Origin of the sequence: Streptacidiphilus sp. MAP12-33 (genome assembly GCF_041261265.1) — a bacterium.
In the GTDB taxonomy this organism is placed as follows: domain Bacteria; phylum Actinomycetota; class Actinomycetes; order Streptomycetales; family Streptomycetaceae; genus Streptacidiphilus.
The window spans coordinates 513,120-568,983 of record NZ_JBGCCA010000001.1; the positions used below are offsets into that span (position 1 = coordinate 513,120).

The 55,864-nt window shown below is 72.0% G+C and carries 57 protein-coding genes and 1 pseudogene (2 of these 58 only partly in view); 33 read left to right on the plus strand and 25 right to left on the minus strand.

The window, feature by feature from the left end; genetic code table 11:
• Both ABH931_RS02395 and ABH931_RS02400 read right to left on the minus strand, forming a co-directional pair.
• On the minus strand, positions 1-522 hold the 5' portion of the coding sequence (locus ABH931_RS02395) for a pirin family protein (protein ID WP_370109327.1). Its footprint begins 438 nt before the window's first position; 522 of the gene's 960 nt are visible here — the first part of the coding sequence; it begins with the start codon at positions 520-522; the stop codon falls past the left edge of the window.
• Between the two features lie 102 nt (positions 523-624).
• Entirely contained in the window at positions 625-1,050 is a 426-nt protein-coding gene (locus tag ABH931_RS02400; protein WP_370109328.1) for an SseB family protein, read from the minus strand.
• A 170-nt stretch (positions 1,051-1,220) separates the two neighbouring features.
• Here ABH931_RS02400 and ABH931_RS02405 point away from each other — a divergent pair, with 170 nt between their 5' ends.
• Both ABH931_RS02405 and ABH931_RS02410 read left to right on the plus strand, forming a co-directional pair.
• The gene (locus ABH931_RS02405) at positions 1,221-3,050 is read left to right on the plus strand and encodes an acyl-CoA dehydrogenase (protein ID WP_370109330.1); all 1,830 of its coding nucleotides are present in this window, start codon (positions 1,221-1,223) and stop codon (positions 3,048-3,050) included.
• Between the two features lie 267 nt (positions 3,051-3,317).
• Entirely contained in the window at positions 3,318-4,652 is a 1,335-nt protein-coding gene (locus tag ABH931_RS02410; RefSeq protein ID WP_370109332.1) for a M18 family aminopeptidase, read from the plus strand.
• Positions 4,653-4,733: 81 nt separating this feature from the next.
• Here ABH931_RS02410 and ABH931_RS02415 read toward each other — a convergent pair whose 3' ends face one another.
• On the minus strand, positions 4,734-6,554 hold the full coding sequence (locus ABH931_RS02415; protein WP_370109334.1) for an NHL domain-containing thioredoxin family protein: 1,821 nt from the start codon (positions 6,552-6,554) through the stop codon (positions 4,734-4,736).
• Positions 6,555-6,627: 73 nt separating this feature from the next.
• Here ABH931_RS02415 and ABH931_RS02420 point away from each other — a divergent pair, with 73 nt between their 5' ends.
• Complete coding sequence (locus ABH931_RS02420; protein ID WP_370109336.1) at positions 6,628-7,458, plus strand: hypothetical protein; 831 nt, start codon at positions 6,628-6,630, stop codon at positions 7,456-7,458.
• A 162-nt stretch (positions 7,459-7,620) separates the two neighbouring features.
• Here the strand turns inward: ABH931_RS02420 and ABH931_RS02425 are convergent, their stop codons facing one another.
• The 5 genes from ABH931_RS02425 to ABH931_RS02445 all read right to left on the minus strand — a co-directional run bounded on the left by ABH931_RS02425 (position 7,621) and on the right by ABH931_RS02445 (position 10,768).
• Positions 7,621-7,758 (minus strand): hypothetical protein, encoded by a 138-nt coding sequence (locus ABH931_RS02425; protein ID WP_370109474.1) that lies wholly within the window; start codon positions 7,756-7,758, stop codon positions 7,621-7,623.
• A 77-nt stretch (positions 7,759-7,835) separates the two neighbouring features.
• On the minus strand, positions 7,836-8,210 hold the full coding sequence (locus ABH931_RS02430) for a hypothetical protein (protein WP_370109338.1): 375 nt from the start codon (positions 8,208-8,210) through the stop codon (positions 7,836-7,838).
• A 134-nt stretch (positions 8,211-8,344) separates the two neighbouring features.
• On the minus strand, positions 8,345-8,830 hold the full coding sequence (locus ABH931_RS02435) for a hypothetical protein (RefSeq protein ID WP_370109340.1): 486 nt from the start codon (positions 8,828-8,830) through the stop codon (positions 8,345-8,347).
• A 55-nt stretch (positions 8,831-8,885) separates the two neighbouring features.
• Entirely contained in the window at positions 8,886-9,386 is a 501-nt protein-coding gene (locus ABH931_RS02440) for an NUDIX domain-containing protein (protein WP_370109341.1), read from the minus strand.
• Between the two features lie 29 nt (positions 9,387-9,415).
• Positions 9,416-10,768 carry a tetratricopeptide repeat protein gene (locus ABH931_RS02445; RefSeq protein WP_370109343.1) on the minus strand — a complete coding sequence of 451 codons (1,353 nt, stop codon included), beginning with the start codon at positions 10,766-10,768 and terminating at the stop codon, positions 9,416-9,418.
• 195 nt (positions 10,769-10,963) lie between these two features.
• Between ABH931_RS02445 and ABH931_RS02450 the strand changes: the two genes are divergently transcribed.
• The 4 genes from ABH931_RS02450 (at position 10,964) to ABH931_RS02465 (ending at position 13,163) form a co-directional block, all read left to right on the plus strand.
• Positions 10,964-11,224 (plus strand): hypothetical protein, encoded by a 261-nt coding sequence (locus ABH931_RS02450; protein WP_370109344.1) that lies wholly within the window; start codon positions 10,964-10,966, stop codon positions 11,222-11,224.
• Positions 11,225-11,262: 38 nt separating this feature from the next.
• The gene (locus ABH931_RS02455) at positions 11,263-11,475 is read left to right on the plus strand and encodes a hypothetical protein (protein WP_370109345.1); all 213 of its coding nucleotides are present in this window, start codon (positions 11,263-11,265) and stop codon (positions 11,473-11,475) included.
• Positions 11,472-11,738: a hypothetical protein gene (locus ABH931_RS02460; protein ID WP_370109347.1), complete on the plus strand. Its 267-nt coding sequence runs from the start codon at positions 11,472-11,474 to the stop codon at positions 11,736-11,738. The genes ABH931_RS02455 and ABH931_RS02460 overlap by 4 nt, the downstream gene beginning before the upstream one ends.
• Positions 11,739-12,050: 312 nt before the next feature.
• On the plus strand, positions 12,051-13,163 hold the full coding sequence (locus ABH931_RS02465; protein WP_370109349.1) for a protein-L-isoaspartate(D-aspartate) O-methyltransferase: 1,113 nt from the start codon (positions 12,051-12,053) through the stop codon (positions 13,161-13,163).
• Between the two features lie 652 nt (positions 13,164-13,815).
• Here the strand turns inward: ABH931_RS02465 and ABH931_RS02470 are convergent.
• Positions 13,816-14,406, minus strand: a complete 591-nt coding sequence (locus ABH931_RS02470; RefSeq protein WP_370109350.1) for a hypothetical protein — start codon at positions 14,404-14,406, stop codon at positions 13,816-13,818.
• Between the two features lie 198 nt (positions 14,407-14,604).
• On the opposite strand from ABH931_RS02470, the gene ABH931_RS02475 reads away from it, so the two are divergent.
• Positions 14,605-15,336, plus strand: a complete 732-nt coding sequence (locus tag ABH931_RS02475) for a carbon-nitrogen hydrolase family protein (protein WP_370109352.1) — start codon at positions 14,605-14,607, stop codon at positions 15,334-15,336.
• 143 nt (positions 15,337-15,479) lie between these two features.
• On the opposite strand, the gene ABH931_RS02480 is transcribed toward ABH931_RS02475, so the two are convergent.
• From ABH931_RS02480 to ABH931_RS02500, 5 genes are all read right to left on the minus strand, one after another.
• Positions 15,480-16,151: a hypothetical protein gene (locus ABH931_RS02480; RefSeq protein ID WP_370109353.1), complete on the minus strand. Its 672-nt coding sequence runs from the start codon at positions 16,149-16,151 to the stop codon at positions 15,480-15,482.
• Between the two features lie 79 nt (positions 16,152-16,230).
• Positions 16,231-17,466, minus strand: coding sequence for an MFS transporter (locus ABH931_RS02485; RefSeq protein WP_370109354.1), 1,236 nt, complete (start codon positions 17,464-17,466; stop codon positions 16,231-16,233).
• Between the two features lie 55 nt (positions 17,467-17,521).
• Complete coding sequence (locus tag ABH931_RS02490; protein WP_370109356.1) at positions 17,522-18,118, minus strand: pyridoxamine 5'-phosphate oxidase family protein; 597 nt, start codon at positions 18,116-18,118, stop codon at positions 17,522-17,524.
• Positions 18,119-18,141: 23 nt separating this feature from the next.
• Positions 18,142-18,870, minus strand: a complete 729-nt coding sequence (locus tag ABH931_RS02495; RefSeq protein ID WP_370109359.1) for a phosphotransferase — start codon at positions 18,868-18,870, stop codon at positions 18,142-18,144.
• Positions 18,871-18,881: 11 nt separating this feature from the next.
• Positions 18,882-19,442 (minus strand): hypothetical protein, encoded by a 561-nt coding sequence (locus tag ABH931_RS02500; RefSeq protein ID WP_370109360.1) that lies wholly within the window; start codon positions 19,440-19,442, stop codon positions 18,882-18,884.
• A 373-nt stretch (positions 19,443-19,815) separates the two neighbouring features.
• Between ABH931_RS02500 and ABH931_RS02505 the strand changes: the two genes are divergently transcribed.
• The 6 genes from ABH931_RS02505 to ABH931_RS02530 all read left to right on the plus strand — a co-directional run bounded on the left by ABH931_RS02505 (position 19,816) and on the right by ABH931_RS02530 (position 27,639).
• Positions 19,816-20,508, plus strand: coding sequence for a flavin reductase family protein (locus ABH931_RS02505; RefSeq protein WP_370109361.1), 693 nt, complete (start codon positions 19,816-19,818; stop codon positions 20,506-20,508).
• 63 nt (positions 20,509-20,571) lie between these two features.
• On the plus strand, positions 20,572-21,078 hold the full coding sequence (locus ABH931_RS02510) for an LURP-one-related/scramblase family protein (protein WP_370109362.1): 507 nt from the start codon (positions 20,572-20,574) through the stop codon (positions 21,076-21,078).
• 107 nt (positions 21,079-21,185) lie between these two features.
• Positions 21,186-23,780 carry an ATP-dependent chaperone ClpB gene (gene clpB, locus ABH931_RS02515; protein WP_370109364.1) on the plus strand — a complete coding sequence of 865 codons (2,595 nt, stop codon included), beginning with the start codon at positions 21,186-21,188 and terminating at the stop codon, positions 23,778-23,780.
• Positions 23,781-24,046: 266 nt separating this feature from the next.
• The gene (locus ABH931_RS02520; protein ID WP_370109366.1) at positions 24,047-25,765 is read left to right on the plus strand and encodes a beta-propeller fold lactonase family protein; all 1,719 of its coding nucleotides are present in this window, start codon (positions 24,047-24,049) and stop codon (positions 25,763-25,765) included.
• Between the two features lie 188 nt (positions 25,766-25,953).
• Positions 25,954-26,508 carry a YbjN domain-containing protein gene (locus tag ABH931_RS02525; protein ID WP_370109367.1) on the plus strand — a complete coding sequence of 185 codons (555 nt, stop codon included), beginning with the start codon at positions 25,954-25,956 and terminating at the stop codon, positions 26,506-26,508.
• A gap of 93 nt (positions 26,509-26,601) precedes the next feature.
• Positions 26,602-27,639, plus strand: a complete 1,038-nt coding sequence (locus ABH931_RS02530) for an Ig-like domain-containing protein (RefSeq protein WP_370109369.1) — start codon at positions 26,602-26,604, stop codon at positions 27,637-27,639.
• A 19-nt stretch (positions 27,640-27,658) separates the two neighbouring features.
• Here ABH931_RS02530 and ABH931_RS02535 read toward each other — a convergent pair whose 3' ends face one another.
• The 3 genes from ABH931_RS02535 to ABH931_RS02545 all read right to left on the minus strand — a co-directional run bounded on the left by ABH931_RS02535 (position 27,659) and on the right by ABH931_RS02545 (position 31,958).
• A complete protein-coding gene (locus tag ABH931_RS02535) occupies positions 27,659-29,092 on the minus strand; it encodes a protein kinase (protein WP_370109370.1) in 1,434 nt (477 codons plus the stop codon).
• A complete protein-coding gene (locus ABH931_RS02540; protein ID WP_370109371.1) occupies positions 29,089-29,739 on the minus strand; it encodes a hypothetical protein in 651 nt (216 codons plus the stop codon). Before ABH931_RS02540 ends, ABH931_RS02535 begins: the two co-directional genes overlap by 4 nt.
• Positions 29,740-29,933: 194 nt before the next feature.
• Positions 29,934-31,958: an N-6 DNA methylase gene (locus ABH931_RS02545; protein WP_370109372.1), complete on the minus strand. Its 2,025-nt coding sequence runs from the start codon at positions 31,956-31,958 to the stop codon at positions 29,934-29,936.
• A gap of 215 nt (positions 31,959-32,173) precedes the next feature.
• Between ABH931_RS02545 and ABH931_RS02550 the strand changes: the two genes are divergently transcribed.
• Positions 32,174-32,908, plus strand: coding sequence for a hypothetical protein (locus ABH931_RS02550; RefSeq protein WP_370109373.1), 735 nt, complete (start codon positions 32,174-32,176; stop codon positions 32,906-32,908).
• A gap of 61 nt (positions 32,909-32,969) precedes the next feature.
• On the opposite strand, the gene ABH931_RS02555 is transcribed toward ABH931_RS02550, so the two are convergent.
• Positions 32,970-33,947, minus strand: a complete 978-nt coding sequence (locus ABH931_RS02555; RefSeq protein WP_370109375.1) for a zinc-binding dehydrogenase — start codon at positions 33,945-33,947, stop codon at positions 32,970-32,972.
• Positions 33,948-34,091: 144 nt separating this feature from the next.
• Between ABH931_RS02555 and ABH931_RS02560 the strand changes: the two genes are divergently transcribed.
• Positions 34,092-35,264, plus strand: a complete 1,173-nt coding sequence (locus tag ABH931_RS02560; protein WP_370109376.1) for a pyridoxal phosphate-dependent aminotransferase — start codon at positions 34,092-34,094, stop codon at positions 35,262-35,264.
• Positions 35,265-35,298: 34 nt separating this feature from the next.
• Here ABH931_RS02560 and ABH931_RS02565 read toward each other — a convergent pair whose 3' ends face one another.
• Positions 35,299-35,778: an SMI1/KNR4 family protein gene (locus tag ABH931_RS02565; protein WP_370109378.1), complete on the minus strand. Its 480-nt coding sequence runs from the start codon at positions 35,776-35,778 to the stop codon at positions 35,299-35,301.
• A 31-nt stretch (positions 35,779-35,809) separates the two neighbouring features.
• Between ABH931_RS02565 and ABH931_RS02570 the strand changes: the two genes are divergently transcribed.
• The 4 genes and pseudogenes from ABH931_RS02570 to ABH931_RS02585 all read left to right on the plus strand — a co-directional run.
• Positions 35,810-35,977: a hypothetical protein gene (locus ABH931_RS02570; protein WP_370109380.1), complete on the plus strand. Its 168-nt coding sequence runs from the start codon at positions 35,810-35,812 to the stop codon at positions 35,975-35,977.
• Between the two features lie 65 nt (positions 35,978-36,042).
• Positions 36,043-36,303 carry a CopG family transcriptional regulator gene (locus tag ABH931_RS02575; protein WP_370109382.1) on the plus strand — a complete coding sequence of 87 codons (261 nt, stop codon included), beginning with the start codon at positions 36,043-36,045 and terminating at the stop codon, positions 36,301-36,303.
• Positions 36,300-36,743, plus strand: coding sequence for a PIN domain-containing protein (locus tag ABH931_RS02580; protein WP_370109383.1), 444 nt, complete (start codon positions 36,300-36,302; stop codon positions 36,741-36,743). Before ABH931_RS02575 ends, ABH931_RS02580 begins: the two co-directional genes overlap by 4 nt.
• A gap of 48 nt (positions 36,744-36,791) precedes the next feature.
• Positions 36,792-37,232 (plus strand): annotated as a pseudogene (locus ABH931_RS02585) (aminotransferase class I/II-fold pyridoxal phosphate-dependent enzyme); the annotation flags it as partial.
• A gap of 50 nt (positions 37,233-37,282) precedes the next feature.
• On the opposite strand, the gene ABH931_RS02590 reads toward ABH931_RS02585, so the two are convergent.
• Both ABH931_RS02590 and ABH931_RS02595 read right to left on the minus strand, forming a co-directional pair.
• The gene (locus tag ABH931_RS02590) at positions 37,283-37,498 is read right to left on the minus strand and encodes a DUF6243 family protein (protein ID WP_370109386.1); all 216 of its coding nucleotides are present in this window, start codon (positions 37,496-37,498) and stop codon (positions 37,283-37,285) included.
• Between the two features lie 529 nt (positions 37,499-38,027).
• Positions 38,028-39,464, minus strand: a complete 1,437-nt coding sequence (locus ABH931_RS02595) for an MFS transporter (protein WP_370109388.1) — start codon at positions 39,462-39,464, stop codon at positions 38,028-38,030.
• Between the two features lie 138 nt (positions 39,465-39,602).
• On the opposite strand from ABH931_RS02595, the gene ABH931_RS02600 reads away from it, so the two are divergent.
• On the plus strand, positions 39,603-40,673 hold the full coding sequence (locus ABH931_RS02600) for an Lrp/AsnC family transcriptional regulator (RefSeq protein WP_370109390.1): 1,071 nt from the start codon (positions 39,603-39,605) through the stop codon (positions 40,671-40,673).
• On the opposite strand, the gene ABH931_RS02605 is transcribed toward ABH931_RS02600, so the two are convergent.
• Entirely contained in the window at positions 40,627-41,169 is a 543-nt protein-coding gene (locus ABH931_RS02605) for an FHA domain-containing protein (protein ID WP_370109472.1), read from the minus strand. The genes ABH931_RS02600 and ABH931_RS02605 overlap by 47 nt on opposite strands.
• Positions 41,170-41,704: 535 nt before the next feature.
• On the opposite strand from ABH931_RS02605, the gene ABH931_RS02610 reads away from it, so the two are divergent.
• The 5 genes from ABH931_RS02610 to pyrE all read left to right on the plus strand — a co-directional run bounded on the left by ABH931_RS02610 (position 41,705) and on the right by pyrE (position 46,363).
• A complete protein-coding gene (locus ABH931_RS02610) occupies positions 41,705-42,238 on the plus strand; it encodes a DUF2617 family protein (protein WP_370109392.1) in 534 nt (177 codons plus the stop codon).
• A 126-nt stretch (positions 42,239-42,364) separates the two neighbouring features.
• Positions 42,365-43,843 (plus strand): polyamine aminopropyltransferase, encoded by a 1,479-nt coding sequence (locus tag ABH931_RS02615; protein ID WP_370109393.1) that lies wholly within the window; start codon positions 42,365-42,367, stop codon positions 43,841-43,843.
• 199 nt (positions 43,844-44,042) lie between these two features.
• Positions 44,043-44,918, plus strand: a complete 876-nt coding sequence (locus tag ABH931_RS02620) for a CoxG family protein (RefSeq protein ID WP_370109395.1) — start codon at positions 44,043-44,045, stop codon at positions 44,916-44,918.
• 45 nt (positions 44,919-44,963) lie between these two features.
• A complete protein-coding gene (locus tag ABH931_RS02625) occupies positions 44,964-45,815 on the plus strand; it encodes an aldose 1-epimerase (RefSeq protein WP_370109397.1) in 852 nt (283 codons plus the stop codon).
• Between the two features lie 11 nt (positions 45,816-45,826).
• Positions 45,827-46,363: an orotate phosphoribosyltransferase gene (gene pyrE / locus ABH931_RS02630; protein WP_370109398.1), complete on the plus strand. Its 537-nt coding sequence runs from the start codon at positions 45,827-45,829 to the stop codon at positions 46,361-46,363.
• A 19-nt stretch (positions 46,364-46,382) separates the two neighbouring features.
• On the opposite strand, the gene ABH931_RS02635 is transcribed toward pyrE, so the two are convergent.
• Positions 46,383-47,126: a DedA family protein gene (locus tag ABH931_RS02635; RefSeq protein WP_370109400.1), complete on the minus strand. Its 744-nt coding sequence runs from the start codon at positions 47,124-47,126 to the stop codon at positions 46,383-46,385.
• 211 nt (positions 47,127-47,337) lie between these two features.
• On the opposite strand from ABH931_RS02635, the gene fbaA reads away from it, so the two are divergent.
• Positions 47,338-48,360, plus strand: a complete 1,023-nt coding sequence (gene fbaA / locus ABH931_RS02640) for a class II fructose-bisphosphate aldolase (RefSeq protein ID WP_370109401.1) — start codon at positions 47,338-47,340, stop codon at positions 48,358-48,360.
• Between the two features lie 62 nt (positions 48,361-48,422).
• Here the strand turns inward: fbaA and ABH931_RS02645 are convergent, their stop codons facing one another.
• Entirely contained in the window at positions 48,423-48,842 is a 420-nt protein-coding gene (locus ABH931_RS02645; protein WP_370109403.1) for a DUF3151 domain-containing protein, read from the minus strand.
• A gap of 259 nt (positions 48,843-49,101) precedes the next feature.
• On the opposite strand from ABH931_RS02645, the gene ABH931_RS02650 reads away from it, so the two are divergent.
• A complete protein-coding gene (locus ABH931_RS02650; protein WP_370109405.1) occupies positions 49,102-50,127 on the plus strand; it encodes a hypothetical protein in 1,026 nt (341 codons plus the stop codon).
• 102 nt (positions 50,128-50,229) lie between these two features.
• The gene (locus ABH931_RS02655; protein WP_370109407.1) at positions 50,230-51,198 is read left to right on the plus strand and encodes a Rieske (2Fe-2S) protein; all 969 of its coding nucleotides are present in this window, start codon (positions 50,230-50,232) and stop codon (positions 51,196-51,198) included.
• Positions 51,199-51,601: 403 nt separating this feature from the next.
• On the opposite strand, the gene ABH931_RS02660 is transcribed toward ABH931_RS02655, so the two are convergent.
• Positions 51,602-52,399, minus strand: coding sequence for a diacylglycerol kinase (locus ABH931_RS02660; RefSeq protein WP_370109409.1), 798 nt, complete (start codon positions 52,397-52,399; stop codon positions 51,602-51,604).
• Positions 52,400-52,531: 132 nt separating this feature from the next.
• On the opposite strand from ABH931_RS02660, the gene ABH931_RS02665 reads away from it, so the two are divergent.
• From ABH931_RS02665 to ABH931_RS02680, 4 genes are all read left to right on the plus strand, one after another.
• Positions 52,532-53,815, plus strand: coding sequence for an adenylosuccinate synthase (locus ABH931_RS02665; protein WP_370109411.1), 1,284 nt, complete (start codon positions 52,532-52,534; stop codon positions 53,813-53,815).
• 121 nt (positions 53,816-53,936) lie between these two features.
• Positions 53,937-54,533 (plus strand): GNAT family N-acetyltransferase, encoded by a 597-nt coding sequence (locus ABH931_RS02670; protein WP_370109412.1) that lies wholly within the window; start codon positions 53,937-53,939, stop codon positions 54,531-54,533.
• A gap of 11 nt (positions 54,534-54,544) precedes the next feature.
• Complete coding sequence (locus tag ABH931_RS02675; RefSeq protein WP_370109413.1) at positions 54,545-54,991, plus strand: N-acetyltransferase family protein; 447 nt, start codon at positions 54,545-54,547, stop codon at positions 54,989-54,991.
• 91 nt (positions 54,992-55,082) lie between these two features.
• Positions 55,083-55,864: the 5' portion of an aspartate aminotransferase family protein gene (locus ABH931_RS02680; RefSeq protein ID WP_370109414.1), read on the plus strand. Its footprint extends 574 nt past the window's final position; 782 of the gene's 1,356 nt are visible here — the first part of the coding sequence; it begins with the start codon at positions 55,083-55,085; the stop codon falls past the right edge of the window.

The following is a 55,864-nucleotide window of genomic DNA, read 5'->3' on the forward strand; positions in this document are numbered from 1 at the left end:
GGTGGTCAGCAGCTTGACCTCGCCGCCGTGGATGTCCTGGTACTTCGGCTGGATCATCTTGTCCGAGGCCGGCAGGTTCACCCACAGCTGGATGCCGTGGAAGAGGCCGCCGCTCATCACCAGGTGCTCCGGCGGCGTCTCGATGTGGAGGATGCCTGAGCCGGCCGTCATCCACTGGGTGTCGCCGCCGCTGAGGTGGCCGCCGCCGCCCGTCGAGTCCTGGTGCACGAACTCGCCGTCGATCATGTAGGTCACGGTCTCGAAGCCGCGGTGCGGGTGCCAGGGGGTGCCCTTGGGCTCACCGGCCGCGTACTCCACCTCGCCCATCTGGTCCATCATGATGAACGGGTCGAGGTACTTGGTGTTGATCTTCGCGAACGCGCGACGGACCGGGAAGCCCTCGCCCTCGAAGCCCTCGGGGGCCGTCACCACGCCCAGTACCGGGCGCGCGGACGTGACAGCCGGGTCCGGCGTCTCCACACGCGGCAGGACCAACGGGTTCTCAACGGTCACAGCGGGCATGGCTGCCTCCTCGCTCTTGCTTCGACACGTCCAAGGTAGTTGAACGTTGAATCTCTAAGCAAGTTGAAGCGTCAACTAATTCCCACCCCCTTGCGGCGACCCCTATCCGTACATCCTCCGCATCGTGAAATCGACCATCTGTTCGACGGCCTTGGCGTCGAAGACCATCCGGTGCTCGCCCTCCATGTCCATCGCGAAGCCGTAGCCGGTGGGCAGCAGGTCCAGGACCTCCGCGCCGGTCACGGTGAAGAACTTGGAGTCCTTGCCCGCGTAGCGGCGCAGCTCCTTGAGCGAGCTGAACATCGGGATCACCGGCTGCGGGGTGTTGTGCAGGGCGAGGAAGCCCGGGCGGTCGCCGCGCGGGCAGTAGATCTTCGAGGTGATGAAGATCGACTGGAAGTCCTCGACCGTCATCGCACCCGAGGTGAAGGCCCGGATCGCCTCCGCCAGCGAAGGCGGAGTGGGCTCCGGGTAGGGCTGCTGATAGCCGGGGTTCTGCCCCTGCGGGGGCTGCTCGTAGCCGTACACAGGTCAAGGCTAGCGAGGGATGTGACGTACGCCAGGCCCAGTCCTGCCTCAAGGGGGTTGATCTAAGTTACCCTTGGGTAGCATCATGGTGGCTACTTGCTGGTAGACACCGGCCGGTAGATCGCTGCTGACGCTGTAGATCTCGTCGATCGAGTTGAGGGTTCACGACTATGGGTCACTACAAGTCCAACCTCCGCGACCTGGAGTTCAACCTCTTCGAGGTGCTCGGTCGCGACGAGGTCTACGGCACCGGTCCGTTCGCGGAGATGGACGTCGAGACGGCGCAGGCCATCCTCGCCGAGGTCGCGCGTCTCGCCGAGAGCGAGCTGGCCGCCTCCTTCGCCGACACCGACCGCACCCCGCCGGTCTTCGACCCGGAGACCAGCACCGCGCCGATACCGGACACCTTCAAGAAGAGCTACCAGGCGTTCATGGACGCCGAGTACTGGCGCCTCGGCATCCCGGAGGAGATCGGCGGCACCCTCGCCCCGGCCTCGCTGATCTGGGCCTACGCCGAGATGGTGCTGGGCGCGAACCCGGCCATCTGGATGTACGCCTCCGGTCCGGCCATGGGCACCGTGGTCTTCGAGGAGGGCACCGAGGAGCAGGCCAAGATCGCCCGCCTGATGGCGGAGAAGCGCTGGGGCTCCACCATGGTGCTCACCGAGCCGGACGCCGGCTCCGACGTCGGCGCCGGTCGCACCAAGGCCGTCCAGCAGCCCGACGGCACCTGGCACATCGAGGGCGTCAAGCGCTTCATCACCTCGGGCGAGCACGACATGTCCGAGAACATCATCCACCTGGTGCTGGCCCGCCCCGAGGGCCACGGCCCCGGCACCAAGGGCCTCTCCCTCTTCATCGTGCCGAAGTACGACTTCGACTGGGAGACCGGCGAGCTGGGCGAGCGCAACGGCGTCTACGCCACCAACGTCGAGCACAAGATGGGCCTCAAGGCCTCCAACACCTGCGAGATGACCTTCGGCGCCAAGCACCCCGCCAAGGGTTGGCTGGTCGGCGAGAAGCACGACGGCATCCGCCAGATGTTCCGCGTCATCGAGAACGCCCGCATGATGGTCGGCACCAAGGCCATCGCCACCCTCTCCACCGGCTACCTCAACGCCCTGGAGTACGCCAAGGAGCGCGTGCAGGGTCCGGACCTGGCCCAGTTCCTGGACAAGTCCGCGCCGCGCGTCACCATCACGCACCACCCGGACGTGCGCCGCTCGCTGCTGACCCAGAAGGCCTACGCCGAGGGCATGCGCACCCTGGTCCTCTACACCGCGTCGGTGCAGGACGAGATCCAGCAGCTCAAGGCCCGCGGCGAGGACGCCTCCGCCGCCGAGCGCCTGAACGACCTGCTGCTGCCGATCGTCAAGGGCTACGGCTCGGAGAAGTCCTACGAGCAGCTGGCCCAGTCGCTGCAGACCTTCGGCGGCTCCGGCTTCCTGCAGGAGTACCCGATCGAGCAGTACATCCGGGACTCCAAGATCGACACCCTCTACGAGGGCACCACCGCCATCCAGGGCCAGGACTTCTTCTTCCGGAAGATCGTCAAGGACCAGGGCCAGGCGCTGACCGCCCTTTCGGAGCAGATCGTCAAGTCCATCGCCGCGGGCATCGGCGGCGACGAGCTGGCCGCCGAGCGCGACGCGCTGGCCGCCGCCGCGGGCGACCTGGAGGCCCTGGTCGGCACCATGCTGGCCCAGCTCGGCACGGTCGAGCAGGACCTGCGCAACATGTACAAGGTCGGCCAGAACACCACCCGCCTGCTGCTCGCCTCCGGCGACGTGGTCATCGGCTGGCTGCTGCTGCGCGCCGCCGCCGTCGCGCAGGCCAAGCTGGCGGAGGGCGCCTCCGAGAAGGACGTGCCGTTCTACCAGGGCAAGATCGCGGCCGCCCGCTTCTTCGCCCGCAACGTGCTGCCGACCGTGCACACGCAGCGCCTGATCGCCGAGGGCATCGACAACGCGATCATGGACCTGGCGGAGGAGGCGTTCTGACCGGCGCGCCACCCGCGCCTGCGGTCGCGCCTCGGCTCGTGCGTCAGCCCGTGCATCGGCTCGCGTCTCTGTGAGCGTCGAGGGCCCGGACCCCCATGGGGGTCCGGGCCCTTGCCCGTCACCCGCCACCCTTCGCGAGGGTGCTGCCTGTCCCCGGGCCGGTCCGGCGAACGATCCGGCGGACCGGCCCCCGGCCCGTGTCGGGCCTATGCTCGACCGCAGAGATCGCTCGACCCCAGCACATTCTCAGCACGACTGGAGCCAGCCTTGACCCCCGCTGCAGCCTCTCAGCCCGGCGCGACCCCCACCGCGACCCCCACCGCGGCGCCCGCTTTCGACCGCAGCCACACCGATGACCTCATCGCCTACCTGCAGTCGAGCCCGTCGCCGTTCCACGCGGTGGCCAGCGCGGCAGAGCGCCTGGAGAAGGCCGGTTTCCGGCAGGTCGAGGAGACGGCGGCCTGGGACGCCGCCCCCGGCGGCCGCTACCTGATCCGCGGCGGCGCGCTCATCGCCTGGTACGTCCCCGAGAGCGCCACCCCCGCCACCGGCTTCCGCATCGTCGGCGCCCACACCGACTCGCCCAACCTCCGCGTCAAGCCGATCCCGGACACCGGCGCGGACGGCTGGCGCCAGGTCGCCGTCGAGATCTACGGCGGTGTCCCGCTCAACACCTGGCTCGACCGCGACCTCGGCCTCTCCGGCCGCCTCGCGCTGCGCGACGGCAGCGTCGTCCTGGTCCAGCTCGACGAGCCGCTGCTGCGCGTCCCGCAGCTCGCCATCCACCTCGACCGCAGCGTCAACGACGCCCTGACGCTGGACCGGCAGCGCCACCTCACCCCGATCTGGGGCCTCGGCGAGGTCGACGAGGGCTCGCTCATCCGCTACGTCGCCGACGCGGCCGGCGTCGACGCCGCCGACGTCGTCGGCTGGGACCTGATGGTCCACGACGTCCAGCCGCCCTCCTACCTCGGCCGCGACCGCGAGCTGCTGGCCGCGCCCCGTCTGGACAACCTGCTCTCCGTCCACGCCGGCACCGCCGCGCTGGTCGCGGCCGCCTCCGGCGAGCTGGAGCACATCGCCGTCCTGGCCGCCTTCGACCACGAGGAGAACGGCAGCGAGTCCGACACCGGCGCCCAGGGCCCGCTGCTCGGCACCGTCATGGACCGCTCCGTCTTCGCCCGCGGCGGCACCCTGGAGGACCGCGCCCGAGCGCTGGCCGCCACGGTCTGCCTCTCCTCGGACATGGGCCACGCCGTCCACCCCAACTACAGCGAGCGCCACGAGCCGGGCCACCACCCGATGCCGAACGGCGGCCCGATCCTCAAGGTCAACGTCAACAACCGCTACGCCACCAACGCGACCGGCCGCGCGGTCTTCGCCGCCGCGTGCGAGCGGGCGGGCGTGCCGTGGCAGACCTTCGTCTCCAACAACTCGGTCCCCTGCGGCACGACCATCGGCCCGATCACGGCCGCCCGCCTCGGCATCGCGACGGTGGACTGCGGCGTCGCCGCCCTGTCCATGCATTCCGCCCGCGAGCTGTGCGGGGCGGACGACCCGTTCCTGCTGGCGGGCGCCCTCAAGGCGTTCCTGGAGAGCTGAGCGCCGCCGCGCGCCGTCGGCGCGCGGCGGCGGTGCGCGGCGGCGGTGCCGGGTTCCGGCGCCGCCGCCGGGCTGCCGCTCCTACTCGTCCATCCCGGCCAGCACCAGCGCCAGCCGGCTTGTCCCCTCCGCGGTGACCCGGACCGGCACGCCCCAGTCCTGCTGGTGCACATGGCAGGTCGGGAACTCGATCGCCGGGTCCGCGTCGCAGGACGCCGCCATCGCCGAGACGTGCAGCACGCCCTCCGTGACGGCCGGGTTCAGGCGCAGCTCGCGCCGGAGCCCGGTGTCCGCGCCCGAGCCGTCCAGCAGCAGCTCCGGCGGGGTGGAGCTGACCAGCAGCCGGGTGGCGGGGCCGTAGCTCTCGTCCAGCTTCTGCCCGGCCGGCGGCGTGAAGACCACGTCCAGCGCGAGCGTTCCGCCCGCGACCTCGGTCGCCGGCCGCTGCGTCCGGTGCGCCGCGGCCTCCACCTGGACGGCCTCCTCCGGCAGCCGCAGGCGCGTCAGCCGGTGCCGCGCCGACTCCACGACCACGATCTCGTCCCCGTCGACGACAGCGCCGGACGGCTCCCGCAGATCCGTGGCCAGCGTGCTGACCTCACCCGTCTCCGGGTCGAACCGGCGCAGCGCGTGGTTGTAGGTGTCGGCGATCGCCACCGACCCGTCGGGCAGCACCGTCACCCCGAGCGGGTGCTGCAGCAGCGCCTGCGCGGCGGCACCGTCCCGGTGCCCGAAGTCGAACAGCCCCGTCCCGACGGCGGTCCGCACCTCGTGTGTCCCGGCCTCGACGTACCGGACCGCGGACGTCTCGGAGTCCGCGACCCACAGCCGGCTCCCGTCCGCGGCCACCGCCAGCCCGGACGGCTGCGCGAACCACGCCTCGGCGGCGGGCCCGTCGACCAGCCCCTCGTTGGTCGTCCCGGCCTCGACCTGCGCCGTACCGGCGTCGGGGTCGTAGCTCCACAGCTGGTGGGTGCCCGCCATCGCGATCCACACCCGCCCGTCGAACCACGCCACGTCCCACGGCGACGACAGATCCACCTCGCGCGCCGGTCCGCTCGTCGCGGAGTTCTGCCACCACTGGCGGCCGGTCCCGGCCAGCGTGGTGACCTCGCCCGTCGCCAGGGTCACCCCGCGCAGCGCGTGGTTGACCGTGTCGGCCACGACCACGTCGTACGCCCGGCCCTCCACCAGCGCCAGGCCCTGCGGCTCGCTGAAGCGGGCTGCCTCGGCCTTGCCGTCCACGAACCCGCGCTCACCACTGCCGATCCGCCGCACGACGGTCTCCCCGTCCGCGGCGAGTTCCACCAGGCTGTGATGACCGGAGTCCGCGACCAGGAACCCCCCGTCGGGCAGCCGCACGGCCTTCCCGGGGAACTTCAGCGCCCCGGGCACCACCTCCGGCGCGACGTACGGCCCGTCCCCGCGCCGCAGCGTCCCCTTCGCCCCGTGCTCCGCCTCCAGCTCCGCCACCAGCGCGGCGATCGCGTGCGCGTGCCCCTCCCCGGCGTGCTGCGCGACGACGTACCCCTCGGGATCGATCACCACGAGCGTCGGCCAGGCCCGCACGGCGTACTGCTTCCACGTGGCGAGCTCGGGATCGTCCAGCACGGGGTGCTCCACCTCGTACCGCGCCACCGCGTCCACCACGGCCTGGTGCTCGGCCTCGTGCACGAACTTCGGCGAGTGCACCCCGATGATCACCAACGTGTCCCGGTGCGCCTCCTCGAGCTCCCGGAGCTCGTCGAGGACATGGAGGCAGTTGATACAGCAGAAGGTCCAGAAGTCTACGACGACGCACTTACCTCGCAAGTCTGCGAGGGTGAGGTCCTTGCCGCCGGTGTTGATCCATCCGCCCTTGCCGACCAGCTCGGGGGCGCGAACGCGTGCACGTGATGCCATACCTGCATCCAACCGCATCGGACTGTGGGTGCATTCCGGACGTACCACTGCCGCGACCCCCGGTACCGTTCGGATGCTCTATAAAGTGCATCACGTTTCCGTCATTGAGACGGATCTTGGTCTTTGGAGCCTCATGCGCAACCGCATAGCCTCTGCCGCCCTCGCGGGCGCCGCCTCGCTGGCGGCCGTCACCGTCGCCCCAACCGTTGCGGCGGCCGCAACCCCGGGTCCGGTCATCACCCGAGTCTCGGTCAATGACTTGGCCGTTGCTCTGACCGGCCATCAGCAGTTCGCACTGCGTATCAGCGCCTCCGACGCCCAGGGCATCAAGAGCATCCACGCGCTCATCTGGCCATTGGCTGCCAACGGGGTTCGACCCACACCGGCCCTTGTTGCCCAGTCGAACCTGGTGACGCCGAGGTCACGAACCTCCACGTCTGAGACAGTCGGCTTCGACTTCAGCGACGACTTTGCCAAGGGCTACGACGCGGACTACGAGGCGGGCGAATTCGGGATCGCGGTTCTGGTCACCGCGAACGACGGCACCACCACGTACGTGCCTAAGGCGGCCACCTACTTCATCCGGTTCGCCGACGCGCTCTCAGCCAAGGCGAACACCAAGCAGGTCCGCAAGAGTGCCATGGTGACGGTCAAGGGCCAGCTCAACCGGGCCGACTGGGATCTTCGCAAGTGGCGTGCGAATGGTGGCCAGTGGGTCAAGCTGCAGTACCGCAAGGCTGGCAGCAACACTTGGGTGACCGAAGGATGGGCGAAGACCACCGCCAGTGGCGCGCTGGCCGTCTCCGCTCGCGACCACGCCTCCGGCTGGTGGCGCTTCTCCTACGCAGGCAGTCTTACCTGCGCGCCCGCCACCTCCACGCAGTACTGGATCACCGCTGGATGACCTGGACCCGATGAAGTAGTGGGTCAGCGCAGAACCTCTTACGGGGGCGCCGGCCCACTGCCACAACTGAGTGGTGATGCGGTTCGCCCCACGGCGCCCGGCTATTAGGAGCGCCGCCGAGCCGCCAAGGCTCGCACGCTGAGCCAACCCATCTCGCCAAGTTCAGTGGCAGAACACCCAGAAGTCTACAACGACGCACTTACCTCGCAGATCCGCGAGGGTGAGGTCCTTGCCGCCGGTGTTGATCCATCCGCCCTTGCCGACCAGTTCGGGGGCGCGTACGCGTGCACGTGATGCCATACCTGCATCCAACCGCATCGGGCTGTGGGCGCATTCCATCGAGCGGACGAGGCGCAGCCCGAGTAGGGTCCCTGCCCTCAGCCCGACAGCCAGTCGTCCATGTGGCGGTGTCGATCAAGGCCCACGGCGGCGAACTCGTCCACTGCCCCGTCGGATGTCACCCCGATGCGGCGTAGCGCCTGCGAGATCGGGCTGCCCTGGGCAGGGAACGGCTGCTGCTCTGCAACGTGCAATGGACCCAGTACAACGGCGCTGTCCGTCCACACCGCTGCACGCTGCTCACCGATCCCACCGAAGTACTCTGCCTCGACGTACGCGACAGCCCCCGAGACGGACCACTGGGCAATCACCTGGTCGAAGCCACCCGGCATCCGCCAGAAGCCCATGGCACCCGATGCGCCGCCATCGCTGACCTCGTCGAAGAACTCGTCCGTGATCGGTAGCAGGGACACCCCGTGTCCCAGTTGGGCGAGCCGAACGTGAGTGAGGCCCTCGGATACTGCACGGAGCAGCTGGCTGCTCGCAATAACGGCCTGTAGCTCATATGCCACTCGGTACTCCTAACGACGGTGCGAACCCTGGGTCGTCAGTCTTCTCCGACCTGCAGCAGCACGACCACGAATCCTGCTCCTCGACCGGCGATCACGCCGTCGAAGGTGAACATCGTGACTGGGTCCCAGGCGCGGCCGTTCAGCCAGGGGCCCTCGATATTGGAGACCCACTCGGCTCGCGGTCCCAGCAAGGAGGCGACTCGCTGGGCCGCTCGTGCCGCATGAGTACGGTCTCGGTGGTCGTGGTTGGGGTAGACCAAGTCCGACGCTGACAGATTGACCATCAGTTCGAGCGCGGTATCCGAAGTGACGGGACTCAGCGCCGTGGCGATGTCATCGATGAAGCTCGGACCCACGGCCCCCTTCACCGCATCGTGGGCCCACTGCTTCTCAGCGGCTTTGGCCACTTCGAGGACGTGGGAGGCCAGGTCTGCCTCAGGGTCCCGGCGGCAGAGCGAGTAGACGCGTGGCGCCTTGGCCAGCGATCCCATCAGCGCGGCAAGAAGATCGGCATCCTGCATGAGCGGCATCATCGCAGTTCAGCCCGACTCAGGCCGTGCAATTTCGTAGTTGGGCTCAACTGGTCCACGAGTCGAGCGAGACACTGGGGCCGTTGTGCAGGTAGCTGAGCAGTGCCGCGCCGGTAGTGGAGACGAATTGCTCGGGGACGGCATCGGTCGGCACCCATGCGACCTCGGAGTGCTTGTCCGGCTCTCCGTTGGTGAGGTCGCCCGACCAGCTGAGTGCTGCGAACACGACGGTGAGAAAGCCGTTGGGGGCTTCGACGCCCCGGGCTCCATGGATCACGTGGACGAGTCGAAGATCCTCGGGGGAGACGACGAGACTGGTCTCTTCCTTGAGTTCGCGGACCGCGGTCTCTGTGATCGGTTCTCCGGGCTCGCTCTTGCCGACGGGGAGGTCCCACATGCCCTGCGCGAACTTCGCCTTTGGGCCGCGGCGGAGTAGTGCCACACGCTGAGCTTTGACGTCGTGGACGATGACGGCGGCGACCAGCAGGGTCATCGACTCCGTGGCGGGCGGGAGCTGGGTGGGCTGGTCGGTGGTCTGCTGGGCCACGTCGGTGGGTCCTTCCTTCGGTGCGTATGTCAGATCAGTGCCTCGCGTGCGCGGCGTTCCAGATCGGTGGCTCCTGGGACTCCGCGTCTACGGTAGGTGGCCAGGTGAGGACGGATCGAGGAGATCGCCTTTCTGGTGCGATCGGAGGTCATGCCGTCCATGAGGTCAAGCGCGCGACCCCAAGTCGCGATCGCTTCGTCGGCTCGGGCCTGAGCGGCCAAGCTGTCGCCGAGATCTGCGTAGGTCAGCGCGTGGACGCGCTTGTATTTCTCGGCGTCCCAGCGGATCAGTGCAGCCCGGTGCTGCTGCTCGGTGCCTCGGTGGTCACCGAGGTCCGTCAGCGTCCTGGCGGTGTGGCTGGCAACGGTGCCGGCCGCCGGTCCGCTCACGAGTGAGAAAGTGGGCTGCTCATCCGTGGTGCGAGTGAGGGCATTCTCGGCGGCCAGTAGGGCGCGGGCTGCGGCGGGCTTGTCGGAGGTGGCCGCGAATGCGCGTGCGTGGGTGATGTGGAGTAGGGCCTCGGTCTGGCCGTCCACGTGGCCGAGGCTGCGGCTGAGTGCGTTCTCGATGAGGTCCACGCAGTGGCGCGGCTGCTTGAGGCTCAGCGCTTGGTGGGCCAGTGCCCGCATCATCCACCCGGCATGACCCATGGGGTCCGCCTCGACGGCCAGCTGATACCCGACCTGGTAGTAGTGCTGCGCAGCACCCTCTTGCCCGAGGTCGTGGTGCTTCCAACCGGCGAGGTAGGCGAGTTCGGCCACGGTTCCGAACGCCTCGCGTCGTGTGGCCTCGTCGCAGAAGCGGCCGGTGAGCATCGGTGCGGCGGTGTCGGCCAGGTGAGCGGTGACCGTGGTCAGGCCGTGTCCTCCGCCGAGTCGTTCGTCCGCCGCGCTGAACACAGCGGTGATCTGGCGGATGACCTCGACCTCCGCGCGCCCGACCATGGCGGTCCCGGTGCGGGCCCGCATGAGGCGGGAGACTGGCTCGGGGTCGTAGAGCAGCGGCATTGCTACGCCAGCGGCGGTGAAGGCAGCCACAGCCAGGAAGGTGCGGCGTTCCACGTCAGCACGGCCGAGGTTCGTGGCGGCCTCGATTGGGTCAGCACTCGCAGCAAGCGACACTTCCGGGGTGGCAAAGCCCAGCTCGGCCAGAGTGATCGGGCGACGGGCCCGCCTCGACATCGCCTCAGTGATGTACTGACCGGTCTGACCGGTGGGCTCCGCTCCTTTGACCCAGTGGGCGACTGCCGACTTGTTCGTCAGCAGGCTCTCGCCGTTCTCGGCCGCGATGCGTTGGACGGCCCTGGCTAACGCCTCATAGGTCCATCCACCATCCGAAATCGCTTGCTTGAAACGGTGATTGGGCTCCTTGCGTGTGGCCACGATCAATCCCCTGAGCTGGAGCTGTAAACCGCGTAAACCACTGTACGTGGCCGGAACTGTACCCGCCGTGGCTTCGGCTGGGTTCACTGAATATCAGCGGCTCCGACCTGCGGCGCTGCGCCTCTCCGGAAGCCTCAGGCTCCGGCAGGCACCAAGGCCAACGTCCGCTGTCGGATCAGAATTGGTGGTGAGGGCATGGCAGTTAAGACCGCACGTATCGAGCCGCATCCGTGGTCGGTGCCTCCGGTGCCGGGGGTGCACCTGTATGACTGCGAGGTTGGCCGGGTGGGCGTCTTCCAGGCCAAGACGGCGCACGACGGCCGGTACTGGCTGCGGCCGGTCGGGGGCGGGGTCGAGTGGGACGCGCGACTGTCGAACCTATATCCGGCTGACCGGGAAGAGGAGTTGCGGGCGAAGGTCGAGGCGGCCAACCGCCGCAGTCGGCGGGGTTGGTGATGGGGACGACGACCCGCTACCGATTCCGGGAGTACAGCGTGCGTACTGTGGCCGACCCGTGCAGCCTGCCGGCGCTGAGCGCCGTGTGCGTGACCGGGGAAGAGGCTGACTGCGGTGCCTCCTCCGGTGAGGTGCACAGCGCTGAGGAGCTGGTGCGCTGGATCGCTGAGCACTGCGCGCAGACCCAGCATGAGCTGTTCGAGCGCCAGGAGCGCGCCACCGTTCGTGCTGAGGCGGGGGTGTGGCTGTGATCGCCACGACGCAGCAGCGGCGGCAATACCTCTGGGAGCGTGCGGAGCGCATGCGGATCGGGCTCATGACGGTGCGGCAGAGTCGGGAAGCTCTGCATCTGATCCGGGTAGAGGCGGCTCGGCGGCTGCCCGCGGAGGCCCTGGAGTGGTTCGACCCCGGCGACTACCTGATCTGTGAGCGGCCCGACGTGCCGGCGCTGCCAGTGCGTGTCCCGCGTGCGCCTGACGCCCGCTTCACCACTGTGGGGCGGCCGACCCAATGACACCCGCTCCGGCCACGTGTTCCCCCACCGTGGACCGGAGCGGGCCGCAAGAACCACCGGGGAAGCCGGTGGCATCGTGTAAGGCGACTGAACAGGAGGTGCCAGCATGCGTGTTGGCCCGATCTTGCAGAACGGGGGCGACGGCGGCGACAGCGTTCCCGGAACCCCGTGGACACCTCCGCCGGACCCGCCGTCCCCTGACGGCGGCCCGCCTCCCGGAGACGGGGACCACCGCAAGGGATGAGCACCGTACCTGAGCAGGAGGGCCGCGCCAGTGACGAGCTGGTGCGGTCCCTTCTCAACGCTGGGTCCATGACGCCCGACTGGGCCGAGAGCTTCCATGCGGTGCCTCGCTCGTGGTTCCTGCCCGACCGGTACTGGAGCCACGACATGACGACCGGCCGCAACGTGGCGGTGAGCCGGGAGGACGACTCGGAGGAGTGGGCCCGCCAGGCGTTCGCCGACGTGCCCATCGTGACCCAGTGGGACGACGGCCGGCACTCCGGTCCTGAGGCGGGCACCGTGCCGACGAGTTCCGCGTCCATGCCGTCAGTGGTCGCGTCCATGCTCCGGGACCTGGGCGTGCATCCCGGCGTGCGGGTACTGGAGATCGGCACCGGCACGGGATGGAACGCGGGCCTGCTGACCCACCGCCTCGGCGGCGAGAACGTCGTCACCCTGGAGATCGACGCGACCGTCACCGTGAGGGCCCGCACCGCGCTGACCCGCGCGGGCCTGCACCCGACCGTCGTGTGTACGGACGGGGCGCTCGGCTACCCGGACGCGGCGCCCTACAACCGGGTGATCGCCACGGCCGGAGTCCGCACGATTCCTCGCACGTGGCTGGAGCAATCCGACACCGGAGGGCTCATCCTCGCCCCGTTCGGCACGAACTACAGCAACGAGGACGCGCTCGTCTGTCTCACGATGGGACACGACGGCTCCGCGTCCGGCCCGTTCCTGCGACCGGTGGAGTTCATGAAGCTGCGGGCCCAACGGCTCGACTGGGGCGGCTTCAAGGATCACGTCACCCTGCCCTACCCCGGCAATGCGGCAAGATCTTCGACGCACCTGCGGCTGGCCGATCTCGGTGACCGGTGGTCGGCGCAGCGCTTCGCCGTGAGCCTGGCCGTGCCCAACGTCGCGCACGTGGTCAACCGCGCCCCGACCGGCGACGGCTCCTCGGTGTGGCTGTTCAGCACGACCGAACGCGCCTGGGCCCGCGCCGAGTTCCCTGACGATGGAGAACCGGTCGTCTACCAGGACGGTCCGAGACGGCTGTGGGAGGAGGTGGAACGTGCGCTCGGCTGGTGGTTTGACCAGCAGCGTCCACAGCTTGACTGCTTCGGGCTCTCGGTCTCTTCCGAGGGCGAGCTGCGTCCCTGGCTGGCTGACCGCAGCAACCCTGTGCCGTCCTTCGCCTGACGGCCCCCTCGCCGCCCTTCACGGCCTGCGGCTCCTTCCGCCTGGCCGTGTGCCGTCCGTAGACCCACCTGGCGGCGTTCAGCGTAGCCCTGGACCTCGCTGTACTCCCTCAGCGGCTTGGCTCCGACTGCCCGCCCCTGGTTCAGCAACGCCTCGACTTCGCGCAGGACAAGGGTGTTGCCTTCGAGAGCGGTCCAGTGGTGGGCCTCCTGATGCCAGATGTCGTCCCAGATCTCCTGTGCTTCCCGGGGGCTGGGAAAACCGCCGAAATCGTTGGTTCAGCTCCGCCAACGCCCTGTCCAGGCGCTGGTACACGGTGGTACGACTCGGCCTACCTCTGCCCGCCATGGGGCCTCTTCGCACAGTTGATACATAACAACGCCAGCCAATTGAACTTATTAACTCTGGGGCAGGCTCATCGCGCGGAAGGGGGATGCTGCCCCCGAAGGGGGACACCCCTTCCGCGGCTCGTGCTCCGGGCGTTCGACAAGCGAACCTTTCGTGCGGTGAGAGGGTGCCCCGGTCGACGATCTGCAGATTCCCCGGCGTGGCAACCACAGGACCGGCGAGTTCAGTGACGAGTCGCTCCGTCCGCGTGGGTCCGCCGTCGGCGGACCGGACCCACAGGGTGTCATGCGACGGTCCGGGGGTCTCACATGCCGTGGTCCTGGCCGGTGCAGGGGTCGAAGTAGCGGGTGGCGTCGAAGTGCTGGCCGTGGCTGGGGAAGTACCACTCGACCGCGCGGTAGGCGGGCTTGCCGTTGCAGGTGCCGAGGTCGAAGGCGACGACCGTGGCCTGGGCCGAGCTGCCCTGGGCGACGGACTGGTCCGGGGCGACGTACTCGGCGGTGCCGGTGCCGCGGGCCGTGGCGCCGCCCCAGGAGGACCAGTGGAGGCCGGTGACGATGCCGGTGGGGTCGCCGTGGTTGTCCAGGCCCGAGGGGCGGGCCTCGCCGTAGCCCTGGACGCCGGACGCCCACACCGTCCCGAGCACGGGCGTCGTGCCGCCGGCGGCCGGTGCGGTCGGTGCCGCCTGGGTCGGGGTGGCGGCCGGGGTTGTGGGGTTGGCGGCGGAGGACGGGGTGGACTGGGCGGGCGGGGTGGCGTTCGTGGGGGTGCTCGTCGCCGAGACGGCGCCGGGGCTCGGCGCGGCAGCGGGCGTCGTGGCGGACGTGCAGGCCGTCGCCAGTCCGCCCACCACGGCGGCGAGCACGACGGCCGGAATGACGCTCTTGCGGTTCATGCTGGTCTCCCGAATCCACGGCACGCCCTCCGGCCTGCCACTACCGCGCACGACCTGCGCTCTGGAACCATGGTGGCGGTCGCCGTTCTCAACTCCGTAACAGCCGTCACACAGCACTGAACCCGTGTCAGGGCGGTACGCCGGCCCTCGCGGCCGGGGTGAGGCGGATCGGGGCCGACGGGGTGGGGGAACCAAGGTATGCGAGAGCCGTTGACTGTGGCCGTGGTGCAGCCGGTGTGGGCGGGGGCGGACGTCCTGGCCAACGCGGAGGAGCACGCAGTGGCCGTCGTCCGGGCCGGGGCGCGGCTCGTGGTCTTTCCCGAGCTCTCCCTGACCGGCTACGACCTGGACGCGCCGTCGCTGCCGGTGGACGACCCGCGTCTCGGGCCGATCCGGGATGCCTGCCGGGCGACCGGTTCCGTGGCCCTGGTCGGCGCGCCCGTGCGCGAGGTGGACGCCGATGAGAACGAGGACGCGGAGAGCCGTGAGTACATCGCCATGCTGGCGGTGACCGGCGAGGGCGTGGCGGTGGCCTACCGGAAGATGTGCCTGCACGGTGCTGAGTTCGACCGGTTCACGCCCGGCGGGAAGCCGGAGGTGCTCACGGTCGACGGGTGGAGGCTCGGGCTGGCCATCTGCGCCGACGCAGCCGAGCCCCGGCATGCCGCCGACACCGCGGCGCTCGGCATCGACGCCTACGTGGCCGGCACGCTCTACGGCGCCGCGGCCGACTCGCTCGTGCGGCGCGACACCCATATGCGCGAGCGTGCCGCCGCCCATGACACCTGGGTCGTCCTGGCGACCTCGGCGGGCGCCAGCGGAACCTACCCCGAGACCTCCGGCGGCTCCGGCGTCTGGGCTCCGGGAGGCGAGACGGTCGCCCAGGCGGGTGCGGCCGCCGGGGAGACGGTGACCGTCGTGCTGCGCTGAGGCGTCGTCACAGCGGTAGCGGCCGGCCCTCGACGACACTCGCCAGGACCGGCGTGGAGCCTGGTCGAGCGCCTGCTCGCGTAGCGGGTGGTGGACGTGCGCCACCCGCGTACCAGGCGGGCTCGCTTACCAGCCGAGCCCGCTTACCAGCCGAGCAGGGCGGGGCCGAGGGTGAGGCCGGTCGAGGCGAGCCAGGCGTCCTGGACGTCGCGGTTCTTCGTGCCGACGGAGAGGTAGACGGCGTGCCGCCCGGGGGCCGGGTCGGCGGACTGGGAGGTCCACTCGCTGTTCAGGCAGAGCTGGACGCCGCAGAGCTTGGTGTAGGGCAGTCCGCGCAGCGCGACGTCCCACTCGACCTCGAAGCCGAGCGGGCCGGCCGCACGGACCATGGTGTCGAGGTCGGATTCGGTGCAGTACTGGTCGGCATCCGTCGCGTAGAGCGGGCTGCGGTAGTAGGGGAGTTCCAGGGTCAGGCCCCATTCCACGAGCAGCGGCCAGATCTCGGCCAGTTCGGGGACGAGCTCGACCTCCACGCGCCAGGGGTCCCCGCCGCGCAGGGCGCGGCCGCGGAAGATCGTGGTCCAGAACTCGTGCAGGCCGTCCTCGGGGATGCGCGCCCCGTCCGCGCGGCGGAAGTCGCCGTAGGTGAAGTGCTGTCGGGCGTAGTGGAACTGGTCGGCCGTCACGACCGGACCGAGTTGTGGGTCGAAGGGGTCGCCCGTCCATTCGCCGAACTCCGAGCACAGCGCGCGGGCGCGGGCCAGGGCCGCGTCCGCGGTCGGCAGTGGTTCGAGTACCTCGTAAAGGAACGACATCCCCATGCAGGATCTCCTCTGCGTCGACGAAAGGGCCGTCGAGGAGGTTCCGGCAGGAGCGGGGCCGGGCGCAAAGGGATTAGTGCCCGGAGGCCGGGGCGGAGGCGACGGCGGCGGTCCGCGCCGTCCCGGCCGTCGCGACGGACGCGTGGCCCGCGCCGCGGTGGAGGAGCGCCGCCGAGAGGGTGGCGAGGGCCCCGAGCAGTGCCGTCGTCGCGAAGCCGTAGCGCGCGTCGGAGTGGTCGGTGACGGTGGCGACGACGAGCATCGCCACGGTCGTGGCCGCCAGCCCGCCCGCGTTGGCCAGGCCGAAGGCGCGGCCGACGGTGTCGGTACCGGCGGCGGCCATCAGCAGGTTGCGGGAGGCGATCCGGGCCTGGCCGAAGACGAACGCGCCGAACGGGACGAGCAGGACCAGCCCCAGCACGCCGAAGAGCCCCTGCATCACCATCAGCACGTTGCACGCCAGGAACCCCGCGAGGGCGATCCGCAGGTCGCGGTGGCGCCGGGCCACCCGGCGGTAGCAGGCGGCGGCGAGCAGGAACCCGAGGCTGCCGAGCGCGTCGATCCCGCCGAAGGTGCCCGCGCCCCGGTGGAGTTCGGCGAGGACGAAGGTCGGCAGAAGCGCGTTGAAGACGGTGACGACGACGCTGCCCTGGGCGTAGAGGACGATGACGCGGCGGAGTGAGAGCGACGCCGGGAGCGTGGTCGGCGGCGTGGCGGGAGCGGGAGCGGGCGCGTCCGTGGCGGTGGGCAGCGGGCTCCGTGCGCCCACGAGCACCGCGCAGAACGCGGAGGCCGCGAACGTCGCGGCGTTGAGGACGAGCAGCGGCGGCGCGCCGAAGCGCTGCACGGCAAGGCCGCCGACGGTGGCGGAGAGCAGCATCCCGGCCTGGGTGGCGGTCTCGAACCCGCCGTTGAAGCCGCGCAGCCGCGCGCCCTCCACGCGCTCCTTCACCAGTGCGGAGGAGACCGGCAGGAACAGCGCGCTGACCAGGGCGAGTGCGAAGTTGGCGGCGTAGACACCGAGCGCGGTGGACCCGCCCGCCCACAGCCAGAGCGGCAGCGCGAGGGCCAGTGCGGCACTGCACGCGTCGCAGGCGACCCACAGTCGGCGCCGGTCGAACCGGTCGGCGACGCGTCCGAAGAACGGCGAGAGCAGGGCCTGCGGCAGCGCGACGGCGATGAACAGCCAGCCGACCGCCAGCATCGTGTGCTCTTGGCGGATCATCAGCAGCGCTCCGCTGATGAGCTGGACGTTGTTGCCGAGCGCCGTCGCGAAGGCCGCGCCGAGGAGGAGCCGTTCGGTTCTCATGCCACGACGCTACGGATCTTCCCTGACATCCAGTGTCAGGGAAGGCGCGACTGCTTCAGGCGGGTGACGCGGGCAGCGGCGGCAGCGGGAGCGGAAGGCCCGGCAGGCCGTCGAGACTCCGCTCGACGTGGTCCTTCTTCCTGAAGTACTCGTCGAGGCTCTCGTCCGTCTCGCGTGCGAAGCGCGAGCCGTGCAGCGTGCGGTCCTCGTCGTAGGTCATGAAGGGGACGGCGTAGCCACAGGTGTCCCGGACCAGGTCGGCGGTCACCACGATGACCGCGCGCAGTCCGTGCGGCACCGGGTCGATCCCGGGGAAGTGGGCCAGCAGCCCCGTCCAGCGCGGGTCGTCGCGGAAGACGGGCTCGCCGCGCCCGTGCACCCGCACGATGGTGGGCGGGCCGTCGAAGGCGCACCACATCAGCGTGATCCGCCCGTTCTCCCGCAGGTGGGCGATGGTCTCCGCGTTGCTCCCGGCGAAGTCGAGGTAGGCCACGGTGTGTTCGTCGATGACGGCGAACGAGCCGGTGAGGCCCTTGGGGGACAGGTTCACCGTGCCGTCGCCGGAGAGCGGCGCCGTGGCGGTGAAGAAGATGTGCTGCGCTTCGATGAACTCCCGCAGCCGGCCGTCGATGCGTGCGTACGTCTTTCCCATGCGGCCATCATCGCCCAGGCCGGTCAGCCGCCCCGGGCGATGAGCGCCACCGCCTCGTCGAGCGCGGCGATCTCGGGGCGGGACAGGGTCGGGTTGCCGGCGCGGAGCAGGCGGGCCTCGGTGATCCGGTCCGGATCGAGTGGGCCGAGCAGGCGCAGGAAGGGCGGCAGGACCGCGCGGGCCAGAGCCGCGAACTCGGGCATGGCGACCGCGGCCTGGGCAAGGATGAGCGCGCTCGTCGCGCGGTCGAGCGCGGGCGGGCCCTCGGTCGCGGTGGCCCAGTCGATGACGACCGGGCCGTGCGGGGTCAGCATCACGTTCACCGGGTGGAAGTCCATGTGGAGCGTCCGGTCGGCCGGGTCGGCGGACGTGCGCGCGGGTATCGCGTGGAGCCGGTCCAGCAGGGTGGCCAGGATCGCGGCGGCGGCCTCGGCGGACACCGTGCCGACCGCGACGGCCTCCGCGAGCGTGGGTCCGCTCAGCCGCTCCATGACCAGTTCGTGCCGCCCGCCGCGCGGCCAGACCCGCGGAACGGGGTAGCCGTGCTCCAGTAGCCGTGCCATGACCGCGAGTTCGGTGGTGGCATCGAGCCCGTCGCGGTAGCGGCGCAGGACGCGCCCGTCCGGGAGGGCGTAGACGTCGGCGGTGCGGCCGGATCCCAGCAGTGGGCCCGGGAGCGGACCTGGCAGCGGACCCGGCAGCGGAACCGGGAGCGGACCCGGTGACGAGTCGGGCGCGTCGGGAGGCGTCATGAGCGCCGACGTTAGCGCGTGCGGGACAGCATCCGGCGCGTGCAGCGGTCCTGGACCGCGGTCAGCGCGTGGACGACGAGCAGTGCGCCGAGCTGGATGCCGAAGGCGACGAGGCTGTGTGTCAGCCACGCGCCGACCAGGGTGGGCCCGCCCCAGGCGTTGTCGAAGCGGTGGTCGGCGGTGAACGGGTGGCCGAGCGCCGGCGCGGCGTCGGGGCGGAGGAAGTAGAGGTAGCCGGAGTAGACGGTGAACGCGGCGACGCAGCCGGTCAGGAACCCGGCCAGGGCGGGAACGGCGACGAGCGCGCTGTGCGCGAGCACCCGTACGGCACCGCCGCGAGGCTCGGCCGCCGCGGCCCGCGCCGGTGACCAGCGCCGCACCGCCGCGCGCTGCCAGGCCGCCGCGCGCCCGGCCTGTCCGGTGAGCGCGAGCGGCACCGCGACCAGCGCCAGCGGAAACGCGGTCATCCCGCGCAGCGTGGTGCCGGACACCCAGCGCCGCGTCCCGGCGCCGGCCCGTCGTGCGACCGAGCGGGAGGGGGCGCCGAGCGGGGCGGAGGTGAGCGTGGCCATGGTTCCAACTCCTTGGATCGGCAGGCTTGCTGACTTCTCCATGGTCGCTTCCGTCGCCCGGCCGAACGAGGGAGCAGCCACGACACCGCTGGGGTTCGGTTCACCCCACCTCGCACGGGGCCCTGCACTAGCCTGAGCGCCGACCGGGAGGGTGGACGTGGGCGTCGTCGCACGACTGGAGCGGTTCAGCGAGCGGGTCGACGCGCGGTGGGAGCGCTGGACCGAGGGCGGTGACGCAGGGCCGGAGCCCGTCACCGGTAGCCATCCAGCCTTGACGGCTCGGCTCGGCCTTGACGGCCCCGCCCGGCCCTGCCCGGACGCGACGTCCGATTCCCGCCGGACGGCGGGCCGGTGATCGCGGAGCCTGGACGGCATGAACCGTACGCCACGTACCGCCGACCGCAGCGTCGAGATCTCGCCCGCGATCCTCTACTTCGGCACGCCGGTCGTCCTGCTCGGTACCCGCAACGAGGACGGCTCGTCCAACCTCGCGCCCATCTCCTCCGCGTTCTGGCTCGGCCATCGGGCCGTGATCGGCATGGGCGCCGGCTCGCACACCATCACCAACCTGCGCCGCAACGGCGCCTGCGTGCTCAACCTGCCCTCGGCCGAGCAGGCCCACGTCGTGGACCGGATCGCACTGACGACCGGCTCCGATCCGGTGCCGGAGGGCAAGCTGCGCAAGGGCTACCGGCACGAGGCCGACAAGTTCGGCCTGGCGGGCCTCACCCCGCGCACCGGGCTGAGTGTCGACGCGCCCCGGGCGCTGGAGTGCCCGGTGCAGCTGGAGGCGGAGGCCGTCGCCTTCCACTCCCTCGCCGAGGACGACCCGGAGCAGCGCGGCCGGGTGCTGACCGTGGAGTTGGAGGTGGTCCGGGTGCACGTCGCCGAGGAGATCCGGATGCCCGGTCACCCGAACCGGATCGACCCGGACCGGTGGCGTCCGCTGATCATGAGCTTCCAGGAGCTGTACGGGCTCGGCCCCCGGCTGCGCCCCTCCCGGCTGGCGGGCGTCGACGAGGAGCTGTACCGCACGCCCTCGCGGGTGCCTTCGGGCGTGGGCTGAGCCCCGCCTCGGGTGGCAGCATGTGCGGTGACGCTCCGGCACATGCGAGAGAGGGACAGCGCCATGAAGTTTCTGATGCGCGAGCGGGTCTTCGGTATCGGCGACGACCACTGGATCACCACCGAACACGGCGACAAGGCCTTCCTCGTCGACGGAAAGGCGCTGCGCGTCCGCGAGACGTTCGAGCTCAAGGACCACCACACGGGTGAGATCGTCGCGGTGATCAAGAAGAAGCTGATCTCCGTGCGCGACACGATGATGATCGAGCGGGACGACGACCGGATCGCCACGGTCAGGAAGAAGCTGATCACCGTCTTCCGCGACAAGTACCTCGCCGAGCTGGAGGACTCCGTCGGCGGCGGCGAGATCGAGGTGCACGGCAACTTCACCGACCACGAGTTCACCCTGGAGCGCGACGGGCGGCGGATCGCCCAGGTCAGCAAGAAGTGGTTCTCGATCCGGGACACCTACGCGATCGACGTCGCGGACGGCGAGGACATCCCGCTCCTGCTGTCCGTCGCCGTCTGCGTGGACCACCTCCACGCCGAGGAGCACCCGCACGAGGTCTGAGCCGGGGACACCCGTCAAAGGTTGAGTGCAATAGGCTCAACTTATGTCATGCTTGACAGGGCAGACATAGGCGAGCCGGCGGGACCGGCGAGGAGGACCGAACACACGTGGATGCCAGCAAGCTCACCACCAAGGCCCAGGAGGCCCTGTCCGCGGCGATCCGGCAGGCGTCCGGGGCCGGCAACCCCGACGTGACGCCGGTGCACGTGCTTCTCGCCCTGCTGGAGCAGCCCGAGGGCATCGCCCGGCCGCTGCTGGAGGCCGTCGGGGCCGACCCGGCGCGCCTGCGCGGCGCCGCCGAGCGGCTCGCCCTCGCGCTGCCCAGCGCGCAGGGCTCGACGGTCGCCGCGCCGCAGCTGGCGCGGCAGACCGTCGCCGTGCTGAACGAGGCCGCCGCCCGCGCGGCCGAGCTGGACGACCAGTACGTCTCCACCGAGCACCTGATGGTCGGCCTCGCCGCCGAGGGCGGCGCGGCGGCCGACGCGCTCAAGGCCGAGGGCGCCACCGCCAAGCGGCTGCTGGAGGCGTTCAAGGAGGTCCGCGGCAGCGCCCGGGTCACCTCCGCCGACCCCGAGGGCAGCTACAAGGCCCTGGAGAAGTACGGCACCGACCTCACCCAGGCCGCCCGCGACGGCAAGCTCGACCCGGTCATCGGCCGCGACCACGAGATCCGCCGCGTCGTGCAGGTGCTCTCGCGCCGCACCAAGAACAACCCCGTGCTGATCGGCGAGCCCGGCGTCGGCAAGACCGCCGTCGTCGAGGGCCTGGCCCAGCGCATCGTCGCCGGCGACGTGCCGGAGTCGCTGCGCGGCAAGCGCCTGGTCTCGCTCGACCTCGGCGCGATGGTCGCCGGTGCCAAGTACCGCGGCGAGTTCGAGGAGCGGCTCAAGGCTGTCCTGAACGACATCAAGTCCAGCGAGGGCCAGGTCATCACGTTCATCGACGAGCTGCACACGCTCGTCGGCGCGGGCGCCGGTGGCGACTCGGCGATGGACGCCGGCAACATGCTCAAGCCCATGCTGGCCCGCGGCGAGCTGCGCATGGTCGGCGCGACCACGCTGGACGAGTACCGCGAGCGGATCGAGAAGGACGCCGCGCTGGAGCGCCGCTTCCAGCAGGTTCTGGTCGGCGAGCCCAGCGTCGAGGACACCATCGCGATCCTGCGCGGGCTCAAGGGCCGCTACGAGGCCCACCACAAGGTGCAGATCGCGGACGCGGCGCTGGTCGCGGCCGCCACCCTGTCCAACCGCTACATCACCTCCCGCTTCCTGCCGGACAAGGCCATCGACCTGGTCGACGAGGCAGCGTCCCGGCTGCGCATGGAGATCGACTCCTCCCCGGTCGAGATCGACGAGTTGCAGCGCTCCGTCGACCGGCTGCGGATGGAGGAGATGGCGCTGTCCAAGGAGTCCGACGCCGCCTCCGTCGACCGGCTGGACCGGCTGCGCCGCGATCTCGCCGACAAGCAGGAGCAGTTGGGCGCGCTCACCGCCCGCTGGCAGCAGGAGAAGAGCAGCCTCAACAAGGTCGGCGAGCTCAAGGAGCGCCTCGACGACCTGCGCGGCCAGGCCGAACGCGCCCAGCGCGACGGTGACTTCGCCTCCGCCTCCCGGCTGATGTACGCGGACATCCCGGCCGCCGAGCAGGAGCTCGCCGAGGCCCAGGACGCGGCCCGCACCGAGTCCACCACCTCGTCCATGGTCAAGGAGGAGGTCGGCCCGGACGACGTCGCCGACGTCGTGGCGTCCTGGACGGGCATTCCCGCCGGGCGGCTGATGGAGGGCGAGACGGCGAAGCTGCTGCGGATGGAGGACGAGCTCGGGCGCCGTCTGGTCGGCCAGTACGCCGCCGTCCAGGCCGTCTCCGACGCGGTGCGGCGCGCCCGCTCCGGCATCGCGGACCCGGACCGTCCCACCGGCTCCTTCCTCTTCCTCGGCCCGACCGGCGTCGGCAAGACCGAGCTGGCCAAGGCGCTCGCGGACTTCCTCTTCGACGACGAGCGGGCCATGGTCCGCATCGACATGAGCGAGTACAGCGAGAAGCACAGCGTGGCGCGGCTGGTCGGCGCTCCCCCCGGCTACGTCGGCTACGAGGAGGGCGGCCAGCTCACCGAGGCCGTCCGGCGCCGCCCGTACACGGTGGTGCTGCTGGACGAGGTCGAGAAGGCGCACCCGGAGGTCTTCGACATCCTGCTCCAGGTGCTGGACGACGGCCGCCTCACGGACGGCCAGGGCCGGACGGTGGACTTCCGCAACGCCATCCTGATCCTGACCTCCAACCTGGGAAGTCAGTTCCTCGTCGATCCGGCGGTGGAGGACTCCGTCAAGAAGGACCGCGTCCTGGACGTCGTCCGGGCCTCGTTCAAGCCGGAGTTCCTCAACCGCCTCGACGACATCGTGGTCTTCGAGCCGCTCTCCACGACGGAGCTCGGCCGGATCGTCGACCTCCAGGTCGCCGCACTGGACCGGCGCCTGGCCGACCGCCGGATCACCCTCGACGTCACCGAGGCCGCCCGCGAGTGGCTCTCGCTCACCGGCTACGACCCGGCGTACGGCGCACGCCCGTTGCGTCGCCTGGTCCAGTCGGCGATCGGCGACCAGCTCGCCCGCGCGATCCTGGGCGGCGACGTCCGCGACGGCGACAGCGTCCTGGTCGACGCGGACGAGGGCGCGGACCGGCTCACCGTCACCCGCAAGGACTGAGGCGCGCACCGAAACGCGGCAGGGCCCCGCACGCTTTCCGCGGGCGGGGCCCTGCCGCGTCACCGTCCGGGCGGAGTATGGCGCAGCGGGCGAGGTGATGCGTGGTCATCTCCCGTTCCCTTGTGGCCGGTGGGGTCCTTCGGAATCCTGTTCCCCGGTGGCGCCGCCGACGGGTTCGACGGCGCTCGGAGCATGTCGCACCGCCGAGGTCCGAGGGCTCCGACCGGTGCCCGCCGCGGTGGCGCGCCGAGGGGGGAGTCCTCTTCATGTCCTCGTCGTATCCCTTGCTGCCGTCCGGCGGCTCCGCCGCACGGACCTTAGGACCGGTGCGCGGGCGTGTCCGTGGGCGGGTCCGGTCGCTGACGGCGGTGCTCGGCGTCAGCCTCGGCCTCACCGTCGCCGGAGCTCTCGGCGCAACCGCGCCGGCCGCGCAGGCGGCTGCCCCGTCCGGTGGCGTCGCCACCGCCTACGTCGCCGACGCGGGAGCCAACGCCGTCTCCGTGGTGGACGTCGCCACGGGCACGGTCAAGGCCACCGTCGCAGGCGTCGGCTACGACCCGCAGGGCGCGGCCGCCGCGCCGGACGGCGCCCACGTCTACGTGCCGAACATCGGCTCCAACAACCTCGCCGTCATCGACACGCACACCAACACCGTCACGGCCCAGGTCCCGGTCGGCTCCAGCCCCACGGCGGCCGTGGTCGGCCCGGACGGCTCCCGCGTCTACGTGGCGAACCAGGGCACCGACACGGTCTCCGTGCTCGACACCGGGAGCGACACCGTCGTGAGCACGATCGTGGTCGGTGCGGGACCGGACGCGCTCGCGGTCAGCCCCGACGGCGGCACCCTCTACGTCGCGGACAGCGGCTCCGGCGGCGCGCTCTCGGTGGTCTCCACCGCGACGGACACGGTGACCGCGACGCTGCCGACGAGCGGGGTCCCCGTGGCCCTCGCCCTGAGCACGGACGGCTCCCGCCTGTACCTGGCCGACCAGGGCTCGACGACGGTCTCGGTCCTCGACACCGCGGCCGACACCACGACCGCCTTCGCGGTCCCCGCCGTCCCCTACGCCCTGGCGCTCACCCCGGACGGCTCCCGTCTCTACCTGGCGGACGGCCCCGCCCACACCGTGGCCGTGCTGGACACTGCCTCCGGGACGACCACGGTCCTCCCCGGCGGCACGAATCCGCAGGGCGTCGCGGTCACCCCGGACGGCTCCCGGGTGCTGGTCAGCGACCTCGGCTCGGCCTCCGTCACCACCCTGGACGCGAGCACCGAGCAGGTGGTGACCACCACCGCGGTCGGCGCGGACCCGGCCGGCCTGGCCGTCGCCCTCACCGTGCCCGCGCCCGTGGTCACCGGCGTCAGCCCGGCCACGGGCCCGCCCGCGGGCGGCACCACCGTCACCGTCTCCGGCACCCACCTCGGTGGCGCGACAGCGGTGGACTTCGGTCCCGGCAACGCCGCCAGGTCCTTCTCCTGCACCGACCAGAGCTGCACCGCCGTGGCTCCGGCGGGCACCGTCGGCACCGTCGACGTCCAGGTCACCACTCCGGGGGGCACCAGCGCCACCGGCCCGTCCGACGCGTTCGCCTACGCCGCCGCCGACGTGGGCGTCACCCTCGCCGCCACACCGCACCCGGCGCTGCTCGGCGGATCGATCGTCTACACGGTGACGGTCACCGACCACGGCCCCTCCGCACTCGCCTCGGCCACGGTCACCGCCCAGCTGCCCGCACCCATGGCGGCGCCCTCCCCCGACTGCACCGTCACCGGCCGCAACGTGAGCTGCGGCGTGGGGTCCCTCGCCGCGGGAGCGAGCACCACCCGCCAGTTCACCGTCCCGGTGGGGCTGCTCACCCTGGGCCTGCCCTACACCGTCACGGTCGCCCGCACGGCCTCCGGCCCGGTCGACCTCAACCCTGCGAACGACACGGCGAGCCGCAGCTGCACGGTGCTCACCTCGCTGTTGATCAGCTGCTCCTGACCGGTGCCCGGTGATCGACCGTTTGTGAGCGTCCGGTCGTGATCCGCCACGTGGGAGCCGCACCCGGGGGGTGGCGGTGCGACCGCCGCCCCCGGGGCCGACCCACAGCCGTGGACACTGGGCGCAGCACCCTCCCGTGAGGCAGGATGAGGGACGGCAAGCCGTAATCCCCGAAGGGAACCCCTGTCGTGAGCATCGACCCGTCCGCCATCCCCAACTTCGGCGGAGGGCAGCCCCAGCAGCCGCAGACGCCGCAGGGTCCGCCGCCGGTGATCGTTCCTGACGCCGAGCTCGTGAAGCAGCTGCTGGACCAGATGCAGCTCAAGCACACGGTCGACGGCGAGGGCGACGTCGTCGCGCCCTGGGAGGAGTTCCAGGTCTACTTCATGTTCCGCGGCGAGCAGAAGGAGCTCTTCGCGGTCCGTGCCTTCTACGCGCACGCGCACGAGCTCGCGGCCAAGCCCGCGCTGCTGGAGGCGCTGGACGAGTGGAACCGCGAGACCCTGTGGCCGAAGGTCTACACGCAGACCACCGACGAGGGTGAGCTGCGCATCGTCGGCGAGACGCAGATGATCGTCGGCCTCGGTGTGAACATCAACTACTTCGCGGCCATGGTCGTGAACTGGGTCCAGGCCGCGGTCACCTTCAACCAGTGGATCAACGAGCGTCTGGGCCTGGTCAAGGCCGTGGACGACGAGGACGCCGAGGGTGACGCGGGCGACGGCGACTCCGCCGAGTCCTAATCTTGACCTTTGCTTTACATGACGCCTGCAACCGCTTGCGTAGTGTTCGGTCTCTCTGGACGTGTTGAAGACGTCCAGTGAGGACGATGTGACGTGAGCGGAGCAGGTGGCGTGGTGGGGCGCGTAGGGCGGATCAAGAACGGGATCGGTATAGCACTGCTGGCGGGCGCGGTCGCGTTCGGTGCCAGTGGGTGTGGGGGCTCAGCCTCCGCGACGTCGGCCAAGGGGTCCGACGCACCGGTTGCCGGCAGTACGGGCGCGTCGACCAGCGCCAGCGCCAGCCCGTCAGCGAGCCCGTCGCCGACGCACCCCGCGGGTCCGCCGGTCCAGCTGGACTCGATCTACCCGCTGGACAACGAGACCGTCGGCGTCGCACAGCCGATCTCGATCGTGTTCACGCACTCCGTGGCCGACTCCGCCCGCAAGGCCGTCGAGCAGGCCCTCAAGGTCACCACCTCCACGCCGATGACCGGCGCGTGGCACTGGTTCTCCAGCCGCCGCGTCGACTGGCGCCCGCAGAGCTTCTGGCCCTCCGGCACCAAGGTCACCATCAACGCCGACCTGAACAACGTCGGTGACGGCAACGGTCGCTGGGGCACCCACGACTACCACCACAGCTTCACCATCGGCGCCGACGTCGAGACCAAGGTCAGCGTGCCCGGCCACTGGATGAAGGTCTACAAGAACGGCTCGCTGATCAAGACGATGCCGATCGACGCGGGCAGCCCGACCTTCCCGTCCTGGAACGGCACGATGGCCGTGATCGACAAGCAGGCGGAGGTCCGGATGACCTCCTGCAGCGTCGGCATCAGCTGCGACAAGAGCAGCCCGAACTACTACGACCTGACCCTCCCGTGGGACGTCCACCTGACGGACTCCGGCACCTACGTGCACTACTCCACGGGCGACCCGTACCCCGGCCACAGCTACGGCTCGCACGGCTGCGTGCACCTGTCGCTGTCCGACTCGGAGTGGTACTACAACCTGGTCGAGCCCGGCGACCCGGTCACCATCACCGGCTCCTCGCGCGCCGCAGTCTCGGGTGACAACGGCTACGCGGGCTTCACGCTGAGCTGGTCCGACTGGCTCTCCGCCAGCGCCGCGGGCGAGCTGCCGACCACGACCGGCTGAGTCCGGGTCTGTTCCAACCTCACGGCCGGTGCGGCGTCGCACCGGCCGTGCTGTTTGTGCCGGGGCCGCCCGGGCCGACGGGGGCGCCGGGCGCGGCAGGGCCGCCGTAGGCGCCAGCGTGCGGCTGGAGGGCCGCGTACTGGCGGCGCAGCGCGGCGGCCACCGGGGAGTCGACGCCGTGCCGGCCCTCGGCCGTGCGCAGCGCGCTGCCGAGCAGGCCGAGGGCCTGACTGATCCGCCCCGCCCCGAGCAGGCGCCGGGCCTCGTCGACGGTGGCGGCCAGCAGCTCGCCCTCCGGGTCGGCGGCCGACGCGCCGAGCGGTGGGCCCGGCTCCGTGCCGGGCACACCGAGCTGGGCACCGAGCTGGGCGGTGGGCTGCGAGGTGGGTTGCGAGGCGCCGTACGGAACGCCGTAGGGCGGGGTCTGCGGGGCGACGTACAGGGGCGCGCGCGGAGTTCCGTGCGGCGCGGGGACGGCGCTCTGGAAGGCCGGGGCCGGGCCGGAGGGTGCACGGTCCGGCCACGGGGCGAACGGCAGCCGGAAGGGCCGCGTCGGATCGCACAGCGCGGCCCCGGCCGTCGGCGTCCACGAGAGCTGCGGGTGCGCGACCGGCAGCAGCGGCGCCAGCGCCCGGTAGACCGTGTGCGCGTCGGCGGGTCGCTGCGCCGGGTCCTTCGCGAGCAGCCACATCACCAGCGCGTCCAGCGCCGGGGGCAGGTCCGGACGGGCCGAGCGCGGCGGCACGGGCGCCTCGTGCAGGTGCCGGTGCAGCGTGCCGAGGGCGGAGGACCCCTCGAACGGGGCTGATCCGGTGAGCAGTTCGTACAGCACCGCGCCGAGCGAGTAGAGGTCGCTCGCCGGGCCGACGGCGGTGCCCATCGCCTGCTCGGGCGACATGTAGGCGGGACTGCCCACGGGGGACCCGGTCACCGTGACCCGGGTGGTGTCCGCGCCGAGGACCGCAGCGACGCCGAGGTCGAGGGCGACCAGCGTGCCGTCGTGGCGCAGCATCAGGTTCCGCGGCTTCAGGTCCCGGTGCACGACACCGGCGTCGTGCACCGCCGCCAGCACCGGACACAGCTGCGCCGCGACGGCGACCGCCCAGGGCCACGGGTAGGGGTCGTTCTCGGCGAGGTGGTCGGCCAGGTCCGTCCCGCGCACGTACTGCATGACCAGGTAGAGCTCGTCCGCGTCGGTCCCGGCGTCGTGCACGGTGACCAGACCCGGGTGGCCGACGCGCGCGGTCACCCGCGACTCGCGCTCGAACCTGCGCCGCAGCTCGTCGGCGTGCGTGCTGCCGGGCGTGGCGGCCCGCAGCAGCTTGACCGCGACCTCGCGGCCCAGCAGCAGGTCGTGCGCGGTCCACACCCGGCCCATGCCGCCCTGCCCGACCAGCGCGGTCAACGCGTACCGCCCGCCGACGGTGCGGGCGCCGCCCGCGTCGGGGGTCATCCGGCCGGCCGGTCGTGCCCGCGCAGCAGCGCGCTGAGCTCGTCCAGCTCGGCCTGGACCTGCCCGAGCGGCACCAGCGGCGGTGGCGCGGCTGTCGGGGCGGCGGTCGGGGCGGCGAACGTCGGGGCCGGGGCGGGCCAGTGGACGGCGTACGGCGGGGGGAGCGGGGCGGCTTCCGCCGCCGCGGGGGGCCGCAGCTCGGCGACGAGGAACCAGACGGTCGAGCCCACGGCGGCGATGACGAGGAGCGCCATACCGACGTTCGAGCCGACGTCGGTGTCGCTGTCGTTGCTGCTGCCGAGGGTGACGACGCCCGTGGTGGCGACGACCATGGATATGCCCAGGGCGATCCAGTCCTGTGCTCTGCGCTGCCGGATGGCCGTGAACAGCAGGGGCACCCAGGAGAGGAAGCCGATGGTGCCGATGGGGACCAGGCCGAGCACGACCCGCAGGACGACGAGCCCCACCCGCGCCGCGGTGCCGCACCGTGGCGGGGGCGGGTAGGGCGCGAAGCCGTGGTCGGGGTGGGCGCCGTAGCCGAGGTAGGGCGTCGGCTGCCCCGGATGGCCCGCGGGCGGCGGGTAGGCGGCGTAGGCGGGGGCCGATGGCGGCAGCGACGGAGGAACTGGCGGCGTGGGGCCGTACATGCGCAGCTCCAGGGCTCGGGCTCGGTCGTCGGTAGCGTACAGCCGCCCACCCCGCCCCCGTCAGCCCCGGCCCACCGCGCTGTAGCGGGCTGTCCGGCCGGGCCTCGGCCATCCGGCTGCGGGGGTCGCGCACCGGCCTGCGGGCTTGGCCGGGGCGGACCGTGGCGCTCCCGGCGTCGTGCGCGCGGCGCCGTTCACGGCCGGCCGGCGGGGCCGCCGTCGGCGAGGCCGTCGTAGAGGCCCTGGGCGAACTGCTCGCCCAGGCGGGCAGCCTGGCGCAGGGCCTGCTCGAACTCGGCGACCGCGCGGAACCGTTCGCCGTAGCGCCGTTGTTCGGTCAGCGGGAGGCGCGGCAGTTGCAGCCGCCGGGCGTCGAGGCGGGTGGAGGTGCTCGTGAAGGTCGACGCCTGGCGGCTGTTGGCGGTGGAGCGCAGGAAGCCCGCCAGGAACCACGGGTCGACCACGTCCGGATCGGGACGCAGCAACTGCTGGCCACGTTCCAGCGGCGCGCCCGCCGCGTCCTCGGTGACGACGTGCACGCCGCCGCCCTCCTGGCCGAGCACGGTCACGACGACGTCACCGGCGCGGGTCCGCGGCGCCTCGTCCCCGCCCGCGGGCGTCAGCAGGGTGAGCGCCCCGGCGCGGGCCAGCTCCCCGACGCTGGTCGCGGGCCAACCGCCGCCGGGCCGGGCGGTTCCGGCTGCCCCGGCGGCCGCCTCGACGGCCTCGCCCGTCGCGGGCAGCCGGGACGCGCGACGCAGGGCGTCGGCGAGCTGCTCCCGCACCTCGTCCAGCCCGAGGGCGCCCCCGGCCACGGCGGCCGGCGGCAGGTGCCGGGCGGGGGTGAGGTCCACCTCGTCGTCCAGCAGGTCGACCACCGCCACGACCCGGCTCACCCCGGGGCGTTCGGCGGCGGTGCCGCTGCCGCTCTCCCCGGCGTCCACGCCGCGCCACGCCTCCAGCGCGGCGGCACGGGCCTCCGGCCAGGGCAGGCCACCCGTCTCGACGAGCAGCAGCCCCTGCGTCGTCGCCGCGACGGGCGCGGGTGCGAGGGAGGGGCGGCGCAGGACCCACAGGTGCAGGGGGATGCCGTACGGCGGGGCGGCCCCGACCGGGAGGGCGATGACGGCGCGGAGCGCGCCACGGCGGAGCAGGTCGGCGCGGATGCGGCGGCCCGAGCGGCGGGACGCGGCGGCGGGCGGCATCAGCACGACGGCCGTTCCGCCCTCGCGGGCGTGCGCGAGCGCGTGCTGCACCCAGGCGAGCTCGGACTCGGTGCGCGGCGGCAGCCCGTACTCCCAGCGGGAGTCGTAGGCGAGCTCCTCGTGGCCCCAGTTCCGCTCGTTGAACGGCGGATGACACAGCACCACGTCGGCGCCCGGAGCGTGCGGCGGACGGTCGAACGCGTCGGCCCGCAGGGCGTCGCCGGTCCGCACCTCGACCCACCCGGGCCGGGGTCCGCCGACGCCGCCGCCCGGGTCGGCACCGCTCGCGGCTCCCTCCGCGGCGAGGGTGAGCCGGAGTTCGGCGAGAGCCGCGAGCTCCGGATCGGCGTCCTGGCCGCAGAGCCGGGCATCGGGATGCAGGGCGCGTGCGGCGTCGAGGAGCCCGCCGAAGCCGCAGGCGGGGTCGAGGACGTCGGCCGCAGGGCCGCCCAACTCGGCCATGAGCGCGGCTGGTTCCGGCGGTGTCAGGGCGTGCTGGCGGGAGACGGAGTCGAGCTGGCGGCCCAGCAGGAACGCGAACGCGGCCGCGGGCCCGAGCTCTGCCGCGAGCTGGAGGCCGGTGGTGAGCATCGGTGTGTCCGCGGCGCCGGGGTCCGGACCGAGGGTGAGCGCCGCGCCGAGGCGGATGAGAGCGGCGGACGGGCCGATCGGGTACTGCTCGACCTGCTGCCAGGCGCGTTCGCGCAGCGGCACCTGGGTGAGCTTGCCCTGGGCGCGGAGCCAGGTCTCCACCTCGGCCAGATCGAAGGTCGGGCTCCCGGACGTGCCGCCGACGGGCTTGGGGAAGTCGGCGTGGCGCCGCCGCCAGTTGCTCACCGCGGCCGGGCCCACGCCCGCCAGGCGGGCGATCGCGGTCGCGGTCACCGCCGAGCGGTCCGCGCGGTCCGAGCGGTCGGAACGGTTCGCGCGTTCGGAACGGTCCGAACGGTCCTCGCGCTCCGGGCGGTTCAGGTCCTGCTCGTGCGGCTTGCGGGCTTTGGGCTGCTGGGCCATCGTCGCGCCTCCGTTCGGGATCCCCCCGTGGATCCGCGGCGATCATACACACGCGACTGCGACTTCACGCTTCACACGCCGAGCGCGTGTTGACTCACTTAACAGCTCATGCTCTTATTCTCTCGTTGCACAGCCGGCTGACCCTGTGTCGGTCGATCGGGTGTGCACCCGTTCCACCTGCCACGTCACCCCCTGCCCGGAAGAGGCGACCCACCATGACCACGCACCTCCGCCGCGTCGCGGCCGCGGCCCTCTGTGCCGGCGCGGCGCTGGCCCTGACGGCCTGTTCCTCCTCCGCCGGCTCGCCGGCGACCGCCGGCGCGCCCGTCGGGGCCGGTTCCTCCACCTCCTCGGCGCCCGACCCGACGGCCGGGCTGCCCACCGGCACCAAGCTGGCCGCGTACCTGCTGCCGGGCAAGGCCGTCCCCTCGCTCAAGGCCGACAACCAGGCCGGTGTGAACTCCGGTGACGCCTACCTGGAGCCCAGCACCAAGGCCGTCGCCAAGGCCGAGGCCTGCCAGCTGCTCGGCGGCACGGGCTGGATGACCGCCAGTGGCATCGGCCCGGCCTCCTCGGCGGGCAACGACTTCATGAACTCCTACGGCGTCGAGTACTACCAGCAGTTGGACGTCTTCGAGGGCGCTCGCGCCACGCAGGACTTCGCCGCGCTGAAGAAGGTCCTCACCGAGTGCAAGGCCTACCCGGCGTCCTCCAACGGCAGCAAGTACACGATGCACGTGAAGCTGAAGACCCTCACCGGTCTCGGCGACGAGGCGGTCGAGGCCGTCATGACCTCGCCCGACCTCCAGGGCGGCGAGACGCTGGTCGCGATCCGCGAGGGCCGGCTGGTGGTCACCACCTCGTACAACGACCAGAGCGGCACCGGTGCCAAGGCCGTCACCCTGGCCCGCGAGCTGCTCAAGAAGGTCCCGGCGTCCGCGGCGAGCTGACGGACCGGGGGAGCGGCCGCTCTGAGCGCACGGGGGTAGCGCTCAGCGCGGCGCCGCCGCCCTACGGCAGCAGCACCGTCTTGCCGACGGTCTCCCGTCGCTCGATCGCGCGGTGTGCGGCGTCCGCCGCCGCGAGCGGGAAGGTGGCGCCGACGAACGGCCGCAGCCGGCCCGCCGCGGCCGCCGCGAGGGCGTCCCGGGTCTGCCGCAGCTGCACCTGGGGGCCGCGCGGGCCCACCGGCGGGCCCCAGTAGGAGAGCACCTCGACGCCCTGCTCCGCCGCCTCGCCCTCGTCGAGCCTCGTGCCCGACCCGCTCGCGAAGCCGAAGGTCACGAATCTCCCGCCCGGACCGAGCAGGTCGAACGCCTCCCGGCCCACGGTGCCGCCGACACCGTCGAAGACGACGGTCACCCCGGCGTCGCGGAGCGCGGCCGACCAGCCGGGCCGCCCGTAGTCCACCGCGCTGTGGGCGCCGAACTCCCGTGCCAGCGCCAGCTTCGAGTCGCCCCGGGCCAGCCCGATCACCCGGGCCGCGCCCGCCGCCCGGGCGAGCTGGAGCAGCAGCGCACCCACCGCGCCCGCGGCGGACTCCACCAGCACCACGTCGCCGGCGCCCATCGGGGCGAGTTCGCTCAGCGCGAGCGCCGTCCGCCCCGTGCCCAGCAGCGAGACCGCCTCCGCGGCGGCCAGGCCGTCGGGGACGAGATGGGCGGAGGCGGCGTCCAGCACGGCCACCTCCGCGTAGCCGCCACCACGGGGCGTCTGTCCAGCGACCAGACGCCCCAGCAGCGCGCGGTCCACGCCCGTGCCGACGGCCACCACCTCACCCGCCACCTCCCGGCCGGGCGTCCACGGCAGCGTGTCCGGCGCGAGCGGCGTCCCGGCCATGGCGCCGGACCGGATCTGCGTCTCCACGAACTGCACCCCGGCCGCGGCCACCCGCACCAGCACCTCGCCCGGCCCCGCCTCCGGCGCCTCGACCTGCTCGGGCCGCAGCACCTGCGGCCCACCGAACTCCCGCACCACGCTCGCCAGCACAGCCCGCTCCTCGCCTCGACGTCTCCCTTCGACACTAGGCGGCCCGTCCGGTCCTGTCCTCGGCCGAGGGACCTACGCCCCCTCGGCCTTTCCGCCCCGGTCTTTCGCCGCCCGCCGCCCGACCCGACCCCCTATGCTGCGGTCATGACCGACAGGCCGCTGCTGAACCGCCGACTGGCGGGCATGGGAACGACGATCTTCGCCGAGATGTCGGCGCTCGCCACCGCGACGGGCTCGATCAACCTGGGCCAGGGCTTCCCCGACACCGACGGCCCGCGCGAGGTCGCGCAGGCCGCGGCGGACGCGGTGCTCGCGGGGCGCGGCAACCAGTACCCGCCGGGGCCCGGCATCCCCGAGCTGCGTACCGCGATCGCCGAGCACCAGCAGCGCTTCTACGGCCTGGCCTACGACCCGGACACCGAGGTGCTGGTCACGGCCGGTGCCACCGAGGCGATCGCCGCCGCGCTGCTGGCCTTGCTGGAGCCGGGCGACGAGGTCATCGCCTTCGAGCCGTTCTACGACTCCTACGCCGCCTGCATCGCCATGGCCGGCGCGGCCCGCGTCCCGCTGACGCTGCGCGCGCCCGCCTTCCGCCCCGACCTCGACGAGCTGCGCGCCCTGATCACCCCGCGCACCCGTCTGCTGCTGCTCAACACCCCGCACAACCCGACCGGCACCGTCCTGACCGTCGAGGAGCTCACGGGGATCGCCGAACTCGCGGTCGAGCACGACCTCCTGGTCGTCACGGACGAGGTCTACGAGCACCTGGTCTTCGGCCCCGCCACGCACCGCCCGCTGGCCTCGTTGCCCGGCATGCGCGAGCGGACCGTCACCATCTCCTCGGCCGGCAAGACCTTCTCCTTCACCGGCTGGAAGGTCGGCTGGGTCACGGGCACCCCGGAGCTGGTTGCGGCGGTCCGCACGGCCAAGCAGTACCTGACCTATGTCAGCGCCGGGCCGTTCCAGTACGCGGTCGCCGAGGCGCTGCGCCTGCCGGACTCCTACTTCGCCGACTTCCGTGCCGACCTCACCCGCAAGCGCGACCTGCTCGACGCGGGCCTGCGCGCCGCCGGCTTCCAGGTCTACGAGCCGCAGGGCACGTACTTCATCACCACCGACATCGCCCCGCTGGGCGAGAAGGACGGCCTGGAATTCTGCCGCACACTGCCTGAGCGCTGTGGTGTCGTGGCGATCCCCAACTCCGTCTTCTACGACGACAAGGAGGCGGGCCGCACCCAGGTCCGGTTCACCTTCTGCAAGCAGGACGCCGTGCTGGAGGAAGCGGCGACGCGCCTGCAGCGACTCGTCGAGCGTTGACGCCGCCGCGACCCCGGCTCGGCCGGGCCGCGAGTCAGCCGCGAAGCAGCGCGCGCCGGCACTGCCGGAGGACGTAGGTGCCGAAGTCCGGGTCCAGTTGCTCCGGTCCACCCCGGCCGGCGCTGCCCGGGTCCCAGACGGCGACCGGAGCCTCTCCCTGCTCGTCCAGCCGCGAGACGTCGAGACAGACGAGTCCGCCCATGCCGTCGAACTGGATCACGAGGAGGGCGCCCGGCAACGCGAGGTCGACCTGCGCCTCCAGGGTCTCCGCCACGGTGCCCAGCAACCGTCCGCCCATCGCCGGGGTGCGATAGACGCCGAGGAACTCCTCGCTCCCGGCCTCGCAGCTGCCCAGGCTGCTCAGGAAATGCCGGTAGGAGGGCGGAAAGCCCACCCCAAGCTCGGACTCCGCCAGGGAGAGGTCCTCGGTGCTCAGCCCGCCGGTCCAGTTGGCCTCGTCCGGATGCCGCGCCAGCAACTCGACCAGCGCGTCGACCGACTCGATTCCGTTCACGCCCTGCCTCCACCTCGCAATCTCTCTGGACGTGCTGGCTGCTCTTCCTGTCACCCTGCCCGATCCTGAGGTGCAGCAACTAGTCGCCCGTTTGATGCGGAGCGCTGAAGAACACGACCGTCTGATGATGGAGGGCTTGGTGAGTACCCAGCGGATCCGCGATGACGCGCTTCGCGTGCTCTTCGGTGAGCAAGGCTGATCGCGACGACCTGGTTCACGGTGGAGGATATGGACCACCTGTGGGACATGGACTAGTCTTGGTACATGTCCATGAAGCGAACGAACGTCTACGCGGATCCTGAAGACCTCTCCATCATCAAGGAGGCGGCTGCACGTCGCGGCATCAGCGAGGCCGAGATCATTCGACAGGGCATCCATCTGGCCGCCATGGCCAACCGCGTCTGGGATGAGCCCTTGTTCTCCCGCACCTTCGAGGGGCCGGGCCGCACGCCCTCGAAGGAGGACGTGCAGGAGGCGGTGGCCGACGCCGCCAAGCGCGGGACCACGCCGGACGCCGCCGCGTGATCGTTGTTGTCGCCGACACGTCGGGCCTGCTGGCCGCACTGGACTCGACGCACCCTGAGCACCAGGGAACGAACGAGGCCATCATGGCCGCAGGCCTGTTGGTCATGTCCCCGCTGCTGCTGGCCGAACTCGATCACGTCGCCACCCGGGAGCTCGGACGGGACGCTGCGATCAGCGCGATCGACGACATCCGGCGCTGGATGCGCGTGGGCCGCGTCGTCGTGCCCGAGGTCACCGAATCGCATCTCGGCGCTGCGCAATCGCTGCGCGCCCGCTACGCATCACTCAACCTCGACCTTGCGGATGCGGTGAACGTGGCCCTGGCGTCGGAGTACGACACAGATGCCGTCCTCACGCTCGACCGTCGTGATTTTCGTGCGTTGCGCCCCCTGGGTCGTCACAAGTCCTTCCGCCTCTTGCCGGATGACCTCCCCATCTGACCGCGGTGGCAGCAGCTCGGGCAGCGTGAATGGGTGGATGAAGACGGAGTGGCCTGGGTCACCCGCACCCCGGAGCTGGTCGCGGCGGTCCGCACGGCCAAGCAGTACCTGACCTATGTCAGCGCCGGGCCGTTCCAGTACGCCGTGGCCGAGGCGCTGCGCCTGCCCGACTCCTGCTTCGACGGCTTCCGCGCCGATCTGGCGCGCAAGCGCGACATCCTCGCCACCGGCCTGCGTGCGGCCGGCTTCGAGGTCTACGAGCCGCAACGCACGTACGTCATCACTACCGACGTCGCCCCCTTCGGCGAGCAGGGCGCCTACACCTTCTGCCGCGAACTCCCGCGGCGCTGCGGTGCGGTGGCCATCCCCAACTCCGTCTTCCACGACGACGAGAAGGCCGGCCGCTCCCAGGTCCGCTTCACCTTCTGCAAGCAGGACCACGTCCCTACGGAGGCCGTGACCCGCCTGCGGCATCTTGCCGAGCGCTGACCTCACGGCGAGCCCGCCCGAGTACGACGTCACCCTGCGGCGGTGGCGCGTCAGCCCTGTGCGGTGTTGTCGCCCGCCTGCCCAGCACCCTCGGCCGCGCCTGACTTCTCGCGCATCTTGCGCACCAACTCCGCCTTCTGGGCGGCCGCACCCTCGCGGTCGAGGTTGCGGTGCGGGCCGTTGTTCTGCCTTTCGGCGCGTGACTGCCTCTTGCGCTGGCCGCCGCCCATGCCCACGGGGTTGTTGATGTTCTTGCTGTCGGTCATGGCTCTCCCGGTAACGACGTGAAGCACCCATCCTCCCACCGGGTCGTGCGGGGCGGCGGTCGGCGAGCAGGACCACGGGCGGCGGTGGTTTCGCTCCACAACCGTGCTGTGGCATGATCCCCGCGCTGTTCGTGCTGATCAGGGGTGAGGCGATCATATGAAGCGTGCCCGTTTGTCCGGTGCGCTGGTGCTCGCGGTGGTGGCGACGGGGGTGACGCTGCCGGTGTCGTCCGCGGTGGCGGCGGGTTCGGACCTGTACGTGGACAACCAGCCGGCCGCTTGCTCGAACAACGGCCCGGGCACCGCCGCGCAGCCGTACTGCTCGCTGCAGATCGCGGCCGATGCCGCGCAGCCGAAGCCTGGTCTACCTGCCGGTGGTGAACGGGTGGATCAAGCTGGACGCCGGTTCGCTCAGCCCGTTCGACCTCACTGCGTCGGTCGAGGGTTACTCGGTGGGCTGACGCGGGAACCAGAAGGCCCGGCCGTCGCAGTTATGCGACGGCCGGGCCTTTGTCGTTCCGTGGTGCGCTCAGTGCGCCGCGCTGTCCACCGGGGTGCCGGCGGGAGCCGAGGTCGCGATCGGGGCGGCCGGGGTCGGGGCGTGCGGGCGGCGGACCAGGGTGAGGACCAGGGCGCCGGCCGCGAGGCCGGTGAGGCCGGCGGTCAGGAAGACGGGGTGGAGGCCCGCCGCGAAGGCGGTGCGGGCGGAGCCGCCGTGGGCGTGCTGCTGGAAGATCGTGCCGAGGGCGGCGATGCCGAGCGCGTAGCCGAGTTGGCGGGAGGTGTTGAGCGCGCCGGAGGCCATGCCCGCGCGCTGCGGCGCGACCGAGGCCAGCGCGGTGGCCATCAGCATCGGGGTGGACAGACCCACGCCGACACCGGTGACCAGCATGCCGGGCAGCAGCGCGGTCCAGCCGGAGGTCGAGGAGACGGCGGTGAGCAGCAGCGTGCCCGTGCCGATGAGCAGCAGGCCGATCCCGATCGGCAGCTGCGGCGGGAAGCGGTGCAGCGCGCGGCCGGTGGCCAGCGCCACCACGAACGCGGTCGCGGCCATCGGGGAGACGGCCAGGCCCGCGTTCAACGGCGAGAGGTGCAGGGCCTGCTGGAGCCAGAGCGAGGTGTAGGTGAGCTCGGCGAACGCCGCCGCGCTCAGCAGCAGCCCGCCCAGCAGCAGGCCCGTGAAGGTGCGCCCGCGCAGCAGGGACAGATCCAGCAGCGGCCGGCCCACCCGCAGTTCGACGACGACGAAGACGACCAGCGCCAGCGCGGACCCCGCGAGCGAGCCGAGCACCACGCCGCTGCCCCAGCCCCGCGCGCCGCTCTCGATCAGGCCGTAGACGAGCGCGGCGGCGAACGCCGTGAAGGAGACGGCCCCGGCCAGGTCGACCCGGCCCCCGGCGGTGTGGGCGGTCCGCGGCAGCGCGAGGCCCTTGCCGAGGGTCATCGCCAGCGCCACCGCCGCGACCGGCAGGTTGACCACGAAGATGGCCCGCCAGCCGAACTGGTCGGTCAGCAGCCCGCCCAGGACCGGGCCGACCGCCGCGGCCGCGCCGTTGACCGCGCCCCAGACACCGAACGCGGTGCCCCGGTCGCGGCCCTGGTAGGCACCGGCGATGAGCGCCGTCGTCGAGGTCATCATCGCCGCGCCGCCGACGCCCTGCACCGCGCGGGCGGTGATCAGCGTCGCCGCGTCCGGGGCGAGCGCGCAGACCAGGGAGGCCACGGCGAAGACCACGAGGCCGGCGAGGTAGAGGCGGCGGTGGCCGAGCCTGTCGCCGAGTGAGCCGCAGACCATCAGCAGGGCGGCCAGGACCAGGGCGTAGATGTCCACGACCCACTGCAGGGAGGTGAACGACGAGTGCAGGTCGGCGGACATGTCGGGCAGTGCGACGTTCACGATGCTGACGTCGACGAGCAGCATGAAGGCGCCGAGGCAGACGGCTGCCAGGGGTATCCACTTGCGCACGATGGGCTCCGGTTGACGGGACGGTTCCGCGGCTCCCCCGTTGGTCGGAACCGCACCACCAGGTTGCGCCCGGGGCCGCCGTGGTCCCCGTCCATGAGCGTTCCTGCGGTGGATTCCGACACCTCGTAGCCTGAGAGGGTGGATTTCGACATCGAGCGCGGAGCCGGGACGCCCGCCCGCGCCTTCGACCCGCTGGACCGGCAGCTGATCCAGGCCCTCCAGCTGGACGGCCGCGCGCCGTTCAGCCGACTGGCGCAGGTGCTCGGCGTCTCCGACCAGACCGTCGCCCGCCGGTACGCCCGCCTGCGGGAGTCGAGCGGGCTGCGGGTGCTGGGCCTCACCACCCCGGAGGCTGTCGGCGAGGTGCGCTGGATGGTCCGGGTGCAGTGCGCGCCCGCGGCGGCCGGGGGGCTGGCGGAGGCGCTGGCGCGTCGCGAGGACACGGCCTGGGTCAACGTCTGCTCCGGCGGCGCCGAGATCACCTGCACCGCGCGGGCCCACCCGGACCGGCAGGACGACCTGCTGTTGCAGCGCCTGCCGCGCACGCCCAGCGTGGTCGGGATCGCCGCCCACTGCGTCCTGCACACCTTCTTCGGCGGTGAGCAGAGCCTGGCGCTCAAGTCCGGCGCGCTCGACCCCGAGCAGGTCGCGCAGGTGCGCGCGCTCTCCGCGGTGCCCGGCCCCGGCCCCGGCCCCGGCCACGGGCCGCGCGCGGCCGGGCCGGTGGTCCTGGACGAGGGCGACCGGCGACTGCTCGCGGTGCTCGCGCTCGACGGCCGGGCCGGTTTCGCCGAACTCGCGGCCGCCACCGGCTGGTCGGCGAGCACCGTACGGCGCCGCATGGAGGAGTTGCAGGGCGTCGGCGCGCTCTACTACGACCTGGACTTCGACTGGCGCCTCTTCGGCGTTCACGCCATGACGCAGCTCTGGCTCGACGTCGCGCCCGCCGAGCTGGCCGCCACCGGCGCGGCCCTGGCCGAGCACCCGGAGATCGGCTACGCGGCCGCGGTCACCGGCCCGAGCAACCTCAACGCCGTCGTGCTCAGTCCGGACGTGCCCGCCCTCTACACCTACCTGACCACCCGGATCGCGATGCTGCCCGCCGTGCGCAGGGTCGAGTCCTCGCCGGTGATGTGGACGGTCAAGGGCCCGGGGCCGTTCGTCACGCCCGTACGCTCGCGCCGCCGGCCGTGGCGAGCCGGAAACTGACCGAGCCGAAGCTCACCCGGTCGCCCGCCCGCACGGGCACCGCCCCGATCACGCGCCAGCCGTTGACCTGCGTGCCGTTGGTCGAGCCGAGGTCCCGCAGCAGCCAGACGCCGCCCTCGAGCAGCAACTCGGCATGGACCCGGGAGACCGACTCGTCGCCCAGCTTGAGGTCGCAGCCGGGCAGCCGCCCGATCTTCACCGGGCCGGCCGCGTCGCGGGGCAGCGGCAGGGCCGGCAGCTGCGGGGTGCGCCAGGCGTTGCCGAGCCGCACCTTGAGCGTCGCGAGGCCCGCGACGGTCCGGGTGAGGACGCGCACCAGCCGCCCCTCGCTGGGCAGGTCGGCGGTGAGCATGTCCAGCTCGTGGCGCCCGCGTGCGGCGAAGGCCAGCTCCATCCGGCGCAGGAAGGTGTCGTGGGAGAGCCGCCCCTGGACCGCGTGCTCGCGCAGCCGGTCGACCACCTGCTCCCGGTCCGCGTCCGAGAGGCGTTCGTCCATCCGGAGTACGGACGTGGACTGCTCCGGGTGCGGCCGGGCCAGGGGGTTGCTCATGGAGCCGATTGTCGGGCCTGCCGTCGGGGTCGTCCAGATCCGCCGGGGGAGTGAGTGGTCCCGCCCGTGCTGACGGCGCATGGCTCCGTTCGGGTGGCACACGGGAGGGTGAACCTTCCGGCCCGGAAAATGCCGGATATGCCCGCTGAATGATCGTCGGGCACATGTCGACGAGTTCGCCGCCGAGTTCACCGGGAAAGAGAGCACGTCAAAGGCGTGACCAAGAGCACGGGCATCAGCATGGCAGGGAACTTCCGGCATTCGTGAGCCGAGTGGGGAGACGGCGTCGAAAATGGGTAAATCCCCTACGGACACGGAGCATTCATGCTTCGCTGCTTCCTGAGTCCCCGAATGTCTCTCCGCCGCGGCGGACTTCGGTCCGTTCATGCCATTCATGCCATTGCGACCTTCTGTCATGTCCAGCATGTGCTGCGCGTCCCGCCCCGGCGTTGTCGAGTGACCCGAGTACGCGGAGCCGAGAATGCTCACCACCCTCCACACGACCTATACCGACACCCGTGCCGGCGATCTGGCCTGGTGCCTCGGGAGCGGCCTGCTCCCCGCGCTGGCCGTGCTCGACCTCGAACTCGGTCCCAACAGCCTCCAGCTGCGCCTTCTTGGCGCCTCCCACCAGGTGGTCCTCGACCAGGGGGAGCCGGGCGGGGCCGGGCCGGGCCAGGACGCCTGCGTCGAGACGGTGGCCTGCATGCCCGGCCGCCGCACCCCGCTGCCCGCGCGTGCGGCCGAGCACGTCCGCGGTTGGGAGTACGAATTCGCTGCACGCATCGAAAAACTGACGAAATATGAGTTCGACTGCCGGGCTCAGGAGTTGCTGGCCCTGGTGGAGAACCACCCGCACGGGCTGGCCGGGGTCTTCCCCGGGGACCCGAATGCCTTCACCGCGCTGCTCGCGGGCGGGGACGAGGAGGGCATCCTCTGGCGCACCTGGCACGCCTATCCGCAGGAGGGCCGTTTGGTGTGCACGAGGTCGACCCTGCGTCGCCGGGACTGGTGACGATCCCGGGCCTCGTCCGCGATTCATCGGGTGATGGGCTCAGGTGTCCGCAGCGTCAATGCGACGACATGCAGTTCACCCGTCGGGGCGCAGAACCCTGACGGGTCCGTCGCCTAGCGTTTCTTCGTGATCAACCCCACTCCCCGGGCCGCCCGGCTGCTGGTGCTGCTCGCGGCGTTCGTCTGCGCCGCGTGCGGGTTGGTCTACGAGCTGGAACTGGTCGCCCTCGGCAGCTACCTGCTCGGCGACTCGGTCACCGAGGCGTCCGTCGTGCTCTCGGTGATGGTCTGCGCGATGGGCGTGGGCTCCCTGCTCGCCAAACGGTTCACCCTGCGTCCGGCGGCCTCGTTCGCCCTCGTCGAGAGCCTGCTGGCGCTCGTCGGCGGGCTGTCCGTGATCGCCCTGTACGGCTGCTTCGTCTGGCTCGGCCACTACCAGGCCGCGCTCGTCGGCTTCGCCTCGCTGATCGGCCTGCTGATCGGCGCCGAGATCCCGCTGCTGATGACGCTGATGCAACGGATCCGCCGTCAGGAGGCCGGGCGTGCCGTCGCGGACCTCTTCGCCGCCGACTACGTGGGCGCGCTGGTCGGCGGCCTCGCCTTCCCGTTCCTGCTGCTGCCGACGCTCGGCCAGCTCACCGGGGCGCTGCTGACCGGGGTGGTCAACACCGTCGCCGGAGGACTGATCGCCTTCTGGCTCTTCCGGGCGGAGCCGGCACCACGGGTGCGTCTACTGCTCGGGTTGTGCAGCGGCGCCGTCGTGGTCGTCCTCGCGCTCGCCTGGGCCGGCAGCGGCGCGTTCGAGCGGGCCGCGCAGCGACGCCTCTACGGCGGGCCGGTCCGGCTCAGCCTGCAGAGCAGGTTCCAGCAGATCGTGCTGACCGGCGGCCCCGGGCAGGACGCCGACGCCGCACGCCTCTACCTCAGCGGCCGCCTCGCCGTCTGCGGCCACGACCAGGCCGCGTACCACGCGGCCCTCACCGATCCCGCGCTGCGCGGCGCTCCGCACGCCCGCGTCCTCGTCCTCGGCGGCGGGGACGGCCTGGCGGCCCGTCACGTCCTGGCCACGCCCGGCGTCCGCCGCGTCACCGTCGTCGAACAGGACCCGGTGCTGCTGCGGCTCGCCGAGGCGGATCCGGTGCTGCGCACGCTGAACGGCGGCGCGCTGGCCGATCCACGGGTCAGGCTCGTGACTGCGGACGCCTTCGGCTGGCTCCGCACGGCGCCGCGGCAGGAGCACCCCTACGACGTGATCGTCGCGGATCTGCCCTCCGCCGGGCTGGACGCGGCGGACAAGCTCTACACCCGCGAGTTCTACGGCCTCGTGCGCCGCATGCTCGCGCCCGGAGGGCGCCTCGTGGTCCACACCGGCACCCGCCTCTGGTCCGTCGCGGACACGCTCCGCGCGGTGGGCCTGCACGCCACGGGCTACGCGGCCCCGGGCCGCAGCACCGCCTGCGTGGACGCGGCGATGCCCTCCCCGGCCTGGCGCTTCGTCCTCGCCTCCCCGGCCCCGCTGCCCCCGGACGCCCTCCGCGGCGTCCAGCCCCTTGCCGAACCCCCGGACGAACCGCTCCGCGTCGCCACCCTCCTCGGACCCCCGTGACAGGCGGCGTAGCCGCCAGGGGCGCGGGGAGTCGCGCGGGCAACCACGTTGTGCGGATGGCCCCGCGCGTTCGGGGGTCCACGTCCCAGGGCGGTTCGTCGTGCAGTTCCCCCAGCCCCGGCGGGTGCGACTGGCTCGTCGTACGGAATTACTCGCGCCCCTGGGGGTTCGGGCCGTTGGCTCGGTAGGCTCAGCCGGCATGGAGCATGAGGTTGTCGTGCCACTCTCACCGCAGGCGCTCCGGCGGTCGTTGGACCGGCCCGAGCTGCTGGGGGTGTGCCTGCCCGGGTTCACGCCCGACGAGGACGGGGAGACCCCGCTCGCCGGGCGGCTGAAGCTGCGCGTCGGCAGTACCTCCGTCACCTACCGGGGTGAGCTGACCCGACTCGACGCGGGGGACGACCCGGACGAGTTCCGGTTCGCGGTCGACGGCCGCCAGGCCGTGGGCGTGGGGAGCGTCGCAGGAACGGTTCGGCTGCGGTTGGACGCCGACACCGACGAGCCGGGCCTCGAGACACGGGTGACGTTCCTGACGTCCCTTCAGGGCAGCGGCCGGATCGAGGAGGTGCCGGGCGCCGCCCTGCAGACCGCCGCGAGGCGCCTGCTGGACCGCTTCTGCCTGGAGCTCGCCGAGCGTGCCGAGGAGTTCGTGGAGCCGGAGACGTCCGGGGCGGACGCCTCCGAGTTCTTCCTGGTCGAGGGCCTGGGGGACCTGAACGACCTCGGCCCGCTCGAGGAGGAACTGCAGGACCTCGCCGCGCTGCCGGAGTTCTCCGAGCTGGACGGGCTGCCCTCGCCGGCCGAGGCGACCGCGGACCCGACCCGTCGGCACATCGTGGGCCGTTCCGCCGAGGAGGTGGACCACGCGCCGCCGCGCGGCCGGTACGCACCCGCGCTCCCCGCGCGCAGCGCGCTCTCACGGGCGTCCGCGCGCTGGGGGAACCCCGAGCCGCGGATGGGGGAGCCGCCCGTCGTCCCGGCCGACCGCATCCCCACCCCCTGGCTCGTAGGCGGCGGTGTCGCGCTCCTCGGTGGCGCCGTGATCCTCGTCCGCGCGCTGCGCCGCTCCCGCTGACCTCCCGCTGACCTCTCGCTTTCCTCCCGACGGAAGGGACCACCCGTGCTCGACCTCGCCCCCGTCCTGCTCTCCGCGGGCGACGTGGCCGTGACCGTCCTGCCCGGCGCGGGCTGCCGCCTCGGCAGCCTGCGCGTCGGCGCGTACGAGTTGCTGCGGACGGCGGACGACATCGCGGATCCGGCCGGTGACGTCTTCGGCTACGGCTCGTTCCCGATGGTGCCCTGGGCGGGGCGGGTGGACCACGGACTGTTCAACAACGGACCGGTGCGGCACCGGCTGCCCGTCGACCTCACCCCGCACGCCGCGCACGGCACGGGCGTCCGCAGCCGCTGGCGCGGCGCCGCCGCGCCCGAGGTGGCCGACGGGCGCGCCAGTGCGGCGTTCGTGCTCGACCTGGCCGAGCCCTGGCCCTACCCGGGCCGGGTGGCCCAGCTCTTCGAGCTGACGCCGGAGGAACTGCGCCTGACCCTCTCGGTCGAGGCGCTGCGGGACTCCTTCCCGGCGCAGGCCGGCTGGCACCCGTGGTTCCGCAAGTGGCTGCGCGACGGCGGGCCGCAGGCCTCGCTCGACTTCGCGCCGGCCTGGCAGGAGGAGCGCGGCACGGACCACCTGCCGACGGGGCAGCGCGTCGACCCGGAGCCCGGCCCCTGGGACGACTGCTTCGCCTTCCCCGACGGCGTGGACGCCACCGTGCGCTGGGGCGGCGAGCTGTCGCTGCGCATCACCAGCGACTGCGCCTGGGCCGTGGTCTTCGACGAGCAGGCCGACGCGCTGTGCGTCGAGCCGCAGTCGGGTCCGCCGAACGGACTGAACACCGCCCCGCACCTGGTCACCCCGATCGAGCCCCTGGAGGTCACGACCACGTGGCGCTGGCGGCGCGACGGGAACGATTAGGCTGGAGCCTCATGAGCACCTCACGTGACGCGCTTCTCGAAGAGATCAAGACCAAGGCCGTCGTCCACGGCAAAGTGACCCTCTCCTCCGGCCTGGAGTCGGACTACTACGTCGACCTGCGTCGCGTGACGCTCGACGGCGTGGCCGCCCCGCTGGTCGGGCAGGTCATGCTCGACCTCACCAAGGACCTGGACTTCGACGCCGTCGGCGGTCTGACGCTCGGCGCCGACCCGGTCGCCACCGCGATGCTGCACGCCTCCGCGGCGCGCGGGCAGCGCCTGGACGCCTTCGTGGTGCGCAAGGCGCAGAAGGCGCACGGCATGCAGCGCCGCATCGAGGGCACCGACGTCAAGGGCCGCCGCGTCCTGGTCGTCGAGGACACCTCCACCACCGGCGGCTCGCCGCTGACCGCGGTCGAGGCCGTCCGCGAGGCGGGCGGCGAGGTCGTGGCCGTGGCCACGATCGTCGAGCGCAGCGCCGCCCGGGCGATCGCCGACGCCGGCCTGCCCTACCTCTTCGCCTACGAGCCCGGCGACCTGGGCCTCTAGCGGTTCCGGCCCCGGGGCGTCACCGCTTGCGGTGGCGTCCCCCGCGGCCCGCCGCCGTGACCTGTGCCTGCGCGGGACCGTCCGCCAGCGCGGCCTCGCCCGCACCGCCGCCCGTACCCTCGCGCCGGCCGCGCAGCATCTCGATCACGATCGGGATCACCGAGAGCAGCACGATCAGCAGCACCGCCGGGATCAGGTACTTGTCGATCACCGGGGCCATCGACTCGCCGAACTTCCAGCCGATCAGCAGCATGACCTCGGTCCACACCAGGCCACCGACGGCGTTCCAGACGAAGAACGTGCGGGCGGGCATCTCCAGCGTCCCGGCGACGGGGTTGAGGAAGGTGCGCACCACCGGCACGAACCGGGCCATGACCACGGCCTTGGCCGGGCCGAACCGGTTGAAGTACTCCTCCGCCTTGACCACGTGGCTGCGCTTGAACAGTTTCGAGTTCGGCCGGTCGAACATCCGGGAGCCGACCTTCGCGCCCAGCAGGTGGCCCAGCTGCGCTCCCGCGATCGCGCAGACCGGCGCGCCGACGAGCAGCACCCCGATCGGCATCTGCGTGCCGAGCAACGCCTTGCCCGCGCCCGACGCGGCCACACCGCCCAGGATCAGCAGCGAGTCGCCCGGCAGGAAGAAGCCGATCAGCAGACCCGTCTCCGCGAAGACGATCGCGAGCAGTCCGTAGACACCGACCTGCGCGATCAGTGCCTTGGCGTCCAGCAGGGTGCTCAGGTTGAGCGCGAGGTTCTCGGTCACCCGCGCAGAGTAGCGGGCCAGGGTGTCCGCACGCTGTGGCGCCCGGTCCCCCCAAGGGCCGCGCAAGGACCTAGGTCACGGGCTGACCTGCCCTCCGACGGGATGAAGGGCTTGCGTCGCAGTGCGAGAATGGCGCTCGGTGCCCGGTCGATGAAGTCCGGCGTCAGCACCTTCACTCCACGGTTGGACGCCCACGACAGGAGCGGTTCGCATGCCTATCGCAACGCCCGAGGTCTACAACGAGATGCTCGACCGGGCCAAGGCGGGCAAGTTCGCCTACCCGGCGATCAACGTCACCTCCTCGCAGACGCTGCACGCGGCCCTGCGCGGCTTCGCCGAGGCCGAGAGCGACGGCATCATCCAGATCTCGACCGGTGGTGCCGAGTTCCTGGGCGGCCAGTACAGCAAGGACATGGTCACCGGCGCCGTCGCCCTGGCCGAGTTCGCGCACATCGTGGCCGCCAAGTACGACATCACCGTCGCGCTGCACACCGACCACTGCCCGAAGGACAAGCTGGACGGCTACGTCCGCCCGCTGCTGGCGATCTCCGCCGAGCGCGTGGCCCGCGGCGAGAACCCGCTGTTCCAGTCGCACATGTGGGACGGCTCCGCCGAGACCCTGGCCGACAACCTCGCCATCGGCGAGGAGCTGCTGGCCCAGGCCCGCGCCGCCAAGATCATCCTTGAGGTCGAGATCACGCCGACCGGTGGCGAGGAGGACGGCGTCTCCCACGAGATCAACGACTCCCTGTACACGACCGTCAACGACGCCGTCCGCACCGCCGAGGCCCTGGGCCTGGGCGAGAAGGGCCGCTACCTGCTGGCCGCCTCCTTCGGCAACGTCCACGGTGTCTACAAGCCGGGCAACGTCGTCCTCAAGCCGGAGCTGCTGCGCGAGCTGCAGGACGAGATCGGCAAGCAGTACGGCAAGACCGACCCGTTCGACTTCGTCTTCCACGGCGGCTCCGGCTCCTCCGCGCAGGAGATCGAGACGGCGCTGGAGAACGGCGTCGTGAAGATGAACCTCGACACCGACACCCAGTACGCCTTCACCCGCCCCGTCGTGGACCACATGTTCCGCAACTACGACGGTGTGCTGAAGGTCGACGGCGAGGTCGGCAAGAAGAACACCTACGACCCGCGCACCTGGGGCAAGCTGGCCGAGGCCGGCATGGCCGCGCGCGTCCTCGAGGCCGCCAAGCAGCTGCGCTCGGCGGGCAACAAGCTGAAGTAGTCAGCCGCTCACGTCGAAGGCCCCGGAACCGCCGTCGCGGTTCCGGGGCCTTCCCGTTCGTTCTACTGCTTCAGCTCGGTGTAGGCCTCAGGGCTGCTGTCCTTGAGGAAGGTCCAGCAGCGGGTCGCCTCGTCGGTCTCGCCGATGGAGTCGGCCGCGCGGGCGAGGGCGGCCAGGCAGCGCAGGAAGCCGCGGTTGGCGCGGTGCTCCCACGGGACCGGCCCGTGGCCCTTCCACCCGGCACGACGCAGCTGGTCCAGGCCGCGGTGGTAGCCGGTGCGCGCGAAGGCGTACGACTCCACCACGCGCCCCGCGGCGAACGACTCGTCCGCGAGCTGGGCCCAGGCGAGGGAGAAGGTGGGGTGCGCCGCCGCGATCTGCGCGGGCGACGCGGACTGCTCGGCCATCTGCTGGTACGGCTGCTCGTCCTCGGGCAGGAGGGTCGGCTCAGGGCCGCCGAGCAGGTTCTCGTGAATGGACATGCCTGCCAGTCTGCCATTGCGGTCATTCGGCGGGCAGCGGTCCGCCGGTCCGGGGCAGCGCTCCGCCGGTCCGGGGCGGCGCTCCGCCGGTCCGATGTCACGGTTCGACGACACCCGGCCCTGCGGGGGAACCCGTTGCGCCCGGTGTGGCATCCTCCGGTGCAGCTAGCACGTCGGTGCACGTCACGGGGGGACGATCGTGGGCAGAGCAACAGCTCTCCTGGCCGCATTCTGCTTGTTCGTGGGCGGGGTGTGGGCCGTGGCCACCACGACGTGGTCCCTCCCCGCGGCCGTCGCCGCCACCCCGTCCGCGCCGCCCGTCAGCGCGGGCCCCGCGCCGAAGCCCTCGGCCTCGGCCACGCCCGCGCTGTGGACCCAGAGCACCCTGCGCACCTACCTCGTCGCCGAGCTGAACCGCACCGACCCCGGCGTGGCCCTCGACGACCTGGAGCACATCACCGAGGTCCAGCCGCAGGTCAGCCGGTTCTGCCACCCGGTCGCGCACGACCTCGGGCATGCGGCGCTGAAGAAGTACGGCAGCTTCGCCAAGGCCGCTGTCTTCCGCAACGACGTCTGCGGCTCGGGCTACCTGCACGGCATCGTCGAGGAGACGCTCGCCCAGAGCCCCGACCCGGTCGCCGCCGTCACCACGCTGTGCGAGCCGCAGATGGCCGCCGCCTGCATCCACGGCATCGGGCACGGCGCGATGTTCGTCTCGCACCTGGACGTCTCGAAGGCGGAGCGGCTGTGCAACCGCTTCGGGCAGACGTACCAGGTGGTGGCCTGCTCGGAGGGGGTCTTCATGCAGCTCTTCGAGCCCGACGAGGACGACCCCGACGCGCTCGCCCAGCTCCCCGCGCAGCGCCTGGCGGCGGAGCCGCTGTATCCGTGCCCGGAGCAGCCCGCGATCTTCCAGTCCGCCTGCTACTTCTACGCCCCGATCTACTACCTGCAGACCCACGACTACGTGGACCACCCCGGCAGCTTCGTCCAGGCCCTGCACTGGTGCCTGGACGCACCCACCGCCGACGGGCAGCAGTCCTGCACCCGGGGGACCGGATCGCGACTGATGAAGTACAACATCGACCGCCCGGTCTGGACGGCCGCCCAGTGCGAGGCGGCCCCGCAGGCCTGGCAGCGTCCCGCCTGCGTGGGCGGGATGGTCAGCTACTGGAACGTCAACTTCCACGACAAGTCCGCCCGGACGAAGCTCTGCCCGCAGCTGTCCGGCGAGGCCGCGGTCGCCTGCCGGTCCGCCTCCGGCGGCAGCGTCTCGGCCGACTGACGGCCCGGCCGACCGACGGCCCGGCTGACTGACGGCCCGGCCGACTGACGGCCCGGCACCGCACACCACTGACGACGACCACGAGCCACGGACGACCCGACGATGACGATGACGATCTCCTCCGAGACCCTGCGCCGCCAGGCGCTGCTCCCGCTGCGGCTCTTTCTCGGCGTGACCTTCTGCTACGCCGGTCTGCTCAAGCTGGGCGACCCGCACTACCTGGCCGGGGCCGCGGATCCCGCCTCGTACCTGTCCCAGCTCCAGGCGGCGCTCGCCGCGCACAGCCCCGCCGCGCCGCTGCTGCGCCTGGCACGCCACGCCCCGGCGGCGACCGGCACCGCGCTCGCCTTCGGAGAGCTGGCGGTGGGCCTCGGCACGCTCCTCGGTCTCTTCGGCCGGGTGGCCGCCGCCGGTGGCGCGGCGCTCAGCCTGATGCTCTTCCTGACGGTCAGCTGGCGGACGAACCCGTACTTCCTCGGCAACGACCTGCCGTATCTGGTGGCCTGGATCCCGCTGGTCCTCGCGGGGACGCCCGCGCTCTCGCTCGACTCCTGGCTTGCGGCCCGCCGCGCGGCGCAGCCCGCGCCCGTCCCGGGGCGTCGCCGCGCGCTGCTCGAGACCGCGGCAGCGGTCCTCGCCGTCGCAGGCGGTGGGCTGCTGGCGGGGGCACTGACCGCCCGGTCCCGGAAGCCGGTGGCCGCCCCGGCCTCCCCGGTCACCCTGCCGGGCGGCGGATCGGGCGATGCGGCCGGGGCGACCCCGGGCGCGAGCGTCGCGGTCGCGAAGGTGCCGGTGGGCGGAGCGGTCCAGCTCAGCGCGCCCGGCAGCGGGGACCCGATCTTCGTGGTCCAGCCGAAGCCGGGCACCTTCTGCGCGTTCTCCGGCGCGTGCACCCACGCCGGCTGCACCGTCCTGCCGCCGAAGGACGGCGCCTTCGTCTGCCCGTGCCACGACTCCGCCTTCGACGCGGCGACCGGCGCGGTCCTCCGCGGTCCGGCCACCCAGGCACTGCCGCGCTACGCGGTGACCCAGGCGGGCGCCACCCTCCGCGTCGCCGCCAAGCCGGAGTAACGCTCCCCGCGCCCGCGCCGCCGGTTCGCCGCTGTCGCGGCGGCGCCCCCTGCGCCGGTGAGGCGCGGTGCTCGCCGCCCGGGCGCCGGTGCATGACGCTCCGGGCTCGGCCGCTCGGGCCGGTTCGCCGCTGTCGCGGCGGCGCCCCCTGCGCCGGTGAGGCGCGGTGCTTGCCGCCCGGGCGCCGGTGCATGACGCTCCGGGCGCTTGGGGCTCGGCCGCTCGGGCCGGTTCGCCGCTGTCGCGGCGGTGCCTCGCGCGCCGGTGAGGCGCGCGGCGCTTGCCGCCTGGGCGGCCGCGTCCGGAGAACCCCGGCTGCATTCGGCCGCTCGCCCGGGCGGGGGCGGGGCGCTGCGGGACCCGAGTGGCTGGAGGCGGCGCGGGCGCGGTTTCGGGCTGGGGTCTACGGGCGGGTGGGCACGCGCAGCGACCAGGCTGACGGTTCCACCGTCCAGGTGCGTTCGCGTACCGGCGCGCTGAGGGCGTGGTCGGCCTCGTAGGTGAAGAGGGAGCCGCCGACGGTGACGCGGTGGGCCTGGACCGGGACCGCCGCGTCGATGCGGAGCTCAGCCGAGCCGTCGTGGCTGGAGAGCGCGAGGGCGTGCATCGGATGCGCGGAGTCCGCGAGGACGTGGCCGTCGGCCTCGACGCGCAGCGGCGTCGTCCCGGCCGCCGGGCGCGTGCCGAGGACGCGGACGACCCGGCCGGCGAGGCCTGTCCACCAGGTGGACGGAGTCTTGTTCGCCCTGGGCGAACGCTGCGCGGGGATGCGGACCGCGCCGAGCACGACTCCGCCTCCGTCGTCGACGAGCAGGTCGAGCGGGCGGTCCGCGCCGCTGACCACGGCCCGTGCCGCCTGGACCGGGCGGACCTCCGCGCCCAGCGCGCGCGCCAGCGCGATCCGGTGGCTGCGGCCGACCGGAATCAGCCCGAGCGGGCCCGCATCCAGCGTGGCTTGCTGGTGGAGAAGTTGAACGACCTGTTGCAGATAGCGGTCGTCACCGATCACCACCGGTCGTCTGCGGCCACGTCGTGCCAGTAGTCGATCGAGGTCGGCCAGGCTCTCCGGTACCGCCGTCTTTACCCGCAGGGCGGCCCCGAGCACGTCCCTGGCGACCCGCACCGACTCGCCGTCGAGAGCCAGCGCCACGGGGGAGACCAGGACCAACACGGGCTCACCCACCGAACGCTCAGCCGACACCGTGGTCCTTCCTCGGGTAATCTCTCGGTGTAAGAGCCCCTTGCGCTTTTGCGCCAGGGGCTTGGTCTATCCGGGGCCAGTGCGGCGGCCTTCCGCCGTGTGTTGTGCCCCGCCCGAAAGGGGTGTACGCCTGTGCCCGCACTCGTGCTGGTCGGCGCTCAGTGGGGAGACGAGGGCAAGGGGAAGGCGACTGACCTTCTCGGTGGCTCGGTCGACTACGTGGTCCGCTATCAGGGCGGCAACAACGCCGGTCACACGGTGGTCGTAGGCGACCAGAAGTACGCCCTCCACCTCCTCCCCTCCGGCATTCTCAGCCCGAACTGCGTTCCGGTGATCGGCAACGGCGTGGTCATCGACCCGGCCGTGCTCCTCTCCGAGCTGGCCGGCCTGCAGGACCGCGGCGTGGACACGTCCAAGCTGCTGATCTCGGGCAACGCGCACCTGATCACCCCGTACCACCGGACCCTGGACAAGGTCTCCGAGCGGTTCCTGGGCAAGCGCAAGATCGGCACCACCGGTCGCGGCATCGGCCCCGCCTACGCCGACAAGATCAACCGCATCGGCATCCGGGTCCAGGACCTCTTCGACGAGAGCATCCTGCGGCAGAAGGTCGACGCGGCCCTCAACGACAAGAACCAGATCCTGGTCAAGCTCTACAACCGCCGGGCCATGCCGGCCGAGCTGGTCGTCGAGGAGTACCTCGGCTACGCCGAGAAGCTGCGCCCGTTCGTGGCCGACACCGCGCTGCTCCTGAACCAGGCGCTGGAGGACGGCAAGGTCGTCCTGATGGAGGGCGGCCAGGGCACCCTCCTCGACGTGGACCACGGCACGTACCCGTTCGTGACCTCGTCGAACCCGACCTCGGGCGGCGCCTGCACCGGTACCGGCATCGGTCCCACCAAGATCGACCGTGTGATCGGCATCCTCAAGGCCTATACCACCCGCGTCGGCTCCGGCCCGTTCCCGACCGAGCTGTTCGACGCGGACGGCGAGGCCCTGCGCCGGATCGGCGGCGAGCGTGGCGTGACCACGGGCCGTGACCGTCGCTGCGGTTGGTTCGACGCCCCGATCGCGCGCTACGCGACCCGGATCAACGGCCTGACCGACATCTTCCTCACCAAGCTGGACGTGCTGACCGGCTGGGAGCAGATCCCGGTCTGCGTCGCCTACGACGTCGACGGCACCCGTGTCGACGAGGTGCCCCACTCGCAGAGCGACTTCCACCACGCGAAGCCGATCTACGAGATGCTGCCGGGCTGGTCCGAGGACATCACCAAGGCGCAGACCTTCGACGACCTCCCGAAGAACGCGCAGGACTACGTGAAGGCGCTGGAGGAGCTCTCCCGCTGCCGCATCTCCGCCATCGGTGTCGGCCCGGGCCGCACCGAGACGATCCAGGTGCACTCGCTGCTGTAGGCAGCGCGCTGTTGCGATCAGGCCCCCGCCCTCCTGGGCGGGGGCTTTTTCGTCAGCTCAACGCGTTGCACTAGTGCATATGTCGATTGCATCTAGTGCAAAGCACCGCTATGTTTCGAGCATGACCGCGAAGACTCCTCTCCCTGTCGTGCTGACCGGACGCCACATCCGTCTGGAGCCGCTCACCCTCGACCACGCGCCCGCCCTGTGGGAGGCGCTCGAGCCGGCCGCGGCCGAGGTCTTCCGCTGGATCCGGCCGGCTCCCCGCAGCGCCGAGGAGCTGGCCGAGTACGCCGACGGCCTGCTGCACGGCCCGAAGCGGTACCTGGCCTTCGCCGTCGTCGACCTGGCCACCGGCCGCCCCTTCGGCTGGACCACCTACCTGGACATCCAGGAGGAGGACGAGCGCCTGGAGATCGGCTGGACCTGGTACGCCCGCTCCCACTGGCGCACCGCCGCCAACACCGAGGCCAAGCTGCTGCTGCTCACCCACGCCTTCGAGGAGCTCGGCTACGGGCGGGTGCAGTGGAAGACCGACATCAACAACGAGCGCTCCCAGAACGCCATCGCCCGCCTCGGCGCGCAGCGGGAGGGAGTGCTCCGCCGCCAGGTGCAGCGCGGCGACGGCAGCTGGCGCGACAGCGTCTACTTCGGCATGAACATCGAGGAGTGGCCCGCGGCCAAGGGCCGGCTCACCGAGCGACTGGCGCAGGGCTGAGGAGCATCCACATGAGCGACATCGTCATCTCCGCCGCGACGCAAGCCGACTACCCGCGCTGGCGCGAGCTGTTCACCGGCTATGCCGAGTTCTACCACGTGGAACTGACCGAGGAGCGGTTCGCCGAGTCCTGGGCCTGGTTCCACGACGCAAACCACCCGGCCGAGTGTCTTCTGGCGCGCGACGCTGACGGTACGGCCATCGGCCTGGCCCACATCACCCCGGACCACTCGCCGCTCCGCGGCACCCGCGGCTTCCTGCACGACCTCTTCGTCGACCCGGCCCACCGCGGCGGCGGCACCGTCGACGCGATCCTCGCCGAGCTGCGCCGCCTCGGCCACGAGCGCGGCTGGTACCAGATCCGCTGGAACACCGCCGACGACAACTACCGCGCCCGCGCCGTCTACGACCGCAACGGCGAGAAGACGCCCTTCCTGCTCTACGTCATGCCCTGCTGAACCGCAGGCTGACAAGCTGTCGCCCTGCCCCCGGATCGCCAGACAGGCTGTACATTCCGGGGGCGGTCAGGCGGAAAATACGCTGGCGCGCATGACGATCTCCCCAGACCCCGCACTCGGCCAGGCGGTCAAGGCTGCCGACCGTGCCCACGTCTTCCACTCGTGGTCCGCGCAGTCCCTGATCGACCCTCTCGCCGTCGCCGGGGCCGAGGGCTCGTACTTCTGGGACTACGAGGGCAAGCGCTTCCTCGACTTCTCCTCCCAGCTGGTGAACACCAACATCGGTCACCAGCACCCCAAGGTCGTCGCCGCGATCCAGGAGCAGGCCGCCAAGCTCTGCACCTTCGCGCCGGCCTTCGCCGTCGAGGCCCGTTCCGAGGCCGCCCGGCTGATCGCCGAGCGCACCCCCGGCGACCTGGACAAGATCTTCTTCACCAACGGCGGCGCCGAGGCCAACGAGAACGCCATCCGCATGGCGCGCCTGCACACCGGCCGCCAGAAGGTGCTCTCCACCTACCGCTCGTACCACGGCGCCACCGCCAACGCGATCGCCATGACCGGCGACCCGCGCCGCTGGCCGAACGAGACCGGCGTCTCCGGCATCGTGCACTTCTGGGGCCCGTACACCTACCGTTCCAACTTCCACGCCGAGAACGATGCGCAGGAGTGCGAGCGCGCGCTGGCCCACCTGGAGGCGACCATCGCCTTCGAGGGTCCGCAGACCGTCGCCGCGATCATCCTGGAGACCGTCGTCGGCACCGCGGGCATTCTGATCCCGCCGGCCGGCTACCTCGCGGGCGTCCGCGAGATCTGCGACCGCCACGGCATCGTCTTCATCCTCGACGAGGTCATGGCCGGCTTCGGCCGCACCGG

Excerpts from the sequence above, each read along its gene's own strand:
- ABH931_RS02405 (WP_370109330.1), top strand. The coding sequence starts at position 1,221 with ATGGGTCACTACAAGTCCAACCTCCGCGACCTGGAGTTCAACCTCTTC.
- ABH931_RS02415 (WP_370109334.1), bottom strand. The coding sequence starts at position 6,554 with ATGGCATCACGTGCACGCGTTCGCGCCCCCGAGCTGGTCGGCAAGGGC.
- ABH931_RS02420 (WP_370109336.1), top strand. The coding sequence starts at position 6,628 with ATGCTCTATAAAGTGCATCACGTTTCCGTCATTGAGACGGATCTTGGT.
- ABH931_RS02425 (WP_370109474.1), bottom strand. The coding sequence starts at position 7,758 with ATGGCATCACGTGCACGCGTACGCGCCCCCGAACTGGTCGGCAAGGGC.
- ABH931_RS02435 (WP_370109340.1), bottom strand. The coding sequence starts at position 8,830 with ATGCAGGATGCCGATCTTCTTGCCGCGCTGATGGGATCGCTGGCCAAG.
- ABH931_RS02450 (WP_370109344.1), top strand. The coding sequence starts at position 10,964 with ATGGCAGTTAAGACCGCACGTATCGAGCCGCATCCGTGGTCGGTGCCT.
- ABH931_RS02465 (WP_370109349.1), top strand. The coding sequence starts at position 12,051 with ATGACGCCCGACTGGGCCGAGAGCTTCCATGCGGTGCCTCGCTCGTGG.
- ABH931_RS02470 (WP_370109350.1), bottom strand. The coding sequence starts at position 14,406 with ATGAACCGCAAGAGCGTCATTCCGGCCGTCGTGCTCGCCGCCGTGGTG.
- ABH931_RS02475 (WP_370109352.1), top strand. The coding sequence starts at position 14,605 with ATGCGAGAGCCGTTGACTGTGGCCGTGGTGCAGCCGGTGTGGGCGGGG.
- ABH931_RS02480 (WP_370109353.1), bottom strand. The coding sequence starts at position 16,151 with ATGTCGTTCCTTTACGAGGTACTCGAACCACTGCCGACCGCGGACGCG.
- ABH931_RS02485 (WP_370109354.1), bottom strand. The coding sequence starts at position 17,466 with ATGAGAACCGAACGGCTCCTCCTCGGCGCGGCCTTCGCGACGGCGCTC.
- ABH931_RS02490 (WP_370109356.1), bottom strand. The coding sequence starts at position 18,118 with ATGGGAAAGACGTACGCACGCATCGACGGCCGGCTGCGGGAGTTCATC.
- ABH931_RS02495 (WP_370109359.1), bottom strand. The coding sequence starts at position 18,870 with ATGACGCCTCCCGACGCGCCCGACTCGTCACCGGGTCCGCTCCCGGTT.
- ABH931_RS02500 (WP_370109360.1), bottom strand. The coding sequence starts at position 19,442 with ATGGCCACGCTCACCTCCGCCCCGCTCGGCGCCCCCTCCCGCTCGGTC.
- ABH931_RS02505 (WP_370109361.1), top strand. The coding sequence starts at position 19,816 with ATGAACCGTACGCCACGTACCGCCGACCGCAGCGTCGAGATCTCGCCC.
- ABH931_RS02510 (WP_370109362.1), top strand. The coding sequence starts at position 20,572 with ATGAAGTTTCTGATGCGCGAGCGGGTCTTCGGTATCGGCGACGACCAC.
- ABH931_RS02520 (WP_370109366.1), top strand. The coding sequence starts at position 24,047 with ATGTCCTCGTCGTATCCCTTGCTGCCGTCCGGCGGCTCCGCCGCACGG.
- ABH931_RS02535 (WP_370109370.1), bottom strand. The coding sequence starts at position 29,092 with ATGACCCCCGACGCGGGCGGCGCCCGCACCGTCGGCGGGCGGTACGCG.
- ABH931_RS02540 (WP_370109371.1), bottom strand. The coding sequence starts at position 29,739 with ATGTACGGCCCCACGCCGCCAGTTCCTCCGTCGCTGCCGCCATCGGCC.
- ABH931_RS02545 (WP_370109372.1), bottom strand. The coding sequence starts at position 31,958 with ATGGCCCAGCAGCCCAAAGCCCGCAAGCCGCACGAGCAGGACCTGAAC.
- ABH931_RS02550 (WP_370109373.1), top strand. The coding sequence starts at position 32,174 with ATGACCACGCACCTCCGCCGCGTCGCGGCCGCGGCCCTCTGTGCCGGC.
- ABH931_RS02560 (WP_370109376.1), top strand. The coding sequence starts at position 34,092 with ATGACCGACAGGCCGCTGCTGAACCGCCGACTGGCGGGCATGGGAACG.
- ABH931_RS02575 (WP_370109382.1), top strand. The coding sequence starts at position 36,043 with ATGTCCATGAAGCGAACGAACGTCTACGCGGATCCTGAAGACCTCTCC.
- ABH931_RS02590 (WP_370109386.1), bottom strand. The coding sequence starts at position 37,498 with ATGACCGACAGCAAGAACATCAACAACCCCGTGGGCATGGGCGGCGGC.
- ABH931_RS02605 (WP_370109472.1), bottom strand. The coding sequence starts at position 41,169 with ATGGACGAACGCCTCTCGGACGCGGACCGGGAGCAGGTGGTCGACCGG.
- ABH931_RS02610 (WP_370109392.1), top strand. The coding sequence starts at position 41,705 with ATGCTCACCACCCTCCACACGACCTATACCGACACCCGTGCCGGCGAT.
- ABH931_RS02620 (WP_370109395.1), top strand. The coding sequence starts at position 44,043 with ATGGAGCATGAGGTTGTCGTGCCACTCTCACCGCAGGCGCTCCGGCGG.
- pyrE (WP_370109398.1), top strand. The coding sequence starts at position 45,827 with ATGAGCACCTCACGTGACGCGCTTCTCGAAGAGATCAAGACCAAGGCC.
- fbaA (WP_370109401.1), top strand. The coding sequence starts at position 47,338 with ATGCCTATCGCAACGCCCGAGGTCTACAACGAGATGCTCGACCGGGCC.
- ABH931_RS02645 (WP_370109403.1), bottom strand. The coding sequence starts at position 48,842 with ATGTCCATTCACGAGAACCTGCTCGGCGGCCCTGAGCCGACCCTCCTG.
- ABH931_RS02655 (WP_370109407.1), top strand. The coding sequence starts at position 50,230 with ATGACGATGACGATCTCCTCCGAGACCCTGCGCCGCCAGGCGCTGCTC.
- ABH931_RS02670 (WP_370109412.1), top strand. The coding sequence starts at position 53,937 with ATGACCGCGAAGACTCCTCTCCCTGTCGTGCTGACCGGACGCCACATC.
- ABH931_RS02675 (WP_370109413.1), top strand. The coding sequence starts at position 54,545 with ATGAGCGACATCGTCATCTCCGCCGCGACGCAAGCCGACTACCCGCGC.